Annotated in this window: 64 protein-coding genes, 2 pseudogenes and 1 riboswitch (1 of these 67 running past the window's edge); of the genes and pseudogenes, 56 read left to right on the forward strand and 10 right to left on the reverse strand. The window is 42.9% G+C overall.

The features are described from left to right. From DWX57_RS00005 to DWX57_RS00025, 6 genes are all read left to right on the forward strand, one after another. The coding region (locus tag DWX57_RS00005) for a hypothetical protein (RefSeq protein ID WP_330514197.1) at window positions 1-903 on the forward strand (903 nt) is incomplete at its 5' end. Window positions 904-913: 10 nt separating this feature from the next. Next, window positions 914-1,216 carry a hypothetical protein gene (locus tag DWX57_RS00010; protein ID WP_015533324.1) on the forward strand — a complete coding sequence of 101 codons (303 nt, stop codon included), beginning with the start codon at window positions 914-916 and terminating at the stop codon, window positions 1,214-1,216. Window positions 1,217-1,465: 249 nt separating this feature from the next. After that, window positions 1,466-1,588, forward strand: coding sequence for a hypothetical protein (locus DWX57_RS14500; protein WP_256364695.1), 123 nt, complete (start codon window positions 1,466-1,468; stop codon window positions 1,586-1,588). A 52-nt stretch (window positions 1,589-1,640) separates the two neighbouring features. Next, entirely contained in the window at window positions 1,641-2,075 is a 435-nt protein-coding gene (locus DWX57_RS00015) for a hypothetical protein (RefSeq protein ID WP_055148026.1), read from the forward strand. A gap of 31 nt (window positions 2,076-2,106) precedes the next feature. Then, window positions 2,107-2,433 carry a hypothetical protein gene (locus DWX57_RS00020; RefSeq protein ID WP_015533323.1) on the forward strand — a complete coding sequence of 109 codons (327 nt, stop codon included), beginning with the start codon at window positions 2,107-2,109 and terminating at the stop codon, window positions 2,431-2,433. A 13-nt stretch (window positions 2,434-2,446) separates the two neighbouring features. After that, window positions 2,447-2,737 carry a hypothetical protein gene (locus DWX57_RS00025; RefSeq protein ID WP_055148023.1) on the forward strand — a complete coding sequence of 97 codons (291 nt, stop codon included), beginning with the start codon at window positions 2,447-2,449 and terminating at the stop codon, window positions 2,735-2,737. Window positions 2,738-2,744: 7 nt separating this feature from the next. On the opposite strand, the pseudogene DWX57_RS00030 reads toward DWX57_RS00025, so the two are convergent. Then, window positions 2,745-3,695, reverse strand: a pseudogene (locus DWX57_RS00030) (IS110 family transposase); the annotation flags it as partial. A gap of 150 nt (window positions 3,696-3,845) precedes the next feature. Here DWX57_RS00030 and DWX57_RS00035 point away from each other — a divergent pair. From DWX57_RS00035 to DWX57_RS00060, 6 genes are all read left to right on the forward strand, one after another. Continuing rightward, a complete protein-coding gene (locus DWX57_RS00035) occupies window positions 3,846-4,211 on the forward strand; it encodes a TNT domain-containing protein (protein ID WP_055148020.1) in 366 nt (121 codons plus the stop codon). A 2-nt stretch (window positions 4,212-4,213) separates the two neighbouring features. Further along, window positions 4,214-4,444: a hypothetical protein gene (locus DWX57_RS00040; RefSeq protein WP_055148017.1), complete on the forward strand. Its 231-nt coding sequence runs from the start codon at window positions 4,214-4,216 to the stop codon at window positions 4,442-4,444. Between the two features lie 161 nt (window positions 4,445-4,605). Next, on the forward strand, window positions 4,606-5,259 hold the full coding sequence (locus DWX57_RS00045) for a polymorphic toxin type 30 domain-containing protein (protein ID WP_133300858.1): 654 nt from the start codon (window positions 4,606-4,608) through the stop codon (window positions 5,257-5,259). Window positions 5,260-5,328: 69 nt separating this feature from the next. Beyond that, window positions 5,329-5,583, forward strand: a complete 255-nt coding sequence (locus DWX57_RS00050) for a hypothetical protein (RefSeq protein WP_133300859.1) — start codon at window positions 5,329-5,331, stop codon at window positions 5,581-5,583. A 272-nt stretch (window positions 5,584-5,855) separates the two neighbouring features. Then, entirely contained in the window at window positions 5,856-6,272 is a 417-nt protein-coding gene (locus DWX57_RS00055) for a restriction endonuclease fold toxin (RefSeq protein WP_243869244.1), read from the forward strand. Between the two features lie 18 nt (window positions 6,273-6,290). Beyond that, window positions 6,291-6,689, forward strand: a complete 399-nt coding sequence (locus DWX57_RS00060; protein WP_007884552.1) for an Imm7 family immunity protein — start codon at window positions 6,291-6,293, stop codon at window positions 6,687-6,689. 65 nt (window positions 6,690-6,754) lie between these two features. Here the strand turns inward: DWX57_RS00060 and DWX57_RS14775 are convergent. Further along, window positions 6,755-6,954, reverse strand: a pseudogene (locus DWX57_RS14775) (IS110 family transposase); the annotation flags it as partial. Between the two features lie 82 nt (window positions 6,955-7,036). Here DWX57_RS14775 and DWX57_RS00070 point away from each other — a divergent pair. The 10 genes from DWX57_RS00070 to DWX57_RS00105 all read left to right on the forward strand — a co-directional run bounded on the left by DWX57_RS00070 (window position 7,037) and on the right by DWX57_RS00105 (window position 13,076). Next, on the forward strand, window positions 7,037-7,270 hold the full coding sequence (locus DWX57_RS00070; RefSeq protein ID WP_055274067.1) for an Imm74 family immunity protein: 234 nt from the start codon (window positions 7,037-7,039) through the stop codon (window positions 7,268-7,270). A 317-nt stretch (window positions 7,271-7,587) separates the two neighbouring features. Further along, on the forward strand, window positions 7,588-7,938 hold the full coding sequence (locus DWX57_RS00075; RefSeq protein ID WP_243003500.1) for a hypothetical protein: 351 nt from the start codon (window positions 7,588-7,590) through the stop codon (window positions 7,936-7,938). A gap of 251 nt (window positions 7,939-8,189) precedes the next feature. Further along, complete coding sequence (locus tag DWX57_RS00080; RefSeq protein ID WP_118016796.1) at window positions 8,190-8,567, forward strand: hypothetical protein; 378 nt, start codon at window positions 8,190-8,192, stop codon at window positions 8,565-8,567. A 268-nt stretch (window positions 8,568-8,835) separates the two neighbouring features. Beyond that, complete coding sequence (locus DWX57_RS13995; protein WP_158564578.1) at window positions 8,836-9,009, forward strand: hypothetical protein; 174 nt, start codon at window positions 8,836-8,838, stop codon at window positions 9,007-9,009. Window positions 9,010-9,149: 140 nt separating this feature from the next. Beyond that, window positions 9,150-9,620 (forward strand): SMI1/KNR4 family protein, encoded by a 471-nt coding sequence (locus tag DWX57_RS00085; protein ID WP_118016795.1) that lies wholly within the window; start codon window positions 9,150-9,152, stop codon window positions 9,618-9,620. Window positions 9,621-9,657: 37 nt separating this feature from the next. Then, on the forward strand, window positions 9,658-10,068 hold the full coding sequence (locus DWX57_RS00090) for a hypothetical protein (protein WP_118016794.1): 411 nt from the start codon (window positions 9,658-9,660) through the stop codon (window positions 10,066-10,068). Window positions 10,069-10,291: 223 nt separating this feature from the next. Then, window positions 10,292-10,447 carry a hypothetical protein gene (locus DWX57_RS14000; protein WP_158564577.1) on the forward strand — a complete coding sequence of 52 codons (156 nt, stop codon included), beginning with the start codon at window positions 10,292-10,294 and terminating at the stop codon, window positions 10,445-10,447. Window positions 10,448-10,524: 77 nt separating this feature from the next. Then, complete coding sequence (locus tag DWX57_RS00095; protein WP_118649324.1) at window positions 10,525-11,043, forward strand: hypothetical protein; 519 nt, start codon at window positions 10,525-10,527, stop codon at window positions 11,041-11,043. Between the two features lie 248 nt (window positions 11,044-11,291). Next, window positions 11,292-11,669 (forward strand): hypothetical protein, encoded by a 378-nt coding sequence (locus tag DWX57_RS00100; protein ID WP_120122810.1) that lies wholly within the window; start codon window positions 11,292-11,294, stop codon window positions 11,667-11,669. A 108-nt stretch (window positions 11,670-11,777) separates the two neighbouring features. Then, a complete protein-coding gene (locus tag DWX57_RS00105) occupies window positions 11,778-13,076 on the forward strand; it encodes a CAP domain-containing protein (RefSeq protein WP_165852735.1) in 1,299 nt (432 codons plus the stop codon). 56 nt (window positions 13,077-13,132) lie between these two features. Here the strand turns inward: DWX57_RS00105 and DWX57_RS00110 are convergent, their stop codons facing one another. The 5 genes from DWX57_RS00110 to thiS all read right to left on the reverse strand — a co-directional run bounded on the left by DWX57_RS00110 (window position 13,133) and on the right by thiS (window position 16,612). Then, a complete protein-coding gene (locus DWX57_RS00110) occupies window positions 13,133-13,582 on the reverse strand; it encodes a PadR family transcriptional regulator (protein WP_015533318.1) in 450 nt (149 codons plus the stop codon). A gap of 121 nt (window positions 13,583-13,703) precedes the next feature. Then, entirely contained in the window at window positions 13,704-14,351 is a 648-nt protein-coding gene (thiE, locus tag DWX57_RS00115) for a thiamine phosphate synthase (RefSeq protein ID WP_120123131.1), read from the reverse strand. 22 nt (window positions 14,352-14,373) lie between these two features. Continuing rightward, window positions 14,374-15,627 carry a 2-iminoacetate synthase ThiH gene (gene thiH, locus DWX57_RS00120; protein WP_117548541.1) on the reverse strand — a complete coding sequence of 418 codons (1,254 nt, stop codon included), beginning with the start codon at window positions 15,625-15,627 and terminating at the stop codon, window positions 14,374-14,376. 14 nt (window positions 15,628-15,641) lie between these two features. Next, window positions 15,642-16,412, reverse strand: coding sequence for a thiazole synthase (locus DWX57_RS00125; protein WP_120122812.1), 771 nt, complete (start codon window positions 16,410-16,412; stop codon window positions 15,642-15,644). Beyond that, window positions 16,412-16,612 (reverse strand): sulfur carrier protein ThiS, encoded by a 201-nt coding sequence (gene thiS, locus DWX57_RS00130; RefSeq protein WP_015533314.1) that lies wholly within the window; start codon window positions 16,610-16,612, stop codon window positions 16,412-16,414. The genes DWX57_RS00125 and thiS overlap by 1 nt, the downstream gene beginning before the upstream one ends. 82 nt (window positions 16,613-16,694) lie before the next feature. Beyond that, window positions 16,695-16,800: riboswitch (TPP riboswitch) on the reverse strand. Window positions 16,801-17,054: 254 nt separating this feature from the next. Here thiS and DWX57_RS00135 point away from each other — a divergent pair. The 18 genes from DWX57_RS00135 (at window position 17,055) to DWX57_RS00220 (ending at window position 35,630) form a co-directional block, all read left to right on the forward strand. Next, on the forward strand, window positions 17,055-18,380 hold the full coding sequence (locus DWX57_RS00135; protein WP_120122813.1) for a phenylacetate--CoA ligase family protein: 1,326 nt from the start codon (window positions 17,055-17,057) through the stop codon (window positions 18,378-18,380). A gap of 270 nt (window positions 18,381-18,650) precedes the next feature. Continuing rightward, complete coding sequence (gene putP / locus DWX57_RS00140; RefSeq protein WP_118757531.1) at window positions 18,651-20,132, forward strand: sodium/proline symporter PutP; 1,482 nt, start codon at window positions 18,651-18,653, stop codon at window positions 20,130-20,132. A gap of 554 nt (window positions 20,133-20,686) precedes the next feature. Next, window positions 20,687-20,953, forward strand: a complete 267-nt coding sequence (locus DWX57_RS00145; RefSeq protein WP_022216619.1) for an OmpA family protein — start codon at window positions 20,687-20,689, stop codon at window positions 20,951-20,953. Window positions 20,954-20,999: 46 nt separating this feature from the next. Next, complete coding sequence (locus DWX57_RS00150) at window positions 21,000-21,989, forward strand: ion transporter (protein ID WP_015533310.1); 990 nt, start codon at window positions 21,000-21,002, stop codon at window positions 21,987-21,989. Window positions 21,990-22,231: 242 nt separating this feature from the next. Beyond that, window positions 22,232-23,836, forward strand: a complete 1,605-nt coding sequence (gene pckA, locus DWX57_RS00155; RefSeq protein WP_022216618.1) for a phosphoenolpyruvate carboxykinase (ATP) — start codon at window positions 22,232-22,234, stop codon at window positions 23,834-23,836. Between the two features lie 198 nt (window positions 23,837-24,034). Further along, the gene (locus DWX57_RS00160; protein WP_120122814.1) at window positions 24,035-25,564 is read left to right on the forward strand and encodes a putative DNA modification/repair radical SAM protein; all 1,530 of its coding nucleotides are present in this window, start codon (window positions 24,035-24,037) and stop codon (window positions 25,562-25,564) included. Window positions 25,565-25,575: 11 nt separating this feature from the next. Next, window positions 25,576-26,346 (forward strand): TIGR03915 family putative DNA repair protein, encoded by a 771-nt coding sequence (locus DWX57_RS00165; RefSeq protein ID WP_330514210.1) that lies wholly within the window; start codon window positions 25,576-25,578, stop codon window positions 26,344-26,346. A 123-nt stretch (window positions 26,347-26,469) separates the two neighbouring features. Beyond that, window positions 26,470-26,760: a 30S ribosomal protein S6 gene (rpsF, locus tag DWX57_RS00170; RefSeq protein ID WP_015533308.1), complete on the forward strand. Its 291-nt coding sequence runs from the start codon at window positions 26,470-26,472 to the stop codon at window positions 26,758-26,760. A gap of 16 nt (window positions 26,761-26,776) precedes the next feature. Continuing rightward, window positions 26,777-27,229, forward strand: a complete 453-nt coding sequence (locus DWX57_RS00175) for a single-stranded DNA-binding protein (protein ID WP_022216615.1) — start codon at window positions 26,777-26,779, stop codon at window positions 27,227-27,229. 17 nt (window positions 27,230-27,246) lie between these two features. Then, window positions 27,247-27,510 (forward strand): 30S ribosomal protein S18, encoded by a 264-nt coding sequence (gene rpsR, locus DWX57_RS00180; protein WP_015533306.1) that lies wholly within the window; start codon window positions 27,247-27,249, stop codon window positions 27,508-27,510. A gap of 129 nt (window positions 27,511-27,639) precedes the next feature. Then, entirely contained in the window at window positions 27,640-28,557 is a 918-nt protein-coding gene (locus DWX57_RS00185; RefSeq protein ID WP_120122815.1) for an ABC transporter ATP-binding protein, read from the forward strand. Beyond that, on the forward strand, window positions 28,550-29,320 hold the full coding sequence (locus DWX57_RS00190; RefSeq protein WP_120122816.1) for an ABC transporter permease: 771 nt from the start codon (window positions 28,550-28,552) through the stop codon (window positions 29,318-29,320). The genes DWX57_RS00185 and DWX57_RS00190 overlap by 8 nt, the downstream gene beginning before the upstream one ends. A gap of 147 nt (window positions 29,321-29,467) precedes the next feature. Continuing rightward, the gene (gene glnA / locus DWX57_RS00195) at window positions 29,468-30,799 is read left to right on the forward strand and encodes a type I glutamate--ammonia ligase (RefSeq protein ID WP_120122817.1); all 1,332 of its coding nucleotides are present in this window, start codon (window positions 29,468-29,470) and stop codon (window positions 30,797-30,799) included. 112 nt (window positions 30,800-30,911) lie between these two features. Beyond that, window positions 30,912-31,463: an ANTAR domain-containing response regulator gene (locus DWX57_RS00200; RefSeq protein WP_070098466.1), complete on the forward strand. Its 552-nt coding sequence runs from the start codon at window positions 30,912-30,914 to the stop codon at window positions 31,461-31,463. A gap of 25 nt (window positions 31,464-31,488) precedes the next feature. After that, window positions 31,489-32,289: a diaminopimelate epimerase gene (dapF, locus tag DWX57_RS00205; protein ID WP_120122818.1), complete on the forward strand. Its 801-nt coding sequence runs from the start codon at window positions 31,489-31,491 to the stop codon at window positions 32,287-32,289. Between the two features lie 10 nt (window positions 32,290-32,299). Continuing rightward, window positions 32,300-33,517 carry an LL-diaminopimelate aminotransferase gene (locus tag DWX57_RS00210; protein WP_120122819.1) on the forward strand — a complete coding sequence of 406 codons (1,218 nt, stop codon included), beginning with the start codon at window positions 32,300-32,302 and terminating at the stop codon, window positions 33,515-33,517. Window positions 33,518-33,733: 216 nt separating this feature from the next. Then, window positions 33,734-35,233, forward strand: a complete 1,500-nt coding sequence (locus tag DWX57_RS00215) for an alpha-amylase (RefSeq protein ID WP_120122820.1) — start codon at window positions 33,734-33,736, stop codon at window positions 35,231-35,233. 67 nt (window positions 35,234-35,300) lie between these two features. Next, window positions 35,301-35,630 (forward strand): YerC/YecD family TrpR-related protein, encoded by a 330-nt coding sequence (locus DWX57_RS00220; protein WP_015533300.1) that lies wholly within the window; start codon window positions 35,301-35,303, stop codon window positions 35,628-35,630. 112 nt (window positions 35,631-35,742) lie between these two features. Here the strand turns inward: DWX57_RS00220 and DWX57_RS00225 are convergent, their stop codons facing one another. Together DWX57_RS00225 and DWX57_RS00230 are read right to left on the reverse strand one after the other, a co-directional pair. Next, a complete protein-coding gene (locus tag DWX57_RS00225; protein ID WP_120122821.1) occupies window positions 35,743-36,444 on the reverse strand; it encodes a DUF1836 domain-containing protein in 702 nt (233 codons plus the stop codon). A gap of 484 nt (window positions 36,445-36,928) precedes the next feature. Continuing rightward, entirely contained in the window at window positions 36,929-38,215 is a 1,287-nt protein-coding gene (locus DWX57_RS00230; protein WP_165852736.1) for an HlyC/CorC family transporter, read from the reverse strand. A gap of 185 nt (window positions 38,216-38,400) precedes the next feature. On the opposite strand from DWX57_RS00230, the gene DWX57_RS00235 reads away from it, so the two are divergent. Then, window positions 38,401-38,583, forward strand: coding sequence for a hypothetical protein (locus tag DWX57_RS00235; RefSeq protein WP_015533298.1), 183 nt, complete (start codon window positions 38,401-38,403; stop codon window positions 38,581-38,583). Between the two features lie 181 nt (window positions 38,584-38,764). Continuing rightward, on the forward strand, window positions 38,765-40,390 hold the full coding sequence (locus tag DWX57_RS00240) for an ABC-F family ATP-binding cassette domain-containing protein (protein ID WP_117548552.1): 1,626 nt from the start codon (window positions 38,765-38,767) through the stop codon (window positions 40,388-40,390). 82 nt (window positions 40,391-40,472) lie between these two features. Here DWX57_RS00240 and DWX57_RS00245 read toward each other — a convergent pair whose 3' ends face one another. Continuing rightward, on the reverse strand, window positions 40,473-41,360 hold the full coding sequence (locus tag DWX57_RS00245) for a hypothetical protein (RefSeq protein ID WP_120122823.1): 888 nt from the start codon (window positions 41,358-41,360) through the stop codon (window positions 40,473-40,475). A 558-nt stretch (window positions 41,361-41,918) separates the two neighbouring features. Here DWX57_RS00245 and DWX57_RS00250 point away from each other — a divergent pair. The 14 genes from DWX57_RS00250 to DWX57_RS00315 form a co-directional block, all read left to right on the forward strand. Then, on the forward strand, window positions 41,919-43,352 hold the full coding sequence (locus DWX57_RS00250; protein ID WP_117548553.1) for an ABC transporter substrate-binding protein: 1,434 nt from the start codon (window positions 41,919-41,921) through the stop codon (window positions 43,350-43,352). A gap of 115 nt (window positions 43,353-43,467) precedes the next feature. Further along, window positions 43,468-44,409: a carbohydrate ABC transporter permease gene (locus DWX57_RS00255; protein ID WP_117548554.1), complete on the forward strand. Its 942-nt coding sequence runs from the start codon at window positions 43,468-43,470 to the stop codon at window positions 44,407-44,409. Between the two features lie 10 nt (window positions 44,410-44,419). Continuing rightward, on the forward strand, window positions 44,420-45,280 hold the full coding sequence (locus DWX57_RS00260) for a carbohydrate ABC transporter permease (protein ID WP_117548555.1): 861 nt from the start codon (window positions 44,420-44,422) through the stop codon (window positions 45,278-45,280). A gap of 115 nt (window positions 45,281-45,395) precedes the next feature. Then, entirely contained in the window at window positions 45,396-46,214 is an 819-nt protein-coding gene (locus DWX57_RS00265) for a YesL family protein (protein ID WP_015533295.1), read from the forward strand. Between the two features lie 179 nt (window positions 46,215-46,393). Continuing rightward, entirely contained in the window at window positions 46,394-46,966 is a 573-nt protein-coding gene (locus DWX57_RS00270; protein ID WP_120123133.1) for an RNA polymerase sigma factor, read from the forward strand. Beyond that, the gene (locus DWX57_RS00275; RefSeq protein ID WP_120122824.1) at window positions 46,956-48,515 is read left to right on the forward strand and encodes a hypothetical protein; all 1,560 of its coding nucleotides are present in this window, start codon (window positions 46,956-46,958) and stop codon (window positions 48,513-48,515) included. The genes DWX57_RS00270 and DWX57_RS00275 overlap by 11 nt, the downstream gene beginning before the upstream one ends. Window positions 48,516-48,517: 2 nt before the next feature. Continuing rightward, window positions 48,518-49,912: a hypothetical protein gene (locus DWX57_RS00280; RefSeq protein WP_118757538.1), complete on the forward strand. Its 1,395-nt coding sequence runs from the start codon at window positions 48,518-48,520 to the stop codon at window positions 49,910-49,912. Window positions 49,913-50,064: 152 nt separating this feature from the next. Next, window positions 50,065-51,015, forward strand: a complete 951-nt coding sequence (gene hprK, locus DWX57_RS00285; protein WP_015533291.1) for an HPr(Ser) kinase/phosphatase — start codon at window positions 50,065-50,067, stop codon at window positions 51,013-51,015. A gap of 57 nt (window positions 51,016-51,072) precedes the next feature. Then, on the forward strand, window positions 51,073-52,014 hold the full coding sequence (locus DWX57_RS00290; protein ID WP_120000313.1) for an ROK family glucokinase: 942 nt from the start codon (window positions 51,073-51,075) through the stop codon (window positions 52,012-52,014). 291 nt (window positions 52,015-52,305) lie between these two features. Further along, window positions 52,306-53,220, forward strand: coding sequence for a UDP-N-acetylmuramate dehydrogenase (murB, locus tag DWX57_RS00295; RefSeq protein WP_117548561.1), 915 nt, complete (start codon window positions 52,306-52,308; stop codon window positions 53,218-53,220). A 27-nt stretch (window positions 53,221-53,247) separates the two neighbouring features. Then, a complete protein-coding gene (gene rapZ / locus DWX57_RS00300; protein ID WP_015533288.1) occupies window positions 53,248-54,126 on the forward strand; it encodes an RNase adapter RapZ in 879 nt (292 codons plus the stop codon). 32 nt (window positions 54,127-54,158) lie between these two features. Continuing rightward, on the forward strand, window positions 54,159-55,109 hold the full coding sequence (whiA, locus tag DWX57_RS00305) for a DNA-binding protein WhiA (protein ID WP_117548562.1): 951 nt from the start codon (window positions 54,159-54,161) through the stop codon (window positions 55,107-55,109). A gap of 19 nt (window positions 55,110-55,128) precedes the next feature. Further along, window positions 55,129-55,389, forward strand: coding sequence for an HPr family phosphocarrier protein (locus tag DWX57_RS00310; RefSeq protein WP_117548563.1), 261 nt, complete (start codon window positions 55,129-55,131; stop codon window positions 55,387-55,389). Between the two features lie 78 nt (window positions 55,390-55,467). Then, window positions 55,468-57,671: the 5' portion of a tetratricopeptide repeat protein gene (locus DWX57_RS00315; RefSeq protein ID WP_118016778.1), read on the forward strand. Its footprint extends 517 nt past the window's final position; the window shows 2,204 of its 2,721 coding nt (coding positions 1-2,204); its start codon is at window positions 55,468-55,470; its stop codon lies beyond the right edge, outside the window.

The raw sequence follows: 57,671 nt of genomic DNA on the forward strand, positions 1-57,671 counted from the left end.
GCTGTACTAGGGGCGGCGGCCGCCACGGTAACACAGTCTATAGCGACATCTGCTATTATTGGTGCAGCCACGTCAGGTGTTATGAATGGAATAGCTTCCATGAATTCCGGCAACTCATTTTATGATGGATTTGCAAGTGGCTTTGAATCTGGAGCAATATTGGGTGCAATCAGTGGAGGATTAGGAGCTGGAACATCTGCAATTATGTCAGGGGCAGAACTCACAGTAGGAAGAGTCATGGCTGTAAAAGCTATGAATATGGTATCTGATGCAACTGTAGATAGTGTGGTATATGCGTATCACTCAAACAAGTATGATAAAGACTTTACTGGCGGAGATATAGTTAAGACTTGGGTAAAAAGTGCGGCAACATCGTTTGCTATGCAGTCTGTTGGAGGTGGAAAGTCATCGTCAAAGACGGATGGTGGGAATGGTGTTATATCTACAGGCAAAGGACGGGGGGAGCCTGAAGGTAGTTTTAAATGTAAGAGTGGTAGAGAATCATCAATAAAGGATTACTCAAATAGATTTGCGGATAGTTTGGTAGATGATTTTAATACTGATGTTGAAGTTAGAGATGTTGTAAAAGAAGATATGATTTTAGTTCAATTTAGTTCTGATGCGCCAAACGCATCACTTAGGTATTGGACAACAATTGATGAGGCTAATGGAATTTCTACAATTGAAGAATATATGGATAAAATGGCATTATCAAAAGAATGGGGAAATCGAAATGTTGTAAAAGTTGCTAGAGTGAAGAAGAAAACAGAAGTTACTCATGCTATTGGAACAGCAAAAGCACAAACTAAAATTAGCGATCCTAGACCTGGAAATGGTAAACAAATTTTATTTAGTAAGTTTGATTCAAATTGGATTACGGAAGTAAGAAATATAAAGGAATAGGTGTTTAATTATGAAAAGAGAAATTATGAAAAGAGAAATTATGAAAAAAAAGTTAAGTGATTTACAATGTGAAATAGGAAAAATTAAAGATGATGTTGATGATTATACAAGAGAGTATCTTAGTAAAATGGAAAAAATTATAGAAGAATATAAAAATAAGTTGGATTCAAATAAAATGGATGAATCAGATGGAGGGACATTAGGATTTAGAAGAGCAATACTCGAAGATGACAATCTCGCAAACATAGACTCCTTGTATAATGCAGCGGTAGCAGTTGATAAATTTTATAGTCAAGAGTGTAGAGAGTGGTAGTAAGGCTAAATTAGATTATGTTACTTCAAATAGAAAAGAATATTAAGAATATCTGATGAAATAAGAACGTTGCTTATTTTGTTATGTGAAAAGCCAGTAGACATAAAAAGCTACTGGCACTTTCATGCTTAAATTTATTAGAGACAATGGAGTGTTGCGTCCAGTTACTTTCTGGTGGAAAGGAAGTTGTGAGACTATACAAGAACAGGGACGCATCAAAGCAGGTGTTTAAAGCGGATAAGTCGTAACTTGGCATTAATTGGCAGGCTTGAAGACACAACTTCTGGAAGATGCATAGAATTTCCTGCACCGTGGATTGGATGGATTGAGGAATATGCTACAAATGGAAGAATAATAGCAGGAGGGGGTTAGGTGAAAGATAAGAAATAGAATAAGGTAAGCTTAAAATTGTTGAAAAAAATAATTGGAGGATGAGACCAGTGAAGGAAAGCTGGCTATAGGCATAGGCGTGCTTGTGGTTACAGCAGCGGTTGTGATAGTCTGCCCTGCTGTACTAGGGGCGGCGGCCGCCACGGTAACACAGTTTATAGCGACATCTGCCCTCGTGGGATCAGCAATATCTGGTATAATGAATGGCGCTGCATCAGTGAAAGCAGGAAAGTCGTTTTTTGATGGATTTGCAAGTGGCGTTGAAGAGGGGGCAATAATAGGTACAGCTACATACATATATCATGGAAACAAATATGATAAAGCAATAACAGGCGGAGATGTAGCCAAGACCTGGGCAGAGTGTGCAATAACATCATTTGTTTTGCGGTCAGTTTTTGAGGGTGGAAAGTCATCACCCAAAGCAGATGGAAAGAATAGGGTTATGTCTACTAGCAAAGGTCGGGGGTAGTCTGAAAGTAGTATTACTTGTGAGACCAGCTATGGGAAGTCGTGGAAAATATGATACTACAGCAGATTTTCTGACTAATATTGAAAATCGAAATGGAAAATTTTATACAGATAAAGCCACAATAGATAAAATTGGACAGGTTGAAGCTAGAGGAGAAGATTTTTCACTGTTGAATAAAAGGATAATGAGTTCCCGTGCATCTACTGAAGGAGGAACTTCTGTTGTATATAAATATAGTGATGAATTAGGAACAAAATATTTGATTCATGAAGTTACAGATGCCAGGGGATATATTATTCACAGAGACTTTGATGCTGTAAGAATTTCATCGGGACAATTGATAAACAAGGGACATTAGTTAGGAGGTTGATATGTATCATAATGAAATGGAAAAAATAATAGAAAAAGTAGTAAAAGGTGATATAGATAAAAATGTATTAATGGAATATTTAATTGACGATTTTGATTGTGAAAAAATATATGACTCAGATGAGGAACTGATAACAGATGCTTTTTTTACATTAAAACATTATGCCAGTGGCGAAGAAGAGGTTAGCAAAGATGAGTGGATGTATTTCTTAGAGTGTTTAGCAGGAAAACGTGAATATAATATGGAAGCAAAAATGAGCATCACAACTAAGCCTCCCCACAGGCAGGCTTAAATCATAGTCTTGCTACAGCTCCTGTGGCAGTTAAGTGATGTTTACCTTGGTCACGTTTCTTTTTGTAATATGCATTCAACGGACTGTTATGGAAAGAACGGGTAGTTGCAGCGAGAAAAATGGCATGCCGTAAGTAAGGTGAACCCCGTTTGGACATGTGATTATGAGTGCTGCTAAATTCACCGGATTGTCGTACAGTTGGATCAATACCTGCAAAGGCAACTAAGGCAGATGAACTCTTAAATCTGTTTATATCACCGATTTCAGCAAGAATGGTTGCAGCAGCAATCATGCCTATTCCGGGAATGGTATGAAGATAACAATCAAACTTCTCGTAGTACTCAAGAATCTGGCAGTCAAGAGCTTCAATCTGCTTATCAAGAAAATTCATTCTGTCAATGAGCTGTTTTAACTGGAAAGAGAAAGCATCCTGTGCTATCTTAATACCAAAGGTATCAGCTGCAGCTTCTTTGATGGAAATGGCTTTAGCTTTGGTAAGTCGGTTGTGGCTCTTATCTTTTGTGATTTCAAAGAGCTCATCTATTGGTGCATTCTCAATATTCTCAGGGGTGAGATACTTTTCCAGAATGCCCATGGAAGTAGTCCCAAACTGACCGAAACGTATCACTTCTGCAATCAAAAAAGAGTCAATTGAGTCGTTTTTGGTTTGTCGTATATACATTTTTCTCAAAGAATCAGACTGGATAGGATTGATTACATAGATAGTATATCCTTTTGCTTTTAGAAATGAATAAATGGGATACCAGTAATGACCTGTAGCTTCCATGCCAAATACACAAGGGGAATTACCGATGTTTTTAAAGATAAAGCTCATAAGAGAATCTGCACCTTTGTGTGTAGTTGCAAAGCGAAGAGAAGGACCGATTTGTTTGCCTTCAGGTGAAACAATGGATGCTTCATGATGATTTTTGCCAATATCAATGCCTACGATGTACATAATTGAAATCCTTTCTTTTATGAATTATAAGTAGATAGAATCCTCACTTCAATGCGGGTAACAATCTGGTTAGATATACGAAGTACAGCACATATGCTGCCAACATCCAGCTAATACGCAAAATCCTGCAAAGCAGAGGGAGCAGTCTCAATGAACGAAGTCACAAGTGCTTCAAGAGTGGTGACGCACACCTCTATCTATTGGGATTATACACCTGACGATGAACTTTATTTAAAGTATAAGGATGTATTTGACAATCCAAAGTATTATAATCAAGAAACAGGGGCAATAAATTGGACAGAAAAAAATGAATTTGCTGATATACCAATGGATGAAGTGTTACAACCAGGAACAGACCAAAGACCATATAGTGTATTTGAGGTTGTTGAACCAATTAATGTAAAATCGGGTAGTATAGCATCTTGGTTTGATGAACCGGGCGGAGGAATACAATATTTGTTGCCAGATACAGTAGATGAATTATTAGATGCTGGTATTTTAAGGAGAATTCAATAAGCATGACAGTAGAACAATTAGAAAAAGAACTAGAAATGATGGAGATTCCACAAGAATTATATTCAATAATGGTGGGGGGCCTGCCAAATGAAAAATTATGCATTGTAAAGGAAGATAAATGGCAAGTATATTATAGCGAGCGTGGTAGCAAAAGTGGATTGAAATTGTTTGAAACAGAATCAGAGGCGTGTGAGTTTTTTTTGCGAAAAATGAAAAGATATGCAAGAAAATAAATTGATAATGTATCCATATAATGACAACCGAAATTAAAACTAAAAAATTTATCAAAGATGCAGAACGCATTGCTTTATAGTAAAAGTTAAGAAGAAGCATCAGTGAAAGCAGGAAAGTCGTTTTTGATGGATTTGCAAGTGGCTTTGAATCTGGAGCAATATTGGGTGCAATCAGTGGAGGATTAGGAGCTGGAACATCTGCAATTATGTCAGGGGCAGAACTCACAGTAGGAAGAGTCATGGCTGTAAAAGCTATGAATATGGTATCTGATGCAACTGTAGATACTGTGGTATACGCGTATCATTCAAATAAGTATGATAAAGACTTTTCTGGCGGAGATATAGTTAAGACTTGGGTAAAAAGTGCGGCAACATCGTTTGCTATGCAGTCTGTTGTAGGTGGAAAGTCATCGTCAAAGACGGAGACCAGCTATGGGAAGTCAAGTGGAAAAATTGGTGATTTTACAGAATTAGAAGGAAGTAATGTAGACGAGATATTGGATAGAATTCCAGATGAAGCAGTTTTGAGAGAGTTATATCCAGTACAGGGAGGAGCTACAGAAGGATTTGAGTTTAAGTGGGTTCAGAATGGGCAGACATATAGAGTTAGAGTACACAATGTGGACCCAAGTGCCCCGGTTGGCTCTAATGCTTATAATGGTTGGGTTGTTAGAGTTCAATGTGGTAGAAGATATTTTGACCCTACAATAAATGATTTTCGTGAAGCAAAGTATTTTAATCCCAATGGTCCGGATTATGATGAGGTTATTATTAATGATACACATATACCAATCTTGGATCCATATCAAAATTGAATTAGTGGGTGATTAATGGAGGTGTTAAGGATATTGGATGAAAAAAAATTAGAGGAGTTGGTCTCCAATATGGATGATAGAATTAGAATGCACGATTATTCCAAAGAACAACTTTTGTTGTTAATTGAAGACTATGTAACAATTAATTTTCAAGGTATGAAGTATCAGACAAGAGAGGCAATATTGAATATGATATGTGATGCTGTGAATTATTATGATATAGGAAAAGATTTAAATTGGGAATCAATTATTGCTATAAGGGAAGATTTGGAAGATGATTTGAAAGAATATGTTGATGAGATTATTTCTATGCACTACAACTAAGCCTCCCGCCGGCAGGCTTAATTCGTAGTCTCACTACCATATATTAACAGAATTTCTTAGGTTCATAGGGCTTACCATCCCGTACTACAGCATAGATTACGGTGGTAAGCTTTCTTGCTACATACATATATCATGGAAACAAATATGATAAAGCAATAACAGGCGGAGATGTAGCCAAGGCCTGGGCAGAGTGTGCAATGACATCATTTGTTTTGCGGTCAGTTTTTGAGGGTGGAAAGTCATCGTCAAAAGCAGATGGAAAGAATAAGGTTATGTCTACTAGCAAAGGACGGGTGGAGTCTGAAAGTAGTATTACTTGTGAGACCAGCTATGGGAAGTCAAGGGAAATAATTCAATGTAATACTAAAGATGCAGCAGCTGATGAATTAGCTAAAAGAATTGGAGGTCAATCGAGATCTGCTTTTGCGGATGATCCAATTCAGCGTGAATTTGATGTGATTTCAGATCAATATATTGCACAAGCTAAACCACCATTAAAATGTGTTAATAAAACGGTTAGAACACAGATGAAAGCGACTTTTGAAGCAGCAAAAAAATACGAAAGAAAAATTTATTATCAATTTGAGGGAATTCCGAGTCAGGAAGTACTTGATAAATTATACGAGTATAGCGAGAGATATGGGGTTGAGGTAATAATAGATACTGAACCTTTGGGAATTTTAAATTAGAAAAGAAAGAGGATTACTATGGTAACGATTTATGCGTGGTTAGAGATAAGAGCTACATATTTGGATGAAGATTTACATCCAGAAATAGATGAAAAAAAAGTATTTGATGACATTGATAATTTAATCAAGAAGTTAAAATACAATGAATTAAAAGTAATAGAAAAAAATTATTCGCGTTTTGTTCAGTTTAGTGTGATGGAAAACCATAAGACAGAAAGAACAGAAGAGATGATTAGTATGTATGAGAACATTACTAAGATTGCCACGGGTAGTTATGGCTTGCTGTATTATTTGGATGATGAAGATGAAGTATATAGTGATGAATTTAGGGTTCTAGTATCTAAGAAAGGTAAGTGTGAATGGAAAAGAGATGAAAATTTTAGTCCATGTAGCATTATGATAGAGGAGTTTGATTAATCTTTACACATGCAAACTAAGCCTCCCCACGGGCAGGCTTAAATCCTAGTCTCACTACCAGACATTTAACAGAACTTCTTAGGTTCATAAGGTTTACTATCCCGTAACACGGCATAAATTACGGTGGTAAGCTTTCTTGCCACTGCACCTGTGGCAGTCAGATGGTGTTTGCCCTGCTCACGCTTCTTTTTGTAATAGGCATTAAAGGACTGTTGTGAAAAGGACAGGTGGTTGCAGCAAGGAAGATTGCATGCCTTAGGGATGATTTTCCCTCTGAGTACATATAAGACCATTTAGAAATTAGAAAAATCCAGCAAGGAAAAATTATTATCTAGAGGTAGAAAAACATGAAAATAACAGGTAGTATGAATTACGTAAAAATTGATCTGGGGAACGGATATGTTGTAAAAGCAGAAGGAGAAATGCTTGTAGGCAAAAAGTTTGTGGTATATAGAGATACAATGAAATTTTGGGAGCCCCCACATGAGCATGAAGAACTTCTAGAAGAGCAAATTGAGAGTATAATACAGGAAGTTCAGAGAAATATGAATGAAAATACGGTTCAAATTGTTTTTGAATAATATGTATTATGTCTCCACGTGAGGATGCCCACCACCTAAAAAATCAACCACGATCTTTAATTAATCGGAACGATTCTCGCCAAAGGCGATTTATCTATGAAGATTAATTTAGAGACACTTCTAGGACGAAATTTGCCTTCTGGGTGCACTTAAGGACATCAAAAATCAAAACTGAATATTGTCCTTCACAGACTCAGAACGCATTGTTTTCATGGCACAAGAAATACATATCAGGGAGTAGCTAATAATGGTATGAAAATAGATATGTTTTTGGATCAAAGTGGTAAAATTATTTCAGCATTTCCGGAGGAATAGAAATGAAATACAGAATAGAAGAATATAAATTAAAAAATGGTATTGAGGATATAAGTATCATATTTGATGAGAAATATCAGTTGTTGACAACTTTTATGTCATGCGATGTATTGCCCTTTGAAAAATGGATTAAATTAGGTTTTGATAGAGTACTGTCAGGGGAAAGTGAATATGAAGAAGTAAATGGAAATGTATGTTGTGCGGAAATAAGTCCTAAAACGACTAAAGTATATGATAATCTGGCAGAGGATGCTATGGGGAATTGGTGTGAAGTTGATACAAAAGAACTTCGTCAATTAATTGATGAGTGGTGTGATAAAGTTCGAAAATTTAAAAATGAGCATCACAACTAAGCCTCCCGCCGGCAGGCTTAATTCGTAGTCTCACTACCATATATTAACAGAATTTCTTAGGCTCATAAGGCTTACCATCCCGAAATACGGCGTAGATTATGGTGGTAGGCTTTCTTGCCACTGCACCGGTGGCAGTCAGATGGTGGTTGGATCAATACCGGCAAAGGCAACCAAGGCTGAATGATTCGGCGAATGATGTGATTGAATACTTTAATACGCTTATTAGAATTAAGAAGTAGGTGACAGATAAAATGAAAATATATGTTGAAAAAGTATTGGATGAAGTTGTGTATTTTTCTACTGATTATGGAAATGCAAAGGGAATATGGAAGGGTAATAATAGACCGATTGATAAGGTATATTATGTTGAAATGGATATTGATATGTTATGTGATTATGAGTCCTTTGTTTTATGTGATACGAAAGAATATCATATAGAAATGGTGGATGGAAACATTCAAATTACCCTATTATTGCTTGAATATGAAGAAGACGGATGCGCAACATTTCAATTTGGTGATACAATTATAGAAATAGAAACAAATTTTGATGAGCGGTTTTACGCCTTGAAAAATTGCTATTTAACAATAAACGTAGAAAAATTGAATATTTATGATGAGAACCTATAAGCAAGAGAGTAGGTTAATAATGTCAGTATAGTTCAAGATGCTTTGATGAAAGGATTTGGAAGAAATAAAAAAGACTATTTAGGTTAAAACAATTAGCGTAAAATTTTTGATTTGTAAAAGTACATTGTTTTCATAACAGTATTTGTTATGAAAACAATGTATTTTTTGCAATTAAATTAAAAAAACTAAAATGCTGTTGGTAGAGATGCTGGATGATGGAATTTAGACTCGGGGGGGCATATGCAGAACAAGTTTCAGGAGAGATACAATGAAATTTTGGAAGCCGCCACATGAGCACGAAGAACTTCTAGAAGAGCAAATTGAGAGTATAATACAGGAAGTTCAAAGAAAGGGCTATGGTTTTTGGGGAACAAGTACAGCGGCAAGAAAAAGGACTTGGAATAACAATCAAATGATATATATAGAATGGACATTTTTATAAATGAACTAAGAAAAACTAAACGGCTGTTGACAAAAAATAATTGATGATGCAATACTATTGTTAGACAATAATGTAAAGGAGAGGGGGGTATCGCAGAAAGATGATGTCGAGCTATAAAATATTATGATGCGGAGGTATATATGAGTTACACAAATTTTATTAAGGCAATGGAGTTGGCACCCAAATGTAAATTTTATACTACAGCAGGTGGAAAAAGTGAAGAAGAAATCAGAAAGTCAGAGCAAATACTTAATATAAAATTTTCGAATCAATGTAGAGAATTTTATGAAAAATATGGATACTTATCCTTCTATGGCAGCGAAATTTTTGGAATTGACCCAGATGATGATTCTGGAATATTGGAAGGAAATTCTGTTGCTTATGCGCTGAATGACAGGGATGAATATAGTTTGCCTGAGGAGTGGATTCCGATATATGATTTTGATGATGGCAGTATGGCGTACTTGGATTATTCCCACCTAAATAAGCAAAAGGAGCCCAGAGTTATAATGGCGTCTTACGATGGTGAGGAATATGAAGTCGTTGAAATATTAGCAGAAGATTTTGGGGATTTTGTTTTGCAATTAGTACAGGAACAAACAGGAGAGTAATTTAAGAACATATTCAGTAAACTAATGAGACAATAGTATGATTGATGCAGTTGTTGAATTATCAAATATAGAAATACATGAGCATTGTATGTTGAATAGAATTACTGGAGAAAGAGAATATAATAATGGAAAAAAACAAATGCCGTATTTTACAGGGAAATATTTCAAAGCGGAGAATATTTTTTTTGCATTATATCCTACAGATAATGGACCAATAATGTATTATGAAGGTAAAGAATATCCATTAAAGAAAGATTTGCATATTTATTTAACCAAAACAGAAAAGTCAAGAGAGTTTCGGATCGAAGAATATAATATTTGTATCCAATATCGTACTTCTCAATATGTTGGATTTGATGTGTGGTCAGATGAGAAGGATGTTGATTTGTTTTATCAAATTGAACAATCTTATAAAGATAATGAATATTATAAAAAATTTACAAAGTAAAAAGTATTTTATCTAATTATGTTTCCACTTAAGGCACATAACCTAAAAAATAAATCACAGTCTTTGAATTCGAAATAGATCTGAAGTAGAGAAAGATCCACATCTGGCAAACAAAGGTGAGGTTATTGAATATAGCATCTTGGCTTGATGAACTAGGTGGAGGAATACAATATTGGTTGCCGGATACACTGGATGATGGGATTTTAAGGAGAATTCAATAAGCATGACAGTCGAACAATTAGAAAAAGAACTAGAAATGATGGGGATTCCACAAGAATTATATTCAATAATGGTGGGAGGCTTGCCAAATGAAAAATTATGCATTGCAAAGGAAGATAAATGGCAAGTATATTATAGCGAGCGTGGTAGCAAAAGTTAATTCATAGCTAAATAAATATAGTTATATTCCACTGAAAGTTGATAAAGCAGGGATGATCAATTAGAGGGGCGAAAAAGGTGAAATTTGAAAAAGTATTTAATAACAAAAAATATATTCGAAAAATAGAATGTATGGGAGAGGGGCTTGTTTTATTTGAAATATCAGTTGTTGATAAAAGAATAGGACAAAACTACCATTTGTTTTATGAGGATAAGCGCAAGCCTCCGTTGGACATAGCAATTAATCCGGAAGATGGAATGATAGAGTATGTCAGCTATTTTGTTCAAGATGAAATAATTAATAATATTAGTGATATTCCCGTAATTATAAATGAGGGTATGGGAATTAGTATGTGTAATAAGGATTTCAATGAGAACAATATGAATGTTACCTTAGATGGGAAATTTAAATTTTGGAAGTCAGAAAATGCAATTTTAATATTAAGAGATGATATTGAAGAGCGTGTTCTAAATGCATATAGGATTAATGATTTAAATAATGTATTGGTTCTAGACGATGATTTCGTTGGGATAGAATTTAAAAATTTGAATCAAGAAGAAATGATGGAAATTAAGAATTCGAAATGTTTACTATAAAATATTTTTTTTAAATTATTAGATTAAAATGAGGTAAGTTATGAATTTTCAATTTTGCCTTCATATAAGATTGTAAAAATGACAATAGATTTTCTTAAATCAAAAGAGAGTAGTGATTAGATGACAATAGTTGGATTTGATTTTTAATTAGACATGAATCTGTGAAAGAAACAACATTTCAATGGGTGAAAAATATAAGGAATGGAATATTTCAAATCTGCTAATAAGTAGGAAGGAATAATTTGATAATGAATGCAAACACAAAAGGGAGATTGATAGATGCGGGATGGTCGTCAGAAAGACAAATAGATGTTGACGAAGTAATAGATATTCTTAATAGTAGAGGTTTTTTATTAACTGATAAAAATTTTAATCCTTTAAAAGCAATTGGAAAAAATCTGTATAAAGAAAGTTTAGAATATTTAGAAGATGAATATGACATAGAAGGTATTAATACAGTAATTCCAATAGGCGAAAATGATAATGGAAATATGCTAATTTTATGTACTGGAGATAATGTGTTTTATGGATATACTGATGGTTGTCTTGTAAAGTATGGAAATACAATTGAAGAAATGTTGGATTGTGTTATAGGCGAAAACATAATGCCTGAGTACATAGATTAATGCGATGTACTGTATTGTTGAGCAAATAGGCATGCAATAAATCCCATAATGAGTTATAATAATATCAATAGGCTGATACATATTATAAGAGGAGGACAAATTCAAACTATGGGAGTACAAAAGAAGAAGTTGTTACACCGGATAATGGCTCTGGCGATCGCAGTTGCAGTTGGATTGTCAGTGATCGTGCCGGGAGGAACAAGTGCTGAAGCGGCGACAATACCTGCGGATGTGACAAAACCATCTGCCAATTGCGTGTTTATAGCAATGAAGGGCAAGTATGTGTCGGAGGCTTCGGCTGCAGTGAAGAGGATCAATCAGATCCGTTATGAAGCATGTAAGCAGGGTGTTAAGATTGATGGACGGAAATTGACGCTTGACGACTATGTGCCGATCAAGTGGTCGGCAGAACTTGAGAAGATAGCAAGGATCAGAGCTGCGGAGGCGAGTGTTACAATGTATCACTCAAGACTCAACGGAAAGCCTGTATTTGATTTCAAATATCCGGGAAATGGCTGGCCGACTTCCGAGGTGCTTGCGTGGAACTGGTCAGAGAGCATGCTCATGGGTATTGAGCAGTGGTACAGCGAGAAGGATGCCTATGTGAAGGGAACTCCTGGAGCGGTGACCGGACATTACACATCCATGATAAATCCAGCAAACAGGTATGTGGGTGTTGGTACATTTATAAATAAGAATGCATCTTATCCGAACACGACTGCAGCCCAGTTCATGGGAAGCGGCAGTCAGGCTGAGACTATGGCTAAGTCCACTGGTGAGAGCGATGTTACGGTGGAGGTGCAGAAGGACAATATCACATCGGTTAAGATGACCGGAAATAAGAGCGTGCAGGAGGGACAGAAGATACCCCTCACACTCAAGGCGGTTCTTGGACAGTATGGAAGTACATCGTATAAGGTACTTGCGGGAGCTAAGTGGAAAACATCGAATTCCGCTATTGCAAAGGTGTCATCTACAGGAGTGGTAACAGGTCTCAGAAAGGGAACTGTGAAGATCACAGCCACAGTTGGATCGCGTTCGGCATCATATACGGTAACCGTAACAGGAAAATGTGCGCATGTATATTCCGGCAAGGTAGTAAAAACAGCAACTACCAGAAACGATGGCAAGGTGTTACATACATGCAGAAAATGCGGCCAGAAGAAGTATATCGTTGTCAAGAAGATAAAGAGAGTTACATTATCACAGACGAGATATAAGTATGATGGTAAGACAAAGACACCTAAGGTGACTGTGAAGGATAGCGATGGTAAGATAATATCATCAAAATACTACAAGGTGACATACCCTAAGGCGAGAAAGAAAGCCGGAACATATACGGTGAAGATAAAGTTTTCCGGAAGGTATAAGGGTACAGTTTCAAAGAAGTACAGAATAGTAAAATAAAAAAATACCGTTGTTCATAAAAAATATGGACAACGGTATTTTTAATCTGAAAGAAATTATTTCTTCTCAGGCTCTGGAGTATAGTCAAGTATGGATGAAATAGCCTTGTGAACCTTTGTATACTCAGTTATAAGAATATGCATACGCTGGAATCCAGGCTGCTCCAGATGATAATATACTCTGGTCATTCTCTTTCCAACCTGCTCTTTGTGATCGGAGATGAAACCGTATTCAATCAATTTGTACAGTGCAGGATAGAGAGAACCGATAGGAATCTTTATCACGCCGTCTGACAGTGAGTCCATGAGCTGTGACAGCTCGTAGCCGTAATAATCTTTCTGGCTGAGCAGATAGAGTACGAGCAGCTCCACGGAACCTCTGATGAAGTTCGGCTTTGCAACGACTCTTGCATGTACAGCCTCAACTGCTGCTTCCTTTGCGGTATCATTACTTTGATCCTGAACCATAATACTGTTGGAATATATGCTGTTTAATACGTTTTCCATTAAAACCACCTCATACAAAAAAATAGTTACACTTTGTATTGATTGTAATTGCAAAATCATTTAATTGCAACCTTTCTTTTCATTAAAATGAAAATAAGTTGCGTATTTTTGCAATTTTTGCTTATTTGAGAGAGATTTTTGACTGTAACTGCCTGGATAATGCCAATAGACGGCTGGCAGCATCCTTTGGATTGTCAGCTTTCATTATGGCGGACACCACACAGATGCCGGCGATAGGTATGCCCGAGAGGACATCCAGGTTGGTCGGATTGAGTCCTCCGATGGCATTTACCGGGATGGGAACTGCCTTGCAAATGTCTCTCAGTGTATCCGTGGATGTGAGCACTGTCTTGACCTTGGTGGTGGTTGGGTAGATGGCTCCAACTCCCAGATAATCAGCTCCCTGTTCATACGCCTCCACGGCCTGAGGAACAGTCTTGGTGGTTGCGCCCACGATGCGGTCAGTCCCCATGAGTTTTCTGGCTATGGAGACTGGCATGTCTGTCTGCCCCACATGGACACCCTCGGCATCGGTCGCCAGCGCCACATCTACCCGGTCATCTATGATGAGTGGCACGTTGTAGCGGCGCGCAATTGAGTGCACCTTGTCCGCAAGATGTATGTACTCACGGGTAGTTCTTTCCTTTTCTCTAAGCTGCATGAGTGTCACACCGCCGTCGAGTGCACGCTCCACTCTGTACAGAAATTCCTCCTCGGACAGACCTGTGCTGTCTGTTATAAAATATAAAGTAGGATCAAATGTATACATTTCAAAGTCCTTTCTAAAATTGTTACACATACAGATAGTCATTGAGTACGGGCTGCAGTCCCTCGCCCTCTATGTCTGAATACATATGCTCAAGACTTCTGTTGTCGTTGATCTCGAACTGCTCGTCGCCCTGTTCACTGCAGGAAGTCTTGCCGCTGTATTTGCTTTCGTGATCGCCGATTCCGGTTGACACGCCCGCCGATACCTTGGTCGCTGCGATCTTCACTATGCCGTTCCTGAAGTCTGCACTCTCCCTTGAAGATACCGTTATTCCGGCAAATGGCAGGAATATCCTGTATGCGCACAGTATCTGGCAGAGCTGCTTCTCGTGTACGTCCAGAGGATTGATCTGATCGTTGTTGATGATCGGTCTCAGTCTTGGACAGGAGAGTGACATCTCTGCGTGCGGGTATTTTCTCTGGAGAAAATACGCGTGAAGGGCTGTTGCCAGTGCATCCTTGCGGAAGTCGGAGAGCCCTAACAGTGCTGAGAATGCAACGCCCCGCATTCCGCCCATGAGGGCGCGCTCCTGCGAGTCGAAACGGTATGGCCATACTCTCTTGTGACCCATCAGGTGAAGAGTCTCGTATTTGTCTGCGTCGTATGTCTCCTGGAACACTGTTACATAGTCCGCACCACACTCATGGAGGTAGCGGTACTCATCGGTGTTCACCGGATATATTTCAAGGCCTACCATGCGGAAGTATTTCCTTGCAAGCTTGCATGCCTCGCCGATATACGTTACGTCACTCTGGCTGCGGCTCTCGCCGGTCAGTATAAGGATCTCTTCCATGCCGCTGTCGGCGATGACCTTCATTTCCTTCTCGATCTGCTCTGCTGAGAGCTTCATTCTGTTGATGTGATTGTAGCAGTTGAAGCCGCAGTATACGCAGTAGTTCTCACAGTAGTTGGCTATGTAGAGCGGCGTGAACATGTAGACCGTGTTGCCGAAGTGCCTGCTTGTCTCGCGGCTTGCGCGCTGCGCCATCATCTCAAGAAATGGTTCGGCGGCGGGGGAGAGCAGAGCCTTGAAGTCCTCTATGCTGCACGTCTCGTGTTCAAGGGCCGCCATGACGTCTCTGCCTGTGTAACTGCTGTAGTCGTAGCTGTTCATGTGCTCCATGACCTTGCTGCGGATGTCAGATTCAATAACCTCCATGCCCGGAAGGTATTCCATATGGTTTTTCCTTGACGATGGATCTGTCTCCAGACGGTGCTTGATCTCCAGCGCTTCCGGCGAAAGATATTCCGAGTCTATCAGAAAGTGGTTTTCCATCTGAGTGCACCCCCTTAGTCATGCAGGAATCCGGTCAGTGGATCTGAAGCGGATGCCCCTCTGGTGAGAACTCTTCCAAGACCTGCCAGATAAGCCTTTCGGCCTGAATTTATCGCGTCCTTGAATGCCGATGCCATGAGTGGCAGATTTCCGGCTGTGGCGAGAGCAGTGTTTGCCATGATGGCGGCAGCGCCCATCTCCATGGCTTCACATGCCTGGGATGGCCTTCCGATACCGGCGTCAACTATGATCGGAAGTTCGATCTCGTCGATGAGGATCTGGATGAAGTCTTTGGTAGCTAGTCCTTTGTTGGAACCTATAGGTGATGCCAGTGGCATGACCGCTGCGGCTCCCGCATTTACCAGATCACGGGCGGTATTCAGGTCCGGGTACATGTAAGGCAGTACCACAAATCCTTCATTTGCCAGTGCCTCGGTTGCCTTTATCGTTTCCTGGTTGTCGGGAAGGAGATATTTGCTGTCGCGCATGATCTCCACCTTGACGAAGTCTCCACAGCCCAGAGCCCTTGCAAGCCTTGCTATGCGCACGGCCTCCTCGGCGTTCCTCGCGCCGCTTGTATTTGGCAGGAGAGTAACTCCCTCCGGGATGAAATCGAGAATATTTTCCTCTTCCTTTGTATTTGCACGGCGGACGGCCAGAGTGATGATCTCTGCTCCTGCGTCCTTTATAGCTGATTCGATCAGCTTCATGGAATACTTTCCTGAACCCAGAATAAATCTTGAATTGAATTCATGTCCTCCGATTATCAGCTTGTCTTCTTTCATTATAATGCTCCTCCTCCCATGAAACTCACTACCTCCACACAGTCGCCGTCGTTAAATGTAATGTCTGCGTATGTCTCTCTCGGTATGATCTCCTCGTTGATCTCAACAACTATGCGCACCGGTTTGTAGCCGGATTCTTCAAGAAATGCCGCCAGATTCTGCCCGGCAACGTCGAGATCTTTTCCGTTCACTGTTACCATAGCCCTTTCCTCCAAAGTCTTTTATCTGCACAAAAAAAGAGTTACCGATCTGGTAACTCCAATAAAGTCTGCACTTTAACAAACGACTGCTATCAGGCTTCCCTACGTTGGCATTATCCAAATCAGGTTTCCGGTCGAAGGTCACACCTTCCTCTCAGCCTGTACTACAAGCTCCCGCGTCCTCTTTTTGTTGTCAGATAATAATATACGACCTGAAAACCCGGAATGCAAGAGTAATCTATCAGGCAAATATGCCATTTGACCGCAAATATTCGAAGCTCTCTCAAAAATATACGGAAAATGTACTGCGATTGATGGCTTTTCCTTGACACAGCCCACATATGTATGTACAATTTAGTTGTTTGGCGCGCTAAAGTGTCATACAAAATCAGCAGGTTGCACAAATGCTGATTTGATTTATCTTATGGAGGACAGTGAAGTTATGAGACAGAAGAAGATTCATTACATCTATAATAAAGAGATGGAGTGTATGGATCCTGAGGAGAGAAGAAAGCTTCAGGGGGAGAGACTTAGAAAGACAGTAGAACTTGAATATGCAAATGTACCGGCATACAGAGCCAGAATGGACGAGGCGGGAGTAAAGCCGGAGGATATAAACAGCATAGACGATATCGTCAAGCTGCCATTTATGCAGAAGACAGATCTCAGGGATAACTTCCCATTTGGACTGTTTGCTGCAGACAGGAAGGACATCATCAGAATCCAGGGTTCATCAGGAACCACAGGAAAGCCTATCGTAACAGGATATACACGTAATGATATTGATGTATGGACAGAGATGGTTGCCAGGGCATTCAGGTGTGCCGGAGCCGGAGAGGATGATATCATCCAGATAGCTTACGGTTATGGATTGTTCACAGGCGGACTCGGTGCTCATCAGGGGGCTACCGAGGTTGGAGCCATGGTGGTACCGATGTCATCAGGTAATACACAGAGACAGATCACGATGATGAAAGAGCTTGGTGCTACAATGCTCTGTTGTACACCATCATATGCTACATATCTTGCAGAGACGATTAGAGAGATGGGTATTGATCCGTCCGAACTTAAGCTTAAGTCCGGATGCTTTGGCGCTGAGCCATGGACTGAGGAGATGAGACAGCATCTTGAGAAGCTCCTCGACTTTGATGCATTTGATATATATGGATTAACTGAGATAGGTGGACCTGGAGTTGCATTTGAGTGCTTTGAGAAGAATGGAATGCACATCAACGAGGATCATGTCCTCGCGGAGATTATTGATCCTGTCACAGAAGAACCGCTTCCGGACGGAGTTCCGGGAGAGCTTGTATTTACAACTCTTACTAAGACTGGTACTCCTATGATCAGATACAGGACACATGATATATGTACACTTACACACGGCACATGTGCATGTGGAAGAACAACTGTCAAGATGAGTCGTATCACAGGCCGTACAGACGACATGCTTGTAATTCGTGGTGTAAATGTATTCCCTAGTCAGATAGAGTCAGTTCTCCTCGGTGTGGAGGAGGCTTCAACTCATTATATGCTCGTGGTTGATCGTGTGAATTCACAGGACAAGCTGACAGTTCAGGTAGAGCTCAAGGAAGATGTGGATATGAACGATGCAGCAAAGCTTGCGGCTATTGCAGCCCGCATCAAGACTGATATCAAGCAGACACTGCTTATCAGCGCAAAGGTTGAGCTGGTTCCGCCTAAGACCATCCCACGTTCAGAGGGCAAGGCAAAGAGAATCACAGATAACAGACATATCGGATTCTAATCTATAAGATCAGGTAGTCAAATATAAACAGCCGGCTCGATGGTGGGCTTTCCGGGATCATGACCGGACAAGCCACCATGGGCCGCTTTTTTATTCTGGAGAGCGCTGGCCTCAGTTTATAATAGCCAAATGCTGAAAAATCTTGCATTTTGGCAAGTTTCCGTGTAGAATTTGCTTTGTTATGTGCACTGACAGTGAGATACTGCACTGCAGTGGTAAAGTTGGTGCGGAGCAGATAAATTATAATTATTATGGAAGGTGGATTAACTAATGAATGTTTACGAGATGATTGCGTTTATAGCGTATTTTGTCCTGGTAATCGGTGTAGGAATTTATTTCTTCTTCAAATCCAAGGGGAATGCCGGAGAGAAGGATTATTTTCTTGGAGGAAGAGATATGAATGGTCTGGTGGCTGCACTCAGCGCCGGAGCATCTGATATGAGTGCGTGGGTTCTCATGGGACTGCCCGGAGCATTCTATGCGACAGGACTCAGCAACATGTGGATATCAGTTGGTCTGTTCATCGGAACAGCATGTGCTTGGATATTCATAGCACCGAGACTCAGAAGATTCTCGATAGCGTACAACGATTCGATCACTATACCTCAGTATCTGACAAATCGTTTTCAGTCAGACAATAAGCTGCTTCTCATAATATGTGCAGTTATATTTGTGGTTGCATATTGTATATACGCTGCGTCAAGTATATCGGCCTGCGGTACTCTGTTCAACACTGTTATGGGCATCGATAGGAATACAGCCATGATCGGCGCTGCAGTCATCATCATCGTGTACACATTCCTTGGTGGTTTTAATGCAGTGTGCTGGACGGATTTCTTCCAGGGACTTCTGATGCTTGCAGCTCTCATGATCGCACCTATCATTGCGGTCATCACCATGCAGGGCGCTGGCTTTATAGCACCTGATGTTGTCATTCCAGACAATTATTACAATGTCCTTATAAGTGGTTCATTTGACAAGACCAGTGTGATCAATATCATATCAGGACTTGCATGGGGACTTGGATATATGGGTATGCCACATATTCTTATAAGATACATTTCAATCAAGTCAGAGAAGGAGATGAAGAAGTCCAGAATAGTCGGTACTTGCTGGACGGGAATCATCCTCGTTATGGCATCCGTAGTTGGTATGGTCGGCCTTAAGTATCTTGGCGGTGGACTTACAGATAACTCACAGGTATTCATCAGACTTGTAAGAGGCGTGTTCCCTGCACTTGTAGCTGGTATACTTCTCTCAGCTATCCTTGCAGCGTCCATGAGTACAGCTGATTCACAGCTCCTTGCTTCATCATCAGCATTTTCGTCTGATGTGTACAAGCCTATATTCAGAAAGAGTGCATCCGACAAGGAGATGCTCTGGGCAGGAAGAATTGTGGTCATCATCATCTCAGTTGTGGCACTTGCCATAGCGATGAATCCAGACTGCGAGGGTATCATGGCACTCGTGTCAAATGCATGGGGCGCATTCGGATCGGCATTTGGACCGGTCATCGTTCTGTCACTGTACTGGAAGCGACTGAATTACAATGGAGCACTTGCTTCTATCATAGTCGGATTTGCTGTTGACATGCTCTGGTACAAGTTCCTTGCAACACCAACAGGACTTTATGAGATCGTTCCTGGATTTGCAGCAGCGTTCATTACAGCTATCGTCGTATCACTTCTCACAAAGAAGCCTGACGACAAGGTTGTTGAGATATTCGAGAAGGCTAAGCTTCCTACGGAGTAATTTGCAGTGTAGAGTTAGTTATAAAGCTGGGATCTTTTGGTGGCGGATGAGTTCGTCTGCACACAAAATTATCTCTAAATCAAAATAAAAGGCTGAAAAGATACAAAATCTGAAGAAATTGTATCTTTTCAGCCTTTTTTGCTAAATAAGAGATAATTTTGTGCGCAAAAAAAGAACCACCTGAATTGCTAGGCGGTTCTTTTTTAAACAACAACTTAAACAACTAAGAGTAAATTACTTTCTCTTGAACAACTGAGTTCAGTATATACACAAAATATGAACAGAATATGTACAGAAAAAAAACGTTTTGCAAAATAAAATCTTCAAAATTTAAAGATTTTATGACACATTTTTCAAAGTGCACAAAAAGAAAATGGCCATTTGTGCGGTATGCACAGAGCCTTGTAAAAACATGTAAATCCCGCGTAAATATGTAAATAACAGGTAAAGGAGTAAGTATTTCAACTGGTAAAACAGCCTCTTTTTAATTATGATAGGAGATAGGGCGATTATAAGTGTGTGTATGTTTGCCATAACGGGTGGTATATTCGTGTATGCTTACCATCAACCAGTTCCTGCCGAAGTACTGCAGTGTGCTTCTGCGCGATGATTACAGGGAATACGTTTCGGAGATAATCATAGAGGGACACACGGATACGAATGGTTCCTACATATACAATCTTGAACTTTCACAGCAGCGAGCGTTCTCAGTGGCAAAGTACTGTCTGACGGAGAGCAACGGCATCATAAGCAGTGGACATGGCAGCGTCGAGACGCGTGGAGATCAAGTTCAGGCTTCAGGACGAAGAGATGATAGATGAGATGATGGACATTCTCAAGGACAAATAGATATATAAGAGGAGAGCAATGGCGGTAAACAAGACAAAACTCAAAAAGCAAATATTTGACATAATACAGATAGGGGACAAAAGCAATCTGGCGAGCAGGGCATTTGACATATTCATAGTGGGTGTCATATTGTCGAACATATCGGTGATGTTCCTGCAGACCTACGATCAGCTTGAACCATATTATGGGCTGCTGAGTGTTATCGAGTGGGTGACTACAGGCATATTCTGTGTTGAGTACATTCTCCGCATATGGACGGCGGATTTCCTGTATCCCACATGCACCAGAGGAAAGGCTATAGGAAAGTTCCTCATATCATATGACGGAGTTGTGGATCTGCTCACGATCATACCAGTGTTCTTTCTGTCTGGCTTCGTGGCGTTCAGGATGCTCAGGGTGATCCGTATATTCCATCTTTTCAGGATCAATTCAAAGTACGACAGCTTCAATGTCATTAAGATAGTCCTGCTGAGAAAGAGCAGACAGATCATATCGTCCATGTTCATCATATTTATACTGATGATGGCGAGCAGCCTGTGTATGTACAGCACTGAGCATGCCGCACAGCCGGGAGTGTTCAGCAACGCCTTCAGCGGCATATGGTGGGCGGTATCGACAGTCCTTACCGTGGGGTATGGAGACATTTACCCGATCACGCTGCTGGGCAAATGCATGGCGATAGTCATAGCATTTATGGGAGTTCTGCTGGTAGCGATACCTACAGGTATCATAAGCGCCGGATTTGTAGAGCAGTATCAGAACAATGCCAACGAGGAGTCCAAAGTTGTTGATGTGGACGAGATTGGAGAACTGCTCGTAGATGATGTGAGCAAGTTTTGCGGCAGGACCATACTCCAGGCTACGGAGGAGTATGGTGTGAATATATATATGGTACTCAGGGATAATATGTCTATACTGCCGACAGGTGATCTGGAGATACAGACAGGTGATATTCTGATAGTGAAGTCAAAATTCCTTGAGAAGAGACGTGGAAGCTCATTATCTTAGTTTATGCAAGTAATAAATATAAAATTGAGATTATAAATGAGAAGTTTCTGTAAACTACAAAAAAAACTCAATAATCATATTGATTTATTTTGACTAATTGGGTATACTTTCAACTGAATATGAGAGAAAGTGTTCATATTTATTTTCAGATTATTGAGTGCTGTATAAAACGCAGTGCCGGCAGGGCATGAGCGACAGGCATCTATCAATGAAATACATTTAAAGAAAAGGAGTTAAGAAAAATGGCAACAGTTGATTTAACTAAGTATGGCATTACAGGCACAACAGAGATCGTACACAATCCTTCATATGAATTGTTATTCGAGGAAGAGACAAAGGCTGACCTTCAGGGATACGAGAAGGGACAGGTTAGTGAACTTGGCGCAGTTAACGTTATGACTGGTATTTATACAGGCCGTTCACCTAAAGATAAGTATATCGTAGTAGATGAGAATTCAAAGGACACTGTATGGTGGACATCAGATGAGTACAAGAACGATAACCATCCAATGACAGAGGAGACATGGGCATCAGTTAAGGACCTTGCAAAGAAGGAGCTCTCAAACAAGAGACTTTTCGTAGTTGATGCATTCTGCGGAGCAAATGCTGATACTCGTATGGCTATCCGTTTCATCGTTGAGGTTGCTTGGCAGGCTCATTTCGTAACAAACATGTTCATCAAGCCAACTGAGGAAGAGCTTAAGAACTTCGAGCCAGATTTCGTAGTGTACAATGCTTCAAAGGCTAAGGTTGAGAACTACAAGGAGTTAGGACTTAACTCAGAGACATGTGTAGCATTCAACATCACAAGCCATGAGCAGGTTATAGTTAACACATGGTACGGCGGAGAGATGAAGAAGGGTATGTTCTCAATGATGAACTACTACCTTCCACTTAAGGGAATGGCTTCAATGCACTGCTCAGCTAACACAGATATGAACGGTGAGAACACAGCTATCTTCTTCGGACTTTCAGGAACAGGTAAGACAACACTTTCAACAGATCCAAAGCGTCTCCTCATCGGTGATGATGAGCACGGCTGGGATGATAACGGCGTATTCAACTTCGAGGGTGGATGCTACGCTAAGGTTATCGACCTTGACAAGGATTCAGAGCCAGACATCTACAACGCTATCAGAAGAAATGCACTTCTTGAGAACGTTACACTTGATGCAAACGGCAAGATTGATTTCACTGATAAGAGCGTAACAGAGAATACTCGTGTATCTTACCCAATAGATCATATCAAGAACATTGTAAGACCTATATCATCAGCACCAGCTGCAAAGAACGTAATCTTCCTTTCAGCAGATGCATTTGGAGTACTTCCTCCAGTGTCAATCCTTACACCAGAGCAGACACAGTACTACTTCCTGTCAGGATTCACAGCAAAGCTTGCTGGTACAGAGAGAGGTATCACAGAGCCAACACCTACATTCTCAGCTTGCTTCGGTCAGGCATTCCTCGAGCTGCATCCTACAAAGTATGCAGAGGAGCTTGTTAAGAAGATGGAGAAGAGCGGCGCTAAGGCATACCTTGTCAACACAGGATGGAATGGAACAGGCAAGAGAATCTCAATCAAGGATACAAGAGGAATCATCGATGCAATCCTCAGCGGTGCTATCAATGAGGCTCCTACAAAGAAGATCCCTATGTTCGACTTCGAGGTTCCAACAGAGCTTCCTGGCGTAGATCCAGCAATCCTTGACCCACGTGACACATACGCTGATGCTTCAGAGTGGGAGACAAAGGCTAAGGATCTTGCAGCAAGATTCCAGAAGAACTTTGCTAAGTACGAGGGTAATGCAGCAGGTAAGGCATTAGTTGCAGCAGGCCCACAGCTCTAAGATATAGCTTAGGATCATATAGAAGAAAGGAACTGTCATAGTCCAGAGCCTTTCGCATAGAGAAGACCGGATACATTCGTTCAGAGTGTGTCCGGTCTTTTTTGTCTGCGCCATCCATAAGTAAGTAATATTATGCTTTAACCGGCAACCAGAAATTACCTCTTGCAATACCGAACAAATGTTCGTATAATATTATGCATGAACGAGATAATTACAGGACTTACAACGAATGAAAAACTGAATATACTGGCGGATGCGGCGAAGTATGATGTGGCGTGTACATCCAGTGGAGTGGGCAGGAAGGGACGGAAGGGAGCCCTGGGCAACAGTGTATCATGTGGTATATGTCACAGCTTTGCAGCGGATGGAAGATGTATATCGCTGCTTAAGGTCCTTATGACGAACCATTGTGTATATGACTGCAAGTACTGTCTGAACCGCAGAAGCAATGATGTGCCAAGAGCGACATTTGAACCGGAGGAGCTGTGCGATCTGGTCATAGAGTTCTACAAGAGGAATTATATAGAAGGGTTGTTCCTGAGCTCCGGTGTGCTCAGGGATCCGACATACACTATGCAGAGGATGTGTGAGACTCTGTATCTTCTCAGGACGAAGTACAGGTTCAATGGATATATCCATGTGAAGACCATTCCGGGGGCATCGGATGAGCTTATAAGCATGGTGGGATATTTAGCGGACAGGATAAGTGTTAATATGGAGCTGCCGACTGAGGAGAGTCTGAAGAAGCTTGCCCCGAACAAGAGCTTTGACACCATACTTGATCCCATGGGCAAGCTGACCAGCACTATAGAATCCCACAGACTGGCGGTGGGCAAGACTGCGCGTATGGAGAGGAGCGGTATCAACAGATACCTTACTGGAAGCATATTCAACGAGAAGAATCTGCAGAAGGATCTGACCGCATACAAAGCAGAGCTGGCAGGGCAGGAAAGACATGGTGCTCTGCAGATGTCAGCAGCAGAGGCACTCGCAGATGGAATGATCTCTGATAAAAGAGACATCGGTGCTGCCTCTTCGCCCCTCCCTGTCATGTTTGGAGATACAGACAGGAGACAGGCATTTGCCCCGGCGGGACAGAGCACACAGATGATAGTTGGAGCCAGCGGAGAGTCGGATTACACGCTCATACACACAGCCCAGAGACTGTATCAGCGATACGATCTGAAGCGTGTGTTCTACTCCGCGTATATACCGATCAACGAGGACTCGGCACTCCCTGCGTTGGATACGGCGGTTCCATTGCTCCGTGAGCACAGATTGTATCAGGCGGACTGGCTGCTCAGATATTATGGATTCCACGCTGAGGAGATATTGTCTGAGAACGAGCCGAACCTCGATCAGAGAATGGATCCGAAGTGCAACTGGGCAGTGAGGCATCTTGACCAGTTCCCGGTGGAGGTGCAGACGGCACCGTATGATCTGCTTCTCAGGATTCCCGGCATAGGGCCGAAGTCGGCGGGCAGGATAGTGAGAGCCCGCAGATACGGAAGTCTGGATTTCGATAATCTGAAGAAGATGGGGGTGGTGCTTAAGAGAGCACATTATTTTATAACGTGTGGCGGACGTATGATGTACAGGATCCCTATAGAGAGGGATTACATTGTCAGGGAGATGACGGATCTGAGCCGGGGAGAGAACTGGCAGGCATCACACGGCAATGAACAGTATAGACAGATGACTTTATTTGATATAGGAATGAAGGCGTGAAGGTGGAAGTTATGGATAATATGAAGGTTTTTACATGCAGAGACAGATATGACGATATGGCTACATGCATATATGAGGCGTGGAGTATGGCACTGCAGGTCGGACACGACCATGTGATGCTTATGAAGGAGCCTGTGGAACAACTGGATATATTCGCTGACTATATACATGTCGAGCCGGATGCGGACAAGGTGCAGAAGTTTACCCGGTCTGTGAAGAAGGTATCCTGGCTGGTGTACCGCAACGTATTCAATGCACTATTGTCGCATCAGGAGGATGCACTGGACACTGTGTACAGATATCTGATACTGGCATTTGCCGAGGGCCGGAAGGTGGAACATATGCTCATAAGTCCGGAGGTGATGCGTATCATGGAGCTTGGGCGGAGTGTGAGCAACGAGGCACATCTATTCAGGGAGATAGCCAGATTCACTGCTGTCCAGGGGCGGGTGTATGTATGTCATATAGAACCAAAGGACGATGTTGCGCTTCTTGTCGCCAGTCATTTTGCGGACAGGATGCCGTCAGAATACTGGCTGATAGTGGATGATGGCAGACGTTACGCCGTGGTGCATCCGGTGGATTCGGATATGTATGTGAGGCGGCTTACAGATCAGGAGATGGAGACGCTGGGCAGTGCAGAATATATGGAGGATGATTACACAGATATGTGGAGAACATTCTTCAGCGCGGTGAGCGTGGAGCAGAGAGAGAACTACAGATGCCAGAGAAGCATGTTCCCTTTGTGGTCGAGAAAGCATGCCACAGAATTTTTGGGATGATCATAGAAAAAATGCTTGAATTGGCTGGAAAAATATGATAGTATCTGAACTTGTGATGTATTAATCATATTTTCCTTGCTCACAGATGACTGTGGGCCAGAGACCATAAGGAGGTGCAATGTAATGAACAAATATGAATTAACTTTAGTTGTTAGTGCAAAGATTGATGAGGAAGCCAGAACAGCTGTAGTTGATAAGGTTAAGTCTTATATTGAGAAGGCTAACGCAACAATTACAGAAGTTAACGAGTGTGGACTCAAGAAGCTTGCTTACGAGATTCAGAAGATGGGCGAAGCATACTACTACTTCATTCAGTTTGATGCAGAGGCTGGAGTTCCAGCTCAGCTTGAGGCTAACATTCGTATTATGGAATCAGTTCTTAGATATCTTTGCGTTAGATTAGACGCCGAGTAATAGGAGGTATTCTATAATGAACAAGGTAATATTGATGGGTCGTCTCACAAGAGACCCGGAAGTTAGATATTCACAGTCAAACACAGGTGATGGCCAGATGGCTATTGCAAGATACACATTGGCTGTAGACAGAAGATTCAATAGAAATGGCGACCAGAGTGCAGACTTCATCGGCTGCGTTGCATTTGGCAGGAGCGCTGAGTTTGCAGAGAAGTACCTGAAGCAGGGAACGAAGATTGCTATAACAGGTAGAATCCAGACTGGAAGCTATACGAATAAGGATGGTAACAAGGTGTACACAACTGATGTTGTTGTTGAGGAGCAGGAGTTTGCTGAGAGCAAGGCTGCAAGCGGACAGGCATCAGGCGGTGGATATCAGCCAGCAGGAAGACCGGCACCTGGCAATGCAGGAGCTGAGGGCTTCATGAGTATACCGGAAGGTATTGAGGACGATTTACCATTCAAGTAAAATAGGAGGTAAATACAATGGCTTACAATAAGACTGATAGAGCTGACGCTCCAATGAAGAGAAGAAATATCCGTAGAAGAAAGAAAGTCTGCGAGTATTGTGCTAATAAAGAGGCTGTGATCGATTACAAGGATTCAAACGCACTCAGAAAGTATATCTCAGAGAGAGGTAAGATCCTTCCAAGAAGAATCACAGGAACATGTGCTAAGCATCAGAGAGCAATCACAATTGCTGTTAAGAGAGCTAGACAGATCGCAATATTACCATACGTTCAGGATTAATTCTTATCATTGATAAGTATATAAAGGACCCGTTATTCAGCTATGTGCTGGATGACGGGTTTTTGTGTAAATTCATAGAATATTATTTCCTGTAGGCGTATTTTATGAGGACAGAAAGGTGGGGAATAAATGGCAGAGAATGTTGTGAGAGTAAGCGGACTCACGAAGACATTTGGAAAGAATACTGTTTTGTCCAATGTCAATATATCTCTTGAAAGGGGAAAGATATATGGCTTTATAGGACAGAACGGGGCAGGAAAGACGACCATGATCAATCATATCAATGGTCTGTTGTTTCCTGACGAGGGAGAGATAGAATTGTTTGGCGTCAGTGACAGCAAGGGGCTGGTGAATGCCAGAAAGAGGATAGGAACGGTGTGCGAACATGCCGGACTGCACGACAATTATAATGCTGGAGACAACATAAAGCTTAATATGAAACTGAGGGGGATAAAGAACGACAAGCTCATCGACCAGACCATAGCAAACGTTGGACTGCAGGGTGTTGGTAAGAAGAAATTCAGAAACTATTCGATGGGAATGAAGCAGAGACTGGCAATTGGCTGTGCCATGCTGTCAGGTCCGGATCTTCTGCTCCTGGATGAGCCTATAAACGGGCTTGATCCGGTTGGAATAGTTGAGATAAGAAATCTTCTCAAGCAGATAAATCAGAGGTTTGGCGTGACGATACTTATATCCAGCCATATACTCACAGAGCTTCACGAGCTGGCAACGGACTACATAATGATAGACAGAGGACAGATCATAGACTGCCTCTCCGCAGCGCAGCTTGATGCGAAGTGTCACAGAAGACTGAGACTGCGCACCAATGATGTGAAGAAGGTGCTTGATATTCTTGCTATGAGATACAATATAGTGAATGTGTATGTGAATGGTGATGAGATAATCGTGGACCAGCCGGTAAACTCAGACGAGCTGGCATGGGTTCTCTACAATGAGAGGGTGTTTGTCAGTGAGTACCATCTCGAGGAGGAGAGCCTTGAGAACTACTTTATTCACAGGATAGGGGGTGCTCATTATGCGTGAACTGTTGCCGGCTGAATTTTATAAGCTGTATAAGAGCCTGGGCTTCAGGGTGTGCCTGATAGTTTTCTTTGTCCAGGATATAATATATCTGATCTCGGTGGGATTGGTTGGAGATATTCTCGGAATAGAACTCACGGGAGATTTTCAGTTTCAGTATCTGCTGGGCTCGTTTTCCGGAAGCTCGGTGTCGGGCATGCTGTTTGGATTTATTGCGGCGTCGCTCATCACCAGCGATTACAAGTCCAGGGATATCCAGTGTGCGATAGCCCAGGGACACAGCAGAGCACATATAATGTTTGCGAAGATCATAGTATATATAGTGGCGATCTGGATACTTTCTCTTGAAGATATACTTGTGTATACCGTAGGAGGATGCATTTGTGGAGGCTTTGGAAAGGAATTTACCATGGATGTGGCGGGATATATGCTGAGATCGGTGGCGTGTGAGGGATTTGTGCTTACGATGTTATATATGACATGCGTGTTCCTTGCGTTTGCACTGACGTCCAAGGCTGCGTCAGTATCAGTGAATCTGCTGCTGTTTTTCCTTGTGGATCTCGGCGTGCAGATCATGCCTGTGCTGTTCCAGTCGGATGTTCTGGAGAAAATACTGGGCTATATGCCGTTCAGTTCTGTGAGGGAGATGAGTCAGGTCGATATAGACTGGAGCCATGCTGGAATATCGCTGGCGGTGGCTGCTGCATACGGCACGGTGATGATCGTGGCAACATGGCTGACATTCAGAAAGAGAGATCTTCGATAGAGAATTATGACAGAATATACATTTGCTCAACCGTTCATCTGTGTTGACAAAAGTTCTGTCAAAGTTTATTATAACTCTAGCTATGAGAAAATCTCATAGAGATTTACATGCAGAGGATCAAACAATGTGTAGAAAAGGAGTATAACGATGGGAAAATACACAAAGGAAGACATACTGAAAAAGGTCAAAGAAGATGATGTTGAGTTTATAAGACTTCAGTTCACAGATATTTTTGGTGACCTTAAGAACGTAGCGATAACCTCAAGCCAGATAGAGAAGGCACTTGACAACAAGATCATGTTCGACGGTTCTTCTATAGAGGGCTTTGCAAGAATTGAGGAGTCAGATATGTATCTGTATCCTGATTATGATACATATGAGACATTCCCTTGGAGACCACAGCAGGGAAAGGTTGCAAGACTTATATGTGATGTATATAAGCCTGATGGAACACCATTTGAGGGCGATCCAAGATATGTACTTAAGAGAGCTCTGGCTGAGGCAAAAGAGATGGGTTACACTATGAATGTAGGTCCTGAGTGTGAGTTCTTCCTCTTCCAGACAGATGAGAACGGAATGCCTACAACTAACACATACGAGAGAGCAAGCTATTTTGATCTCGGACCACTGGATTTCGGTGAGAATGCGAGAAGAGATATGGTTCTTACTCTTGAGCAGATGGGATTTGAGATCGAGGCATCACACCATGAGGTAGCTCCTGCACAGCATGAGATAGATTTCAAGTACGGTGAGGCTTTGAGAACCGCCGACAACATCGAGACATTCAAACTGGTTGTAAAGACTATTGCCAAGAGACATGGTCTCTGCGCAACATTCATGCCAAAGCCAAAGTATGGCGTATGCGGTTCAGGTATGCATATGAACATGTCGCTCCAGAAGGATGGCAAGAACATATTTGCAGATGGGAACGATAAGCTCGGACTTAGCCAGGAGGCTTACTGGTTCATCGCCGGAATCATGGAGCATATGAAGGAGATGACAGCCATCACCAACCCACTTGTAAATTCATACAAGAGACTTGTTCCAGGCTATGAGGCTCCTATTTACATCGCATGGTCAGCAAAGAACAGAAGTCCACTTATCAGAATTCCAAGTGCACGTGGTGCAGGAACAAGAGTTGAGCTCAGATGTCCGGATCCAACAGCTAACCCATACCTTGCCATGGCAGTATGCCTTAGAGCAGGACTTGACGGAATCAAGCGTCAGCTTCCAGTTCCATCAAGTGTAGATACAAATATATTCAACCTCACTGCAGAGGAGAAGAAGGCACGTCATATCCACAGCCTTCCTGCAAACCTCAGAGAGGCAACTCTTGCCATGAGCGAGAGCGACTTCATGAAGGAGGCAGTTGGTTCACACATCTTCGAGAGATATACAAGTGCCAAGATGGATGAGTGGAATGAGTACACAAGACAGGTTACAGACTGGGAGATCTCAAACTATCTGTACAAAGTCTGATCTTATACACGAACAATATAAAATGATGAGTAGTATAGGTAAGCGGAGCGAAAGGTCTGCTTACCTATATATTTGATAATAGCTATACGTACACGATTGAGAGGGCTTTGATTTGGTAAATGTTATAATAGTTTTTCCGAAAATAGAGGAAGCAAAGAGTATAAAGAACCTGCTCATTCGCAATGGTATAAGTGTTACAAAGGTGTGTACAACCGGAGCCCAGGCGGCGCAGGCTGCGGATGCGTGTGACGATGGAGTCATAATATGTGGATATAAATTCCTGGATATGATGTATTCAGATCTTGAGAATTATATTCCGAAATATTTTGACATGATCGTGCTCAGCAGCAAGAAGAATTATGAGGAAGTCCGGGATAGCGGCGTGGTATGTCTGTCTATGCCGATAAAGTCTATGGACTTTGTGAATACCGTAAGTCTCACAATAGAGAATCTTCTGTGGGAGAGAAAAAAGAGAAAGTCCAGGCCAAAGGAGAGAACCGAGGAAGAGAAGAAGGTCATCAAGGCGGCAAAACTCAAGCTTATGCATGACTTTGAGTATGATGAACAGGGCGCTCACAGATATCTGCAAAAGAAGAGCATGGATAACGGTATAAATATAGTCGAGATGGCATATATGATACTGGATAATTCAGATTGTTTCTAAAACAGATCAAGAGGGAGGCTTTCTATTGCGATTCACGAAGATGGAAGGACTTGGAAATGACTACGTGTACGTGAACTGCTTCAGAGAAAAGGTATATGATCCGGAGATCCTTGCCAGGCTTGTCAGTGACAGGCACAGGGGCGTTGGGGGCGACGGACTGATACTTATAGGACCTTCGGCCAGGGCTGATTTTAATATGGATATATACAATGCGGATGGCAGCAGGGCAGAGATGTGTGGAAATGGCATAAGATGCCTTGGCAAGTATGTATACGACCATGGAATGACGGAGAAGACGGAATTTACTGTGGAGACACAGGCGGGTATAAAACGGCTCAGATGCATTCTGCAGGATGGAAGAGTGGCTGCGGTGTGTGTGGATATGGGCAGACCGGATATAGGTGCGGCTGTCGAGATGGCTGTTCTGCCTGATGAAACCGTGGATTTTGTCCGGGTATCCATGGGCAATCCCCATGCGGTTGTGTGGGTGGATGATATATATGTCTGCCAGATGGAGACTTTGGGGCCTGAGATGGAAGTGCATCCCATGTTCCCGAACAGGACAAATGTAGAATTTGTCCAGATCGTTGACGAAGATCATATGAGGATGCGAGTGTGGGAGCGCGGCTCCGGCGAGACATTTGCGTGCGGTACAGGCGCGTGTGCGGCTGTGGCGGCGGGGATAGCTGCCGGCAGGACGAGAGATTCGGTAAAGGTCTCATTGCTCGGAGGAACTTTGGATATTGATTACGACAGGCAGAATGAAACTATGTACATGACAGGACCGGCAAGGGAAGTATTTGAAGGCTGGACTGATATATATTAGGAGGAAAGATATGTTTAAGGCAAATGAAAATTATTTAAAGCTTCCGGGAAGTTATCTCTTCTCAACAGTTGGAAGAAAGCAGAGAGAGTACAGCGCAGCACACCCGGACAAGAAGGTTATAAGACTCAGTATCGGTGATGTGACTCAGCCACTTGCACCGGCTATCATAGAGCGCCTTCACAAGGCTGTAGACGAGATGGCAGTTGCGGAGACATTCAAGGGATATGCTCCTGATCTCGGCTATGAGTTCCTCAGAAACACCATAGCAAAGAACGACTATGCTGACAGAGGCGTGGACATATCTGCTGATGAGATATTTGTCAGCGACGGGGCAAAGAGTGACTCAGCAAATATCCAGGAGATATTTACAGCAGACAGCAAGATCGCAGTATGTGATCCTGTATACCCTGTATATGTTGATTCAAATGTAATGGCAGGAAGAACAGGAACATACGACAAGAACACAGAGTTGTGGAGCGATGTAATTTACATGCCATGTCTTGCGGACAATAACTTTGCGCCAGAGCTTCCAAAGGAGACACCTGACATCATATATCTGTGTTTCCCAAACAACCCTACAGGAGCAACGATCAAGAAGGATCAGCTTCAGGAGTGGGTAGATTACGCAAATAAGGTCGGAGCAGTCATCATCTACGATGCTGCATACGAGGCATATATCAGCGAGGAGGATGTTCCTCATACAATATATGAGTGCAAGGGCGCAAAGACATGTGCTATCGAGCTCAAGAGCTTTTCTAAGAACGCAGGATTCACAGGAACACGTCTTGGCTATGCTGTAGTTCCAAAGGATCTGAAGGACGCAGATGGCGTGTCAATGCACAGCCTGTGGGCAAGAAGACATGGAACAAAGTTCAATGGCGCTCCATACATTGTTCAGGCAGCAGGAGACGCAGTGTACTCAGACGAGGGCAAGGCTCAGACAAAGGCTCAGATCGCATACTACATGAACAACGCAAAGGTTATCTCACAGGGACTCAAGGATGCGGGTTACACTGTATCAGGCGGTGTAAATGCGCCATACATCTGGCTTAAGACACCGAACAACATGTCATCATGGGATTTCTTCGATTATCTGCTTGAGAATGCAAATGTAGTCGGAACACCAGGCTCAGGCTTCGGACCAAGCGGTGAGGGATATTTCAGACTTACTGCATTCGGAACTTATGAGAATACAGTTGAGGCTATAGAGAGAATCAAGAATATGTAATACAGCTATAAGCTGTGGTGTATACATGCATGGATCAGAGTGTGTGATCCGAGATATATACGTTACAGTACATAGTGTCTTTGGCATGCCTGCAGGCACTCCGGTAAGGGGAGTCTGAGGGCATGTTTTTTGTTATTTGTCGGTCTTTACTCATATATTCAGATTTGATATAATGACTTATAAGGGTGATTAAAAGCCAATAACGGAGGTATTGAGATGAAGGATAACGGACTTTTGGTACAGTATTTTACAGCGAATACGACCGACAGCCAGGATTTATGGAAAAAGGCAGCAGAGGACGCTGCGGTTCTGAAGAAGATGGGGGCTACGGCTGTATGGTTTCCGCCTGCTACAAAGGGAGCACAGGGCAAAGAAGATATGGGGTATGCTCCGTACGATCTGTATGATCTGGGAGAGTTTGACCAGAAGGGTTCAGTTGGAACCAGATATGGAACTAAGGATGAGTATATAGCTGCTATAAAGGCTATGAAGGATCAGGGTATAAATGTCTATGCGGACATTGCGGTCAGACAGAAGCTCGGCGCTGACAGGATAGAGAAGGTTACAGCAGCCGACTTCAACACCAAAGATATTCCACAGATGATCGGCAATAAGAAGACTGTGGGAGCACTTTCAAAGTTTACATTCCCTGGAAGAAAGTCAAAGTATTCCAAGTTCAAGTGGAACTGGAAGCATTTTGCGGGAATAGACTGGAAGCAGGAAGAATTCAAGAAGCGTGTGTGCGCTCTTGAGGGCAGGGATTATGACGAGGCGGACAAGGAATATTCCAAGTATGATTATATAATTGGAAGCGAGATTGATTTCTACAATCAGGAAGTGTATGACGAGCTCATGGCGTGGGCTCAGTGGTACGAGAAGACCACTGATGTGGACGGATTCAGATTCCAGGAGGCAGAGGCTATCCCTGCATGGTTTGTGAAGGATTTTATTGAAGCGACATCTGATGTCCCTGCAGCCGCTAAGAAGAAGGGCGCAGATGAGGCTCCGGAATATGTACATAAGGACATATTTGCTGTCGGTGATTTCTGGCACTGGAATACAGAATATCTGAATGGCTATATCAAGGCCACAGACAATGAGGCATCCATGTTCGATGTGCCATTGCACTTCAATTTCCACGATGCATCTGTGGCAGATGGAGAGTATAACATGGCAGATCTGCTTAAGGGTTCACTTATGATGAGCAATCCGGAGAAGGCTGTTACATTTGTAGATAACCACGAATCCCAGGTCGGAGGAGTCCTGGAATCGTACGTTGAGGATTGGTTCAAGCCTCTGGCGTATGCGGTCATACTGCTCAGAGAGCAGGGCTATCCGTGCCTGTATATCGGCGACTATGCGGGAATACCACAGGTTAAGGTAAAGTCGAAGAAGACGATACTGAATAAGCTGCTCAAGCTCAGAAAGAAATATGCATACGGAACTCAGCACGACTACTTTGATCACAGCGAGGTTGTTGGATGGACCAGAGAGGGCGACGAGGAGCACAAGGATTCAGGACTTGCGGTTGTCATGTCCGATGGAATGGGCGGCACCAAGAGAATGTATGTGGGCAGACAGTTTGCGGGAGCACATTTTGCAGATGTCATGGGTAATGCCAAGTATGACATCAAGATAGATGACGAGGGCTGTGGCGAGTTCTATGTCAACAGAAGAGGCCTTTCAGTCTGGATCAAAAAAGATTGCAAATTATAAGAAAGTGGTATATAGTATATATTACTTTATCACGCTAAAGTCGTGAAAGTCAAAAAGGAGCTTAGACATGGGAAAAACAGTACATACAGAGGCAGTACAGGATCTGTTTGAGGCAATACTTACATTGGAGACAGAAGAGGAGTGCTTTAATTTCTTTGAGGATGTATGCACGGTGAATGAACTGTTATCTATAGCACAGCGTTTTGCAGTGGCCAAGATGCTGAAGGAAGACAACACATATCTGGAGGTTGCGGAGAAGACCGGAGCATCCACAGCCACGATAAGCAGGGTCAACAGATCCCTGAATTATGGCAAGGACGGATATGAGCTTGTATTTTCAAGAATGAAGAGCTTCCAGCAGAATGACAAGCAGAGCAACGAGAAAACCGACAAGTAGTCGGACAAAACCCCTGAACGATAAAATGTAATCGTTCAGGGGTTTTATTTGTGTTACAGGCTGGAGTCCTGTGGAATCTGGTCGCAATACTTGTTGGTTGTGCGTAAGCTGACTATTTTTTCTTGCCCTCGGCTGCGGCGTTTGCCTGTGACTGCTTAGCCTTTGCGGCTTTGGCTGCTGCCTGCTCTCTGGCTTTCTGTGCCTGGGCTTTAGCCTTCGCCTTGGCATCTTCCTCAGATTCCTGTCTGAGCTTGTCTACCAGATGCTCCACATATTTCTTCTTGGCATATATATCAACTGAGAGAAGTGAGATCATGCTGAGATCGTGGAGATAGGAGTCCTTCTCAGGATCGTACATGGCATCAGCCTTGTTGGCTGTTCTCACGATATCCTTGATGATGTCACCGTAATGCTGGGATAGATGCTCATACAAGTGGGCGTATATATCAGAAATATCCTTTCCGTCCTTGTTGGAATCAAAATAACCATCTATAAGAGGCTCAAGCAGAGTCTGTATATCGTTGATGCTGAGCATGTTCTTCAGGTAGTATATATAAATGAGCAGTATAAGGTGCTGCTTAGAATATCTCTTCTTATTAGGCGATGGCAGAAGATTGTTCTTCGTGTAGTTGTTGATCATGGTCTTGGTCATCACCTTGTCCTCGTCATTGCGCCTGTTCTTTCCAAGCTGATCCTCCATGAAGGTGGTCAACTGATCCATGTACAGGTCAATGGAAGGAATATCCTTAGGGTTTATATAATCAAGGCCACCGGCCATTGATATTATGTCTTTAATATTTGTCTTTTTATCCATATAGACACCTCTTATATTAGTTGGAGCACGCACAGGAACTGCTGTGCGAAAATGCTGTTCATAAATACCGTTCACAAATTGACATATTCCAACAGTTGTACGTGCTGTGTATGCAGTATGCATTGTTTACGCAGCATGTGCTGTTTTGTGCAGTATGTGTTGTTTATGCAGTGTGTAATACTGCATATAAACAGTTGATTTTGAATCAACACGACATATTATATAGTATTCAAAACTACATTACAAGGTTGTTTTACTATAAAACGTATTAATTTGTTAAAAAATCAAGAGGAAAGAGAATGCTCAGGACGCTAGCTGGCTGCAAGCTTGACGATTGTATCTTTTTGAGCCGAAAAAAGAGAAAAGCACACAAGCTTTCGCAAGCCTGTGTGCTTTTCGTAAATTCCTTCGAGAAATATCACAAAATTGTATCTTTTTCAACGAAAATGTCTGTTTGCGCATAACCCCGCCACCCGGCGCTGGCTTACTCGCCGTCGGCGTCGCCTGGCTCCTGCGGAGCCAGCGTGATAAGCACTCTGGCGACTCGCTTTTTGTCCATCTCAAGTACCTTGTAGATGCATGAGATGTCGGTGACGGACTCGCCCTTGGCTGGAATGTGATCCAGCAGCTCGGTTATGTAACCGCCGAGGGAGTCGTAGTCCTCTGATTCTATCTTTAGATTCAGTGCATCATTCAGATCATCCAGCTTGATGGAGCCATCGACGTTGTAGTGGGTGTCGTCAATCTTGATGATGTTGTTGTGTTCCTCCGTGTCGTACTCATCCTTGATGTCTCCGATGATTTCCTCAATGAGATCCTCAATGGTAATAAGTCCTATGCAGATTCCGTACTCATCGAGCACGATGGCCATGGTATTGGAATCCGACTTCATGGAGTGCAGAAGATCATTGGTCTTCTGATATTCATATACATACAGTGGCTTTCTCATGATGTTACGAACGCTGAAATTATTGATATCATGGGTTGCCTTGTAGAAGAAGAGATCCTTAACATGAAGGATACCGATCACGTTATCTCTGGAGTCCTCATATACAGGAATTCTCGTATACGGTACTTCCATGTAGAGCTTCAGCAGATCATCATAAGCCATATCAACAGAGGCGATGGTCATATCTGCTCTTGGGATCATGACATCCCTTGCGATGGAATCTCCGAAGTCCACCACATTGGTTATCATTTCCTTCTCTTTGTCCTCGATGACGCCTTCCTCCTCACTGACGTTCACCATGCTTATGAGTTCATCCTCGGTCATCTTCTGGTTCCCGCCGTCCTTGTCGAGCCTTATGATCCAGAATATAAAATCAGCGATCTTATTCACTATGAATATCACAGGTGTGAGCACTATCATAAGGAACTGGATTATGTCAATGTATAACAGCGATATCTTCAGGTTAAAACGCTGAGCCAGGGTCTTTGGTGTGATTTCTCCGAAGAGGAGAACGATCAGTGTCAGGGCTCCGGTTGCAATACCGACAGCAGAGCTTCCAAATGCCTTTGTTACGAATGTGGTCGTGAGAGAAGATGCTGATATGTTGACAATGTTATTTCCTATAAGAATAGTGCTTATCAGCTTGCTTGAATTCTCTGTGACCTTGAGAACCCGTGAGGCCCGCTTGTTGCCGTTGTCTGCAAGAGACCTGAGCGAGAATTTACTCACCGTTGTGAGTGCTGTTTCAGCTGAAGAAAAGAATGCGGACAGTGCGATCAGCACCACCAGAATGATAATGTTTATTATGGAACCTGCGTCCAAGATTTCATCTCCAATCATTTAAAAAATTTTTAATTCTGATTGTACTTAATATATAGCATATTGTCAAGAATCCGTACCTTGATGTGGCAAAGAATCAGCGAAGAATGAAATGGGGAATAAAAAGCAGAAAAAGACACACAATAATAAGGCAGCAGAAAAATGCATAGCAAAAAGGAGAGAACATCATGAGAAGTTCAACAGAAACCTACAAAGAAGTTGCAGAGAGATGCAGTGCGTATGAGAAGAAGTGTTCTTGTAAGGGTCTTTCAAACGATGTGACGGGTAAGAGTTGTCTTAACTGCGATCATTTTACAGACACAGAGTACTGTGAGCTTGATCTGTATGATCCTATAGTCAAGAATCTCTAGCTGGCAGCCAGAAATTTCTGGTAAAGGATATCAGAATGGAAGAGTGGAGCGGGGCAGGAAAAGCGCCGCTCTGTACATAAAGTAAAGTTGACACATCTGACATGTATTGATATACTTAATCACTGAAAATGGAGGCGTTTGCGTGTGCAGACAGAGTAAATAGTGAAAGGTATATACGTCGATGATTAGTGCGAATAACGTAACATTGAGATTTGGTAAGAAGGCTTTATTTGAGGATGTAAATATCAAATTTACAGAGGGTAACTGTTATGGACTGATCGGTGCAAATGGTGCCGGCAAGTCAACTTTCCTGAAGATCCTGTCAGGAGAGATAGAGCCGTCAAAGGGTGATGTGACCATGAATGATGGAGAGAGACTTTCAGTTCTCCAGCAGGATCACTACAAATACGATGAGTACCAGGTGCTTGACACAGTAATCATGGGTAACAAGCGTCTGTATGAGATAATGAAGGAAAAAGATGCTATATATATGAAGGAGGACTTCTCAGACGAGGATGGAGTCAAGGCTGCAGAGCTTGAGGCTGAATTTGCTGAGATGAACGGCTGGGAGGCTGAGTCAGATGCCTCAACACTTTTGAATGGCCTTGGTGTAGGCACAGAGTATCACTACAGCCTGATGAAGGATCTGGATGGTGGACTCAAGGTCAAGGTGCTTCTTGCCCAGGCCCTTTTTGGCAATCCGGATGTACTTCTTCTGGATGAGCCTACAAACCACCTTGATATGGATGCCATCGCATGGCTTGAGGAATTTCTCATCAACTTTGAGAACACGGTTATCGTTGTATCGCATGACAGATATTTCCTGAACAAGGTATGTACCCATATAGCAGATATAGATTACAGCAAGATCCAGCTCTACGCAGGTAACTATGACTTCTGGTACGAGTCAAGTCAGCTGATGATCAAGCAGATGAAGGAAGCCAACAAGAAGAAGGAAGAGAAGATCAAAGAGCTCCAGGAGTTCATTCAGAGATTCTCGGCAAATGCTTCAAAGTCCAAGCAGGCGACATCACGTAAGCGTGCTCTTGAGAAGATCGAACTGGATGATATTAAGCCATCGAGCAGAAAGTACCCATATATCGATTTCAGACCTAAGAGAGAGATTGGAAATGAAGTGCTTACCGTGTCACATATTTCTAAGACAGTTGACGGTGAGAAGCTTCTAGATGATATCTCATTCACAGTTGGACATGACGACAAGATAGCATTTGTAGGACCAAATACAAAGTCAACAACCATGCTCTTTAAGATACTTGCAGGCGAGGAGGAGCCTGATGAGGGAAGTTACAAGTGGGGTGTTACAACTTCACAGGGATATTTCCCTAAGGACAACACCAAGGAGTTCGACAACGACCTTGTGATAGTAGACTGGCTCACTCAGTATTCAGATGAGAAGGATGCCACATATGTAAGAGGTTTCCTTGGAAGAATGCTCTTTGCAGGTGAGGATGGAGTTAAGAAGGTCAAAGTCCTCTCTGGAGGAGAGAAGGTAAGATGTCTTCTGTCCAAGCTGATGATCATGGGGTCAAACACCCTGATTCTTGATGAGCCTACAAACCATCTGGATATGGAGTCGATCACAGCGCTCAACAACGGACTTATCAAGTTCCCTGGAGTCGTATTGTTCTCCTCACAGGATCACCAGTTTGTACAGACAACAGCCAATAGAATTATAGAGATAACAAACACCGGTCTCATAGACAAGCAGACTACATATGATGAGTATCTTGCTAATGACGAGCTTGCAAGAAAGAGACAGGTTATGAATATGGATTCTGAGGACTGATATATTGATATATGATCACCTGAATACAGATCATGACAGAAAAAATGGCTGTGACACAACAATATGTCACAGCCATTTTTTCTTATTCTATACCAAGATCAAAAATGTAATTCAACAGCTTGATAATGTGGTCAACATTCTCCTCGCTGTTGCCCGGGAATGAGAGATACACATCGTTGTATCCCAGGTTCATGCGGTTGGCAAAATCCGTTCCGCTGATGTTTATTGCGTATGCGGAAGTGTGATTTGCGGAATCCTGCGCCGTTACTACACGATCCTTGAGCTCTCCCTCGAAGAGAGTTTTGAGAGTGCCATCATATGTATCAAGCGGATGTATCAGATTTATCCAACTGCAGCACTCAACTCCGGCCTTGTCGGATATCAGCACATCATATACATTGTCCTCGCACAGCAGCGGGAAGGAAGAGTATTCCGTTCCATTTGCATCGTAGTCAGCGTCAAATGTAGTCGGATCGTAATGCAGGTTCTGCATATATTTAATCTTGTCCGAGTCTTTATAATTATAGTAGCTCTTATAGTCGTCTATAACGGATGTGTCCACGCTCCATGGATCAGGACTGTTGACCACCGCATATGCAAATACCGTCGGCCGGGTATTGGAATATACCGCCAGTGAGATCCAGGTCAGTGACACTACGATCATCAGTATTCCTATGATCTTCCATTTGTTGCAGTCTATAAAATAATGAAAACGCTGTGAGCGTGTCATGTCCGCTGTCTCAGCCTTTTTTTGCGCCCGTCTGTATCTGCGGCGCTCTGATCTCGTCATGGCGTGAAGCTCAAGACTGTTTTCGGTCGCAAGGTCCGCTTTGGGCGCTGCAGATCTAGGATCTGAGAAACCGTCGGCCACCTCACGCTTGACACCCCTTGGCTGGATCAAAATGTCATCCGGGGCATCCTTCTGTGTGCTTTCCAGCACCTCTTCCTGTGTATTATCTTTTTTGCTCATTCAAAACTCCTCTGCACGAAAAGAGCCGGAGGGCGTCCGGTCTTCCGCGTCAAATATATTTAATAATAGTATACTAACATATAGAAGAGGAGAACAGAACCCCTCCAATAGTGAAAAAAGTCTAAAATTTAAAATTGCACAATAAAACAGATCGGTTTTGCATGCACTATACATAATGACTAAAAGAAAACCCTGTAAATAAGCTGTTTTATATATATAAAGTACAGTTGCCATATTAGCCGGAAAGGCGCATGGAATGTACGAAAAATAGACTATTTGACAAAAATGATAAAATACACGCCTTATAGATAAAGTTTAATTAGTTATTTTTTTAGCTTAAAAAAAGGCAAATGTGCAAAAAAGATAAAAAAGCTCAAAAAAGGGGTTGCCAAATTAGATAATATGCCCTATAATAAGCCTATGTTGACAAGGACGTTGTCAATAAAATCACAACAGAGGTCATGGAAAAGCATGACACGGCATTCCGGATATGCTCGATAAGGCGATTTTAGAGCATAACATTGGAATAGCACACATATTTAAAAGGAGGGTTTTTTTGTGAGAAAAATCAAAAAGGCGTTAGCACTTTCATTAGCTATGGCAATGGGATTATCACTCGTTGCATGTGGCGGAAATGATGATGCTACAACAGAGGCTAAGACAGAGGCTAAGACAGAGGCAACAGAGGCAACAGACGCAGCATCAGATGATGCTACAGAGGCAACAGAGGCAGACGCTTCAGCAACAGGAGCAATTGCAGCACCTAGCACAGATGGCTGGGATGACAGCAAGAAGATCTACGCTTACTCATGGGATGAGGATTTCTCAAAGAAGATGAACGTCGTTCTTGACAAGTTCCCAGAGTACAAGGATTATGTTGAGTTCGTAACACTTGGTGTTGGTGGAACATCAGATGAGTACAAGACAGCTATCGACACAGCTCTTAAAAGTGGAGACAAGTATCCTTCACTTATCCCAGCTGATAACGATGTAGCTAAGTACTGGTCAGAGACAGACGCAACAGCAAACCTTACAGATCTTGGATTTACAGATGATGTTATGGCTAATTCATACGACTTCGCTAAGCAGTATGGAACAAAAGATGGACAGCTTAAGTGCGTTACATGGCAGGCTACAGCAGGTTCTGTATTCTACAGAAGAGACATTGCTAAGGAAGTTCTTGGATCAGATGATCCTGAGACAGTTCAGGCAGCTCTTGCTGATTGGGACAAGTTCTTCGAGACAGCAGACAAGTTAAAGGATGCTGGATACAAGATCGTATCTGGTCCTTCAGATGTTAAGTACGCTATCTGGGATACTCAGTCACAGCCTTGGGTAACAGATGACGGTTCATCAGAGAAGCTTACACTTGATGGTGCAGTTACAGAGTACCTTGAGACAGGTAAGAAGATCTATGATGGTGGATATTCAAACAACACAGCCCTTTGGGATTCATCATGGGCTGCTGATATGACAAATGATTCAAAGGTATTCTGCTACTTCGGATGTCCTTGGTTCATCGGTTCAATGCAGGGTAACGGCGCTGTAGATGGTAACTGGGGAGCTGTTACAGGCCCTACATCATACCACTGGGGCGGTACATACGTAATGGTTGGTAAGGATACACCAAACCCAGAGCTTTGTGCATTCCTTCTTTACGAGTTAACATGTGATCCAGATGTTGGTGTTGAGATCACAAACAAGACAGGTGACTGTGTAAACAACAAGGCAGCTAACGAGAGACTTATCAATGGTGAGCTTTCAAGCGACAATGCAGCTCAGAAATTCCTTGGCGGACAGAACCCAATCGAGGTATGGGCAGCAGCAGCAGAGGGAATCAACCTCAGCAACGTAACATACAATGACGCTTCAATCAAGGGATTCATCGATGAGGCAGCTACAGCTTACAACTCAGGTACATACACATCAGTTGATGATGCTGTTAAGTACATCGAGGACAAGTGTGCTTCAGAGCTTGGTATCTCAAAGTAATCTATCCCTAAAATAAAGGATAAAACTATAAAGTAACAAAATGCACGCATCAGTAATGAAAGTTGCTGGTGCGTGTGTACTATAGACCAATATTTTAAGGGGGGCGTATCACACTATGAAAAAGAACAAGACAGTTGAATACGGCAAGTATGGTTTGATGTTCCTCATTCCGTTCTTCCTTGTTTTCCTTATCTTTCAGCTGTATCCACTTATCTATACGTTCTACAATTCACTTGTCTACTCAGCTAAGAATGGTAGATATGTGACAACAAGCGTAGGACTCGGTAACTTTACCAATTATGTGTTTGCAAAGACCGGAAGTGAGTTCTGGCAGGCACTTGCTATAACAGTTGTTCTGTGGATAGTAAACTTCATCCCTCAGATCCTTCTCGCACTTGTTCTTGCTGCCTGGTTCACAGACATCAAGGTTAAGTTAAAGGGTCAGGGTGCATTCAAGGTAATCATGTACATGCCTAACATCATTACAGCAGCTACAATTGCCGTTCTCTTCTACAGTATGTTCGAGGTTCAGGGACCTATCACGAGCCTGTTCAGAAGTTGGGGATGGTGTGATGATGGTGGTATCCTGAATCACGGCTGGGCATCACTTATAATCATTGCTTTTATTCAGTTCTGGATGTGGTATGGTAATACAATGATTGTCCTTTGTGCAGGTATTCTCGGTATCAATCCATCACTTTACGAGGCAGCCAGTGTTGATGGTGCTACATCAAAGCAGCAGTTCTTCAAAATAACACTTCCACTGCTCAAGCCGATCTTACAGTACACACTCGTAACATCAGCTATCGGTGGTCTGCAGATGTACGATATTCCACAGCTGTTCAACGAAGGTAACCCAGTTGTAAGAGTAGGTGGATCAGATGTCAATTCTACAACAACAGTAGTTATGCTTATCAAGAAGTATGTAAGTGCAGGTCCTACACAGGATTATGGTAAAGCTGCAGCTTACTCAGTAATGCTTTTCGCATTCACATTGATAATAAGCTTACTGTTCTATAAGCTGACATCAGAGAAAACAGCAAAACAAGGAAAGTAGGTGAACAAAGTTGGATCAGACAGAATCAAAAGCAACAGGAACGAGAGTTTTTAGATATGTCATTTGTATCATACTTTGTTTCCTGTCAATCATACCGTTTTATATTTTGGTAATAAACTCAACACTTAAGTCCAGTGATATTCTTACAGGAATAAAGCTTGTTCCTGGATCACAGTTCATCACTAACTTCAAGGGACTTTTAGAGGGTAGTGCTAAGACGAGTGGAGTAAACGTACTTCAGGCTATGCTCAATTCATTGATTATCACAGTACCTGCAACAGCTCTTCAGATCTACTTCGGTTCTCTGACAGCTTACGCAGTTACAGTTTACAATTTCAAGGCAAAGAAGTTTGCATGGGGCTTCATATATGCTATCATGATGATTCCTCAGCAGGTATCTATCGTAGGTTTTATCAAGGTATGTAACCTCACACATATTTATGGTTCATATCTTGCAATGATCATTCCAGCGATCGCAGCACCAACAACTGTTTACTTTATGAAGCAGTACATGGAGACAGGTCTCTCGACAGAGATCGTAGAGGCTGCCAGAATTGATGGATCAGGAGAAATTCATACGTTCAACACGATCGTACTTCCTCTTCTGAAGCCGGCTATGGCAACTCAGGCAATCTTCGGATTCGTTGCATCATGGAATAACCTGTATACACCTTCTATCATACTTGCTACAGAGAGAAAGAAGCAGACAATGCCAATGTACGTTCAGGCGTTAAAGGCAAATGATAAGTCAAGAGATTGGGGTCAGATCTATTGTGGACTTTTCACAACAGTTCTTCCAATTCTCGTAATGTACTTCTTCCTTTCTAAGTATATTATTGCAGGTGTTGCACTTGGTGGTGTAAAGGAGTAATATATATTGTAATCAATTAAATATAATGTAGGTATCGATGACTCTCGGGTTAATCGATACCCGCATTATATTATTTTTTTTTCTAACGAGACAATAAGCGAAGAGGACATTTTGAATGAGCGAGATATCAAACAACAGGGAAGAGAGCAGAGAGAATGACAGGGGAAAAGAGAAAGAACCACTTCTGAGACGGGCAATGGATGCGTTTGGAACTATATTTGCACTTAATGTGTGCTTTGTAGTTGGCTGTATACCTATATTTACAGTGGGAGCATCGCTGTCAGCTCTTTATGCTATGTGTATAAGACTGCAGGAGGATGAGGAAGAGACGGTTGTCGCCGGATTTATCCATGAGTTTAAGAGAAACTTTAAACAGTCGACCATAGCGTATTTCTTTATTCTGCTTGCGATATTTGTAATGTATTTTGAATTCCTGCTTGTCAAGAGAGTGACGGGATTCATATCTACATTCTACACAGGAATTCTTGTGACAGAACTTATATTTATGGGACTTATTGTTCCGTTTTTGTTCCCATTGATAGCCAGATACAACAATAAGCTGGGAACCACGGTGAGAAACTCACTGGCTTTGGCTATCACATATAAGGGATCATGGTTAAAAGTATTTATCGCATGGTTTGCACCTATATTTATATGCGTGAGATACCCTATGATATTTGTGAATATATGGTACCTGTGGGTTTTATTCATATTTGGTGCGATTGCATACGGAACCAGTACGACGATGAGGAAGATATTCAGACTCAACGAGAAGAAACTGGAGGAAACCGCCCGAAAAGCCGAGGAAGAGGCGAAGAAGGCAAAGGAGGAGGCTGAAGCTGCTGCGAAACTGTTAGAAGCCGAGGCTGAAGCTGAAGAAAAGGATAAAGAGGATACAGGGAATAAAGAAGACTTGGATTCGGAACAGGCATGAAGCATGAAGATAGTGATATTTCCCATAAAAGAGGTTAAAGAGAAATCTTTAACCTCTTTTTTTATGAAAAAGTGTCACATTTATGATAATGTAATCGTTATATATAGTGAACGTTCAAAAAAGACAGAATATCAAGGGGTGTTTATGGCGGGGAACACATGAAAAAGGATAGGGAAATTATGCATAATGATAAGAAAGACAGCGAATTGATAGCAGAATATTATGACAAGTACGAACAGAAGTTATACAGGCTGTCGTATGCCGTATTGGGAGATATATGGCAGGCGGAGGAGGCTGTACAGGAGACATTTCTGAAAGTCATAAGATACAGGAACATGATAAAAAGGATGCCGGAGGAGAAGAGGTCGGCGTACATAACCAAGACTGCAAGAAATATCGCTGTTGATATGTACAGGAAAAATAAAAGAGATAAAGAGGCTGTGTGCAGTCTGCAGGGGGATGACGATTCCGCGGAACTTGCAGACAACATCCTGTGGAGTCATGCCGATCCATCGGTGAAGAGCAATATGGCTGATGAGGTGGAGAACAGGCAGTTGATAACAGGCATACTTGGTAGATTATCTGATGATGATGCCCTGGTGCTCCAGCTAAGGATAGTGCGGCAGCTCAGTGTAAGAGAGACGGCTGATCTGATGCGGCTGACAGAGGCTGCGGTCCGGAAGAAATATGAGCGGGCGGTAAAGAGAGCGCGAAAACTGCTGATGAAGGAGATGATGCTGGATGGAGAATAGGAATATGGAGAATGTTGATAACACGGACAATACGGATAATATGGACAAGCTGTCTGAACATGAATTTTCGGCAGAATACAAAGCTAAAAAGGAAAGTCTGCTCGCCGGAATGAGAGATATGGAGGAGTCCGGCAGATCGACAGGCCTCAGGAAAAGACATGGAGGAATGGAGAGATTTATCAAGGTTGCAGCACTGCTGCTGTGTGGTGTGATCCTTATACCGGTATCGATCCATGCTGCGGTCAGCGTGTATAGATTTACGATCGAGAAGAATGGTGGTTATGCAAGTGGAACGATAGAGCTCAATGACGATGGTGTTGCCACAGCTGCAGATGACACCGAGAGCACGGAGACTCTGGACGCGATGAAAAAGAGAATGGCGGAGGAAGAAGAAAATGGAACAAAGAGCATAATGAAAGGAAGCGATGGTAATTCATACATGATAAATTCTGGCAAAAGATACGTGGAGATCACTCTTGATTATCTGCCGGAAGGCGTGGTTCAGGTCGAGGAATGTAAGTATGACAGCCCGGACAGGGAAGGATATATGGGAATATCCATAGCGGCAACCCAGTGGAATGGACAGTCGAATACTGTGATAAACCGAAGCATCGAGGATGCCACAGTCAGACAGGCGGGAAGTTATGAGTACCTGATGTTTGAGAGGGGAGGAGTTGATTGGGGATTTGATAGAGTGTTGTACGTTCCGATAAAAGAAGAGTCCGTTATTCTGACTGTGTATATCGGCTGCGATATAACGGATGAGGAGCTGGACAAGATCGTGACCGGAATAAATGTCAAGGATGCTGAGGGTGATGATCCATCTAACTGGGTCGGAGTTGACTCAACATTTTATGATGACAATCCGGATAATGTTGATACGATCCAGGTGGATGACAAGTACACATTTATAGGATTGGACGAGTTGTTTGTTGTGGATGGCGTAGAGATGACGGTAAACAGTGTGAACGTATACGATGACACCCAGGGAATAGATCCTGCGGATATGCTCTGTGTTGTGGGAGATCTCGAGGAGAAAGGTCTGGTGGATACGGACGGAAACTTTGTGGATGTCAGATGTCGGAGGATGAACGAAGCGACAGATAACAGCTTTACAAGCTGGGGAGATTATAATAACAGCAGCTTGCGGATGGTTGCGGTGGATATCACATATAAAGCGGACTACAGAGCATATCCGTATGACGATATAGTTATAGATCTTGAGAGGGGAGAAAAACTCTCGGGGGACAAGCTGGCGCCACCGGTTGACACGAATTATTATTGCGGAGATGGTGAGCCTCGTGCGAGTTATGGAAGACGGATGACATATGGAGTACCTGCGTATGTAGTAGATGACGGCACAGAGATTGCTGAAAAGAGCGTGGATGGCTACTGCTGCCTGAAGAGGGATGGCGAAGAACATTTGCTGACGGTGTATTTCCTTGTTGACGAGAGTGAGCTTGAGGATTGTTACATGCAGGTAAGTCCGAGCAGTTCAATGGCAAGTTATTATGAGTATATGACAATATATCTTGGTGAAGGAGAGTAAATATGAGGAAGAGAAGATGGATGATATGTGCAGCTTTGGTTTGCCTTGCGATGGCGTGCGGTGGCTGCGCGGATAAGAAAAAGGAAGCAAACACGGCGGTCATAGAGGGCGATGATATCAAGGAATACAGCAGCGGAACGGACACGTCCGGGGACACCGAGAAGGATGCAGATTATGATGACAGTGTGGGCGGACTTGCCAGAACACTCAGCATTCCGACCAGTGTAAATGTTGATATTCCTGTTGAAAATTGCGGAACTTTGGAGTCTGCAAGCATCAAAGCGTCGGAGATCAAGACTCCGGATGCCGATAAGATGTATACGAAGAAGTTCACCATGGGCAGCATAGGAGCTGAAGACAGGGAGACGATACTCAAAAGCATATTTGACGAGGAGGATGGAGTTTTCGAGTATCCATATGATATGAAGGACAGTGTGACACAGGAGCAGAGAGATGAACTGTTCGCTCATAAGGGTGCCGATGTGGATTATAGCAAGGATTATTTTATTGGGAAGATAGATGGAGTTGAATACATACTGTATTTTTATGATCTGTCGTGGATATCAGATGAGGGATTTTCTATCCAGCTTGCGGTGACGGATCCTGTCCCTGAAGATATGGCGGACAAGGGTGCGACATTCACAGAGTATACTTCATGGGATCCCGCAGACTTAATAACTGCAAATGAAGGTAATCCGTCGGATGTTCAGAATGATGAAACCAATATGAGTGGCATGGACGAGGATGCCGGAATGGTAAAAGCACTGGACTACATGGACAAATGGGGCTTTAAGGATGTGGTTCCAACATCGCAGTCGGAGCTTTACCGTCAATATAGTGATGAGTATGGAGAGGTTGTAGGATATGAGAAGGATGGATACTCTGTGACATTTCAGGCGTCCGTGAATGGACAGCCGCTATATCAGCCGGATGCATTTGGCATAGACACCATCTCAAACCAGAAGAAGGCGGAGGACAGTGGTTCGTTTTCTGCAGAGAAATACTACTACACGGAGCAGTCCACATACAGTATCGCATTTACAGGAGAGAAACTTACGGGATTTACATGCACCTGGCCGATGAAGTCCGCGGGGGATATTCAGGATGCAGGGACACTGATCACCTGGGATTCTGCGGTGACAAGCCTCAAGGGAGTCATGGAGAGCCACTTTGCGGATTATACCGGATATAATTCGGTGGAGTTCAACGATGTGAGACTCACATATTTCAGGATAAAGACAGGGGACGGCGAGTATGAGGCTATACCTGTGTACTCATTTGCACAGTTGGATTCGGATCATTCCGACACTTACCCGATACAGCTTGTACTGATAGATGCGAGGGATGGAAGTGAGGTCAGCATGGTTCAGGATGAGGAGAGATTCCTGAATAAATAGACCGCAAATGAGTTGCATATTTGGCTGTGTAATTGTGCATGTCTGCTTGACAACAGAGAGCGTACATAAGTATAATTAATTGCGATAAAATAAGTCATATTGACTATATTAGGAAAGGAAAAACATCGGTTTCGGTGTTGCAGAGGGTTTATATGGTTTACAGTGTTACGGTTACACAGCTTATAGAGAAGATGGATCTCAAGAACCATACTCCGGAGATCGATACGGATAAGATACTTATCCAGGATCCGGGTATGAACAGACCGGCAGTACAGTTTGGTGGATTCTTCGAGCACTTTGATGCAGGAAGAATACAGATTTGTGGTAATGTTGAGCATGCCTATGTGGCAGCTATGCATACTGAGGAGGAGAACAAGCGCATCATGGATGAGTTCTTCTCATACAAGCCGCCATGCCTTATATTCTGCCGAGGCCTTGAGCCATATCCATTTATCATAGAGATGGCAAAGAAGCATGGGGTTCCAGTACTCACATCCGATGCGGTCACATCTGCATTTGTACATGAGGTGGACAGATGGCTGCATGTGGAGCTGGCTCCAAGAATATCGGTGCATGCGGTTCTTGTCGATGTATACGGCGAGGGCGTACTGATCATGGGTGAGAGTGGAATCGGTAAGTCGGAGGCGGCGCTGGAGCTTCTGAAGAGAGGACACAGACTTGTTGCGGACGACGTGGTTGAGATCAAGAAGGTCAGCGATGCAACTCTTGTAGGAAGAGCTCCTGACATAACAAGGCATTTTATTGAGCTCAGAGGAATTGGAATAATAGATGTGAAATCACTGTTTGGTGTTGAGTGCGTTAAGATAGATCAGAATATCGATCTTGTCATCAACCTGGAGGAGTGGAGCAAAGATACAGAATACGACAGACTCGGACTTGAGGACAATTATATGGAGTTCCTGGGAAATAAGGTGGTAAGTCACAACATACCTATCAGACCGGGAAGGAATATCGCGATCATAGTTGAGTCGGCGGCTGTAAACCACAGACAGAAGAAGATGGGATACAATGCAGCTCAGGAGCTTTACAACAGAGTTACACAGAATATTATGAAGGGCAACGGCGGTGGTGACAAGCAGTAAATGACTGCCGGCCGTGATATTACAATAAAAAGCGGAGAATGTGGAAGGAGAAAAAACATGGCTAAGTATGTATTTGGAGTTGATGTTGGAGGAACTACAGTAAAGATGGGACTTTTTACCGTTGAGGGCGAACTGCTCGACAAGTGGGAGATCAAGACCCGCACAGAGGACGGTGGAAAGAATGTTCTTCCGGACATTGCTGATTCTATAAAGGAAGTTATTGAAAGCAAGAAGCTTGCAAAGGAAGATGTTGAGGGTGTTGGAATCGGAGTTCCGGGACCTGTCAAGGAGGATGGAACGGTTCTCAAGTGTGTAAACCTCGGATGGGGAATACTGAATGTTGAGGACGAGCTGGAGAAGCTGGTCGGATATCCTGTAAAGGCTGGAAATGACGCAAATGTCGCTGCGCTCGGAGAGATGTGGCAGGGCGGTGGCAAGGGCCACAGCAATCTGGTAATGGTAACACTTGGAACAGGTGTTGGCGGCGGAATCATACTCAACGGCAAGATGCTGTTCGGCGTGAATGGTGCCGGCGGTGAGATCGGACATATATGTGTTGACGATTCAGAGACTGAGACATGTGGATGCGGAAACAAGGGATGTCTGGAGCAGTACACATCTGCAACAGGCGTGGTAAGACTTGCGGGCAGAGCTATGGCAGCTTCAGATAAGAAGTCAACTCTCCGTGAGCTCGAGGCTGTTACTGCAAAGGATGTATTTGACGCAGCAAAGGCAGGAGACGAGCTTGCACTTGAGATAGTTGATACACAGGCACGTATCCTGGGTCGTGCGCTTGCACAGATAGCATGTGTAGTTGATCCTGAGATATTTGTAATCGGTGGAGGCGTGTCAAAGGCGGGCTCCATACTTACAGATTCAGTAAAGAAGTATTTCGAGCATTATGCATTCCATGCATGCAGACAGACAAAGTTCGCACTTGCACAGCTTGGCAATGATGCAGGTATTTATGGAAGTGCATGCAGCATGCTTGGAAGGTAATTGACCTGAATGTAATTTCAGTAAAATTTACCAGTAGAATTTGTGAAAATATCCAAAGGTTTTGCGAAAGATGGTAAATTTATATTAAATTTTAATATTGAATTATAAAAGTCTTTAATGTATGATGAATTTAATGGTGATGAATAGTGCCGTAAAATCCAATATATTAAAGACTTTTATTGTGTATGTTAAGAAAAAAGCAGTTTTCTGTGACAGGGGGTGCTTTTACTTTTGTTTTAAAATACATGCACATGTGAATAAAATATAGAAGACAGATTGTATGAGGTTGACATGTCAGATTTAGATATATTGAACAGTATTCGAGAGATAACCGGAGAGAAGAATGCAAGCGCAGATGAGGTGATGAGCGCACACACTACCTTCAGGGTGGGCGGTCCTGCCGACTATTTTGCGAGTCCTTCTGATGCAGATCAGGTTGTGGGGATTATAGAACTTTGTCGGAAATGTGAGATACCGTATTTTGTCCTTGGTAATGGCAGTAATCTGCTTGTGTCGGATGCTGGCTACAGGGGCATGATAATCAATATAATGGACAATATGAATGGGATAACAGTTGATGGTGATGTGATAACAGCCCAGGCCGGGGCAAAGCTGGTGAGAGTCAGCAGACTGGCAAGGGATAATTCGCTGACCGGTCTTGAGTTTGCTTCCGGGATTCCCGGTACTATAGGCGGTGCGGTGTATATGAATGCGGGAGCTTATGGCGGTGAGATGAAGGACGTTGTCACCAGTGTCAAGGTGATGGATGCCGATGGACATATATATGATATGTCATCGGATGAACTGGATTTTTCGTACAGACACAGTGCTGTGGAGGCTGAGGGGCTCATAGTTCTTGAGGTTACCATGAAGCTGGCAGCAGGTGTGCAGCAGGATATAGATGACAGAATGAAGGAATTGTCGGATTCCAGAAGAACAAAGCAGCCGCTTGAGTATCCGTCGGCGGGCTCTACATTCAAGAGACCTGAGGGATATTTTGCGGGTAAACTTATAATGGATGCAGGACTCAGGGGATATTCTGTGGGAGGAGCACAGGTGTCCGAGAAGCACTGCGGATTTGTTGTGAACAGGGGCGGTGCAACCGCTGCTGATGTGGCAGGTCTGATCCGTGATGTACAGAAGAAGGTTATGGATCAGTTTGGCGTGATGCTGGAGCCTGAGGTGAAGATGCTTGGCGATTTCTAGCATTCAGTGAGACAGGGAGAACAGAGCATGAGATTTGTTATTGTGACAGGAATGAGTGGAGCAGGAAAGGCAACGGCGCTTAAGACGCTTGAGGATGCCGGATTTTTCTGTGTTGATAATCTGCCTATCCAGCTCATAAAAAGATTTGCCGAGATCGCTTATGATGAGCAGATCCAGGTGGATGATGTTGCTATCAGTGTTGATATCAGAAGTGGAAGGGCTTTGTCACAACTCAATTCGTGCCTGGCGGATATCAGAAGAGAGGGCATGAATTATGAGATCCTGTTCATTGAGTGTTCCAATGCAACTCTGGTAAAGCGTTATAAAGAGACTAGAAGAAACCATCCTCTTTCGGTCAAGGGTGGGCGAATAATAGATGGAATAAACAAGGAGCGTGAGCTTATCGGCTTCCTCAAAGAGGAGGCTGATTATATAATCGATACTACCAACCTCCTTGTGAGAGAGTTTAAGGCGGAGCTTGACAAGATATTTGTGCAGAATGAAGAGTATTCGAATTTCATAATTACGGTCATGTCATTTGGCTTTAAGTATGGAATACCGAGGGATTCTGATATAGTTCAGGATGTGAGATTTCTGCCTAATCCGTACTATGACCTTGAACTCAGGGAGAAAACGGGAAACGACAAAGAGATACAGGACTATGTTATGAACTGCAAGGAGGGCCCTGAGTATCTGGAAAAGTTTATAGATCTGATAACATTTTTGATACCGAATTATATCAAGGAAGGCAAAAATCAGTTGGTCATTTCCATCGGCTGCACAGGCGGAAAACACAGATCCGTCACGATAGCCAATGCTGTCTATGCCCGTTTGCAGAAGTCAAAGTATACAGTGAGGATAGTTCACAGGGATATTTTGAAGGATTCAATAGTCAAGAAGTTGTAGCATGTAATAACAGATAGTATAGCAGGTGGAATATGTCATTTTCTTCAGACGTTAAGATGGAGCTGGCAGGGAATGTTCCGGGAGCGAGGCATTGTCAGATAGCTGAGCTGGCTGCGATGATTTCAATGGTGGCATATGTGAGATATTGGGCTGGCAGACCGGCCGGGCTGGTGATAGTTACAGAGAGAAGTGTTATCGCAAAGGAGATAGCTTCCCTGATAAAGAGGCTGTTCAGATATATTCCGGACTCAAGTGTAAGAAGGACCGGAGCTGACAGCAGAGTATACAGGATGGAGATCAATTCTCCAGAGATTGTCAATACGATACTGATGACCTTGAAGATAGAAAACGAACATGAATATGAGGGACTGATACAGTGTCAGCTCATGAAGGTCAGCAGGATGGATGTTCAGCAGGATTGCTGCAGGAGAGCATATATAAAAGGAGTGTTCATGACCTCGGGATCGATCAGTGATCCGAACAAGGGCTACCACATGGAGGTGGTGTGCGAGAACGAGGGAAGGGCACAGTTCATACAGGAGATAATAAAAGGATTTGGAGTGGAAGCCCGCATAATACAGCGGAAGAAATACTACGTCGTCTATCTGAAGGATGGGGAGATGATAGTTGATATGCTTGGGATAATGGGCGCACACATATCCCTGATGAATATGGAGAACATAAGGATCAGGAAGGATATCCGTAACAATATCAACCGCAGGGTCAACTGTGAGGCTGCAAACCTCAACAAGACCGTGAGCGCTGCCGTAAAGCAGATGAATGACATTAATTACATAATAGAGACAAAGGGCATAGGATATCTGCCCGATAACCTTCAGGAGCTGGCGCTTGCCAGACTGGAGAATGAGGATGCTTCCCTTAAGGAGCTTGGTGAGATGATGACGCCGCCGATCGGTAAGTCGGGGGTTAATCATAGATTAAGAAAAATAAGTGAGATCGCAGAAGAAATGCGGGGCTGTTGATGAGCCCAAGGAGGATGTAATGATCGAAAAGACAGTTGTTGTATCAATGATGGGAGAGGCAGAGGAAAGACCTGTTGCAGTTCTTGTACAGGTTGCAAGTCAGTATGACAGCAAGGTTCACCTTGTTACCGGAGATAAGAGAATCAATGCTAAGAGCATTATGGGTATGATGAGCATGAGCTTCGAGAATGGCAGTGAGCTCACTATAGTTGCAGACGGCGCCGACGAAGAGGCAGCAGTCAATGCACTTTCAGAATATCTGACAAAAAACAATAAGTAATTTGGATGATTTATTGCACCTCGGATGTGTATGTGGTAAAATAAATTTATCAATGGACATTTGTCGGAGGAACAGGATATGGGATTTTTTGACGGATTATTAAAGAAGATACCATTCGTATCCAGATTTTCCAAAAAGAAGGAACCGGTCAACAATGTGGAGCTCCAGTTCAACAAAGCCATGAACCTTATGGACAACGGAGATGCTGAGGAATCAGTAAACATACTTGAACAGGTTGCAGACATAGGAATAATGGATGCGCAGTATAAGTCATATGGGGATGATGCTCTTCTTGCACTTGCAGAGTTTTATGAGAAGGGAAAGTACCGCAACGCAGTTGTGGATGTGGATCTGAACAAGGCTACCAAGTATTACGAGAAGTATGTGAATCAGAACCATGACGGCGATGTTATATTCAAGCTTGCCAAGATGCTTCTGGAAGTCCAGAACTTCTCAAAGGCCATCAAGTATTATGAGCTTGCAGCCACAGATTACGGTATAAAGGCAGCGTATATGAGCCTTGGTTCGATATATGAGAGCGGACTTAACAGAGTGGATGAGTATGGCAACAAGAGTGATTATGTCGTACCTATCGATCTGGACAAGGCCATGATGTGGTACAAGAAGCTCGCTGATACCGGCGATGCCAAGGCGAAGGCTTCATACGAGAGAGTTGAGTACATTAGTACCCACGGTGACAGCCTTGAGTTCGAGGAGAAGGACAAGCTGTACACGGATATAGCAGAGGCCAGAAAGGCAAAGGGAAAGGAGCCACGTTACAAGGTTATCGAGGCTTCAAGACTTCAGTATCAGTACACATATGTACATGATCAGGTTGAGGGATTCATCCACAAGCTTCCAAAGGGCTGGGTGAAGACGATCAACGAGTCAACAGGTGAGGAGTATTACGCACCAAGTCTTACATATAAGGATTTTGCAATGTATGTATATTATGACAGTGTGCCAAAGGATTCCAAGATGACTCTTGAGAATTACCTGAGATACTGTAACGATGCGTTTGACGAAGAGCTGCAGCTCAAGGCGTATGTCACAGAGTATGCAGATGGAATATGTACGACTTACTATCACAAGGACATGGAGAAGGGAATCGTGTCATTTGCCTTCTATCATGGACGTAGACTGGCATGTATGAGATTCGTGTGTGCTACAATGGAGATCATAGAGCAGTACGAGGAGATCATATTTGAGACAGCCAACTCATTTGCGTTTGTAGATCCTACGCTGGCCAGTGACCACAGTGCCAACAGAAAGGATATGCAGTATTATAACGAGGCTATATACTGCTACTACCTTGAGGATTATGAGGGCGCCATGAGAGCCGCAAAGCAGGCTCTTAAGCTTGGAAGCATAAAGGCAAGTTACCTTCTGATAGAGCTGTACTACGATGAGGACAGCCCATACAGGGATGTTGAGAAGACTATAAGTTATGCAAAGCAGTTGTTTGAGGCAACTAAGGATCCTGAGCTTGCATTCCTTCTTGGAATCGTATATGACCAGCAGCTCAAGGATTATGTGAAGGCAGTTAACTGGTATGAGAATGCAGAGCGTCTTGGACACAAGAGAGTTGCATTCTATCTTGGAAGAATATATTATTACGGTCTGCTCAGAACGAAGAGAGACGGAGTCAAGGCACTGTCTTACTTCAAGAAGGCCAGAGAGAACGGTATTCAGGAGGCTGAGGGCTATATCAAGGATCTTGAGGATCTCAAGGGAGAGGACCTTCAGACGGCTGTTGAGAAGTGGGAGCGTGCAGTGGAGGCCGGAAGCGAGTCAGCGGCTATCAAGATAGCCATGATGAAGCAGAGACAGATCTTCTACATTGCAACACCATATGAGATTGAGAAGGCTTATCTTGAGGCACTTGGTCTTGGAAGCGCCCGTGCCGGATATGAGCTCGGAAGAATCTATCAGGTACAGGAGAAGCAGGATAACTACAAGGGCGAGATCAAGAGTATCAAGTATTTCGAGAAGGCGTTCAATGCGAACTTCGATGACTGGGATAAGGAGAACTTATTTAAGGTTATTAATTACAAGGTTGAGAAGGGCCTGGCCAGCGATGAGGCGGTCAAGCTGTACATAGAGAATGCAAGTATGGGATATGTTCCTGCTATTGAGAAGCTCATGGAGCTCGTTCCTACAACTACTCAGCAGATATGGAGCCTGTACGACGCTCTTATCGATCTTGCTGAGACCGGCGATGAGTCAGCGATAGTTGCGATGAACAAGCTGGAGATGAACTATGTAGATCTCATACTCAGAGA

It is taken from the genome of Coprococcus sp. AF19-8AC (genome assembly GCF_003603115.1).
Classification (GTDB): Bacteria; Bacillota; Clostridia; order Lachnospirales; family Lachnospiraceae; genus Coprococcus; species Coprococcus aceti.

What these genes read in the sequence shown, in the direction of transcription:
- DWX57_RS00010 (WP_015533324.1), top strand. Translation starts at nt 914, where the DNA reads ATGAAAAGAGAAATTATGAAAAGAGAAATTATGAAAAAAAAGTTAAGT.
- DWX57_RS00020 (WP_015533323.1), top strand. Translation starts at nt 2,107, where the DNA reads ATGGGAAGTCGTGGAAAATATGATACTACAGCAGATTTTCTGACTAAT.
- DWX57_RS00025 (WP_055148023.1), top strand. Translation starts at nt 2,447, where the DNA reads ATGTATCATAATGAAATGGAAAAAATAATAGAAAAAGTAGTAAAAGGT.
- DWX57_RS00035 (WP_055148020.1), top strand. Translation starts at nt 3,846, where the DNA reads ATGAACGAAGTCACAAGTGCTTCAAGAGTGGTGACGCACACCTCTATC.
- DWX57_RS00040 (WP_055148017.1), top strand. Translation starts at nt 4,214, where the DNA reads ATGACAGTAGAACAATTAGAAAAAGAACTAGAAATGATGGAGATTCCA.
- DWX57_RS00050 (WP_133300859.1), top strand. Translation starts at nt 5,329, where the DNA reads ATGGATGATAGAATTAGAATGCACGATTATTCCAAAGAACAACTTTTG.
- DWX57_RS00055 (WP_243869244.1), top strand. Translation starts at nt 5,856, where the DNA reads ATGTCTACTAGCAAAGGACGGGTGGAGTCTGAAAGTAGTATTACTTGT.
- DWX57_RS00060 (WP_007884552.1), top strand. Translation starts at nt 6,291, where the DNA reads ATGGTAACGATTTATGCGTGGTTAGAGATAAGAGCTACATATTTGGAT.
- DWX57_RS00070 (WP_055274067.1), top strand. Translation starts at nt 7,037, where the DNA reads ATGAAAATAACAGGTAGTATGAATTACGTAAAAATTGATCTGGGGAAC.
- DWX57_RS00075 (WP_243003500.1), top strand. Translation starts at nt 7,588, where the DNA reads ATGAAATACAGAATAGAAGAATATAAATTAAAAAATGGTATTGAGGAT.
- DWX57_RS00080 (WP_118016796.1), top strand. Translation starts at nt 8,190, where the DNA reads ATGAAAATATATGTTGAAAAAGTATTGGATGAAGTTGTGTATTTTTCT.
- DWX57_RS13995 (WP_158564578.1), top strand. Translation starts at nt 8,836, where the DNA reads ATGAAATTTTGGAAGCCGCCACATGAGCACGAAGAACTTCTAGAAGAG.
- DWX57_RS00085 (WP_118016795.1), top strand. Translation starts at nt 9,150, where the DNA reads ATGAGTTACACAAATTTTATTAAGGCAATGGAGTTGGCACCCAAATGT.
- DWX57_RS00090 (WP_118016794.1), top strand. Translation starts at nt 9,658, where the DNA reads ATGATTGATGCAGTTGTTGAATTATCAAATATAGAAATACATGAGCAT.
- DWX57_RS14000 (WP_158564577.1), top strand. Translation starts at nt 10,292, where the DNA reads ATGACAGTCGAACAATTAGAAAAAGAACTAGAAATGATGGGGATTCCA.
- DWX57_RS00100 (WP_120122810.1), top strand. Translation starts at nt 11,292, where the DNA reads ATGAATGCAAACACAAAAGGGAGATTGATAGATGCGGGATGGTCGTCA.
- DWX57_RS00105 (WP_165852735.1), top strand. Translation starts at nt 11,778, where the DNA reads ATGGGAGTACAAAAGAAGAAGTTGTTACACCGGATAATGGCTCTGGCG.
- DWX57_RS00110 (WP_015533318.1), bottom strand. Translation starts at nt 13,582, where the DNA reads ATGGAAAACGTATTAAACAGCATATATTCCAACAGTATTATGGTTCAG.
- thiE (WP_120123131.1), bottom strand. Translation starts at nt 14,351, where the DNA reads ATGTATACATTTGATCCTACTTTATATTTTATAACAGACAGCACAGGT.
- thiH (WP_117548541.1), bottom strand. Translation starts at nt 15,627, where the DNA reads ATGGAAAACCACTTTCTGATAGACTCGGAATATCTTTCGCCGGAAGCG.
- DWX57_RS00125 (WP_120122812.1), bottom strand. Translation starts at nt 16,412, where the DNA reads ATGAAAGAAGACAAGCTGATAATCGGAGGACATGAATTCAATTCAAGA.
- thiS (WP_015533314.1), bottom strand. Translation starts at nt 16,612, where the DNA reads ATGGTAACAGTGAACGGAAAAGATCTCGACGTTGCCGGGCAGAATCTG.
- DWX57_RS00135 (WP_120122813.1), top strand. Translation starts at nt 17,055, where the DNA reads ATGAGACAGAAGAAGATTCATTACATCTATAATAAAGAGATGGAGTGT.
- putP (WP_118757531.1), top strand. Translation starts at nt 18,651, where the DNA reads ATGAATGTTTACGAGATGATTGCGTTTATAGCGTATTTTGTCCTGGTA.
- DWX57_RS00145 (WP_022216619.1), top strand. Translation starts at nt 20,687, where the DNA reads ATGCTTACCATCAACCAGTTCCTGCCGAAGTACTGCAGTGTGCTTCTG.
- DWX57_RS00150 (WP_015533310.1), top strand. Translation starts at nt 21,000, where the DNA reads ATGGCGGTAAACAAGACAAAACTCAAAAAGCAAATATTTGACATAATA.
- pckA (WP_022216618.1), top strand. Translation starts at nt 22,232, where the DNA reads ATGGCAACAGTTGATTTAACTAAGTATGGCATTACAGGCACAACAGAG.
- DWX57_RS00160 (WP_120122814.1), top strand. Translation starts at nt 24,035, where the DNA reads ATGAACGAGATAATTACAGGACTTACAACGAATGAAAAACTGAATATA.
- DWX57_RS00165 (WP_330514210.1), top strand. Translation starts at nt 25,576, where the DNA reads ATGGATAATATGAAGGTTTTTACATGCAGAGACAGATATGACGATATG.
- rpsF (WP_015533308.1), top strand. Translation starts at nt 26,470, where the DNA reads ATGAACAAATATGAATTAACTTTAGTTGTTAGTGCAAAGATTGATGAG.
- DWX57_RS00175 (WP_022216615.1), top strand. Translation starts at nt 26,777, where the DNA reads ATGAACAAGGTAATATTGATGGGTCGTCTCACAAGAGACCCGGAAGTT.
- rpsR (WP_015533306.1), top strand. Translation starts at nt 27,247, where the DNA reads ATGGCTTACAATAAGACTGATAGAGCTGACGCTCCAATGAAGAGAAGA.
- DWX57_RS00185 (WP_120122815.1), top strand. Translation starts at nt 27,640, where the DNA reads ATGGCAGAGAATGTTGTGAGAGTAAGCGGACTCACGAAGACATTTGGA.
- DWX57_RS00190 (WP_120122816.1), top strand. Translation starts at nt 28,550, where the DNA reads ATGCGTGAACTGTTGCCGGCTGAATTTTATAAGCTGTATAAGAGCCTG.
- glnA (WP_120122817.1), top strand. Translation starts at nt 29,468, where the DNA reads ATGGGAAAATACACAAAGGAAGACATACTGAAAAAGGTCAAAGAAGAT.
- DWX57_RS00210 (WP_120122819.1), top strand. Translation starts at nt 32,300, where the DNA reads ATGTTTAAGGCAAATGAAAATTATTTAAAGCTTCCGGGAAGTTATCTC.
- DWX57_RS00215 (WP_120122820.1), top strand. Translation starts at nt 33,734, where the DNA reads ATGAAGGATAACGGACTTTTGGTACAGTATTTTACAGCGAATACGACC.
- DWX57_RS00220 (WP_015533300.1), top strand. Translation starts at nt 35,301, where the DNA reads ATGGGAAAAACAGTACATACAGAGGCAGTACAGGATCTGTTTGAGGCA.
- DWX57_RS00225 (WP_120122821.1), bottom strand. Translation starts at nt 36,444, where the DNA reads ATGGATAAAAAGACAAATATTAAAGACATAATATCAATGGCCGGTGGC.
- DWX57_RS00235 (WP_015533298.1), top strand. Translation starts at nt 38,401, where the DNA reads ATGAGAAGTTCAACAGAAACCTACAAAGAAGTTGCAGAGAGATGCAGT.
- DWX57_RS00240 (WP_117548552.1), top strand. Translation starts at nt 38,765, where the DNA reads ATGATTAGTGCGAATAACGTAACATTGAGATTTGGTAAGAAGGCTTTA.
- DWX57_RS00245 (WP_120122823.1), bottom strand. Translation starts at nt 41,360, where the DNA reads ATGAGCAAAAAAGATAATACACAGGAAGAGGTGCTGGAAAGCACACAG.
- DWX57_RS00255 (WP_117548554.1), top strand. Translation starts at nt 43,468, where the DNA reads ATGAAAAAGAACAAGACAGTTGAATACGGCAAGTATGGTTTGATGTTC.
- DWX57_RS00265 (WP_015533295.1), top strand. Translation starts at nt 45,396, where the DNA reads ATGAGCGAGATATCAAACAACAGGGAAGAGAGCAGAGAGAATGACAGG.
- DWX57_RS00270 (WP_120123133.1), top strand. Translation starts at nt 46,394, where the DNA reads ATGCATAATGATAAGAAAGACAGCGAATTGATAGCAGAATATTATGAC.
- DWX57_RS00275 (WP_120122824.1), top strand. Translation starts at nt 46,956, where the DNA reads ATGGAGAATAGGAATATGGAGAATGTTGATAACACGGACAATACGGAT.
- DWX57_RS00280 (WP_118757538.1), top strand. Translation starts at nt 48,518, where the DNA reads ATGAGGAAGAGAAGATGGATGATATGTGCAGCTTTGGTTTGCCTTGCG.
- hprK (WP_015533291.1), top strand. Translation starts at nt 50,065, where the DNA reads ATGGTTTACAGTGTTACGGTTACACAGCTTATAGAGAAGATGGATCTC.
- DWX57_RS00290 (WP_120000313.1), top strand. Translation starts at nt 51,073, where the DNA reads ATGGCTAAGTATGTATTTGGAGTTGATGTTGGAGGAACTACAGTAAAG.
- murB (WP_117548561.1), top strand. Translation starts at nt 52,306, where the DNA reads ATGTCAGATTTAGATATATTGAACAGTATTCGAGAGATAACCGGAGAG.
- rapZ (WP_015533288.1), top strand. Translation starts at nt 53,248, where the DNA reads ATGAGATTTGTTATTGTGACAGGAATGAGTGGAGCAGGAAAGGCAACG.
- whiA (WP_117548562.1), top strand. Translation starts at nt 54,159, where the DNA reads ATGTCATTTTCTTCAGACGTTAAGATGGAGCTGGCAGGGAATGTTCCG.
- DWX57_RS00310 (WP_117548563.1), top strand. Translation starts at nt 55,129, where the DNA reads ATGATCGAAAAGACAGTTGTTGTATCAATGATGGGAGAGGCAGAGGAA.